At 35.6% G+C, this 55317-nt stretch carries 76 protein-coding genes and 2 tRNA genes (1 of these 78 only partly in view); 42 read left to right on the top strand and 36 right to left on the bottom strand.

Annotated features, from left to right (window positions below):
• On the bottom strand, window positions 1-289 hold a 289-nt coding region (locus VEU72_01565), incomplete at its 3' end, for a hypothetical protein (GenBank protein ID HYL65823.1).
• Window positions 290-391: 102 nt separating this feature from the next.
• Between VEU72_01565 and VEU72_01570 the strand changes: the two genes are divergently transcribed.
• Together VEU72_01570 and VEU72_01575 are read left to right on the top strand one after the other, a co-directional pair.
• Window positions 392-769 carry a hypothetical protein gene (locus VEU72_01570; protein HYL65824.1) on the top strand — a complete coding sequence of 126 codons (378 nt, stop codon included), beginning with the start codon at window positions 392-394 and terminating at the stop codon, window positions 767-769.
• 336 nt (window positions 770-1105) lie between these two features.
• Window positions 1106-2548 (top strand): menaquinone biosynthesis decarboxylase, encoded by a 1443-nt coding sequence (locus VEU72_01575; protein ID HYL65825.1) that lies wholly within the window; start codon window positions 1106-1108, stop codon window positions 2546-2548.
• Here the strand turns inward: VEU72_01575 and mqnC are convergent.
• Window positions 2545-3663 (bottom strand): cyclic dehypoxanthinyl futalosine synthase, encoded by a 1119-nt coding sequence (gene mqnC, locus VEU72_01580; GenBank protein HYL65826.1) that lies wholly within the window; start codon window positions 3661-3663, stop codon window positions 2545-2547. The genes VEU72_01575 and mqnC overlap by 4 nt on opposite strands.
• A gap of 90 nt (window positions 3664-3753) precedes the next feature.
• Here mqnC and VEU72_01585 point away from each other — a divergent pair, with 90 nt between their 5' ends.
• A complete protein-coding gene (locus VEU72_01585; GenBank protein ID HYL65827.1) occupies window positions 3754-4542 on the top strand; it encodes a 2-amino-3,7-dideoxy-D-threo-hept-6-ulosonate synthase in 789 nt (262 codons plus the stop codon).
• Complete coding sequence (locus VEU72_01590) at window positions 4529-5584, top strand: 3-dehydroquinate synthase II (GenBank protein ID HYL65828.1); 1056 nt, start codon at window positions 4529-4531, stop codon at window positions 5582-5584. Before VEU72_01585 ends, VEU72_01590 begins: the two co-directional genes overlap by 14 nt.
• 21 nt (window positions 5585-5605) lie before the next feature.
• On the opposite strand, the gene VEU72_01595 is transcribed toward VEU72_01590, so the two are convergent.
• Together VEU72_01595 and VEU72_01600 are read right to left on the bottom strand one after the other, a co-directional pair.
• Window positions 5606-5809: a hypothetical protein gene (locus VEU72_01595; protein HYL65829.1), complete on the bottom strand. Its 204-nt coding sequence runs from the start codon at window positions 5807-5809 to the stop codon at window positions 5606-5608.
• A gap of 48 nt (window positions 5810-5857) precedes the next feature.
• Window positions 5858-6703 (bottom strand): site-specific DNA-methyltransferase, encoded by an 846-nt coding sequence (locus tag VEU72_01600; protein ID HYL65830.1) that lies wholly within the window; start codon window positions 6701-6703, stop codon window positions 5858-5860.
• Between the two features lie 144 nt (window positions 6704-6847).
• Between VEU72_01600 and VEU72_01605 the strand changes: the two genes are divergently transcribed.
• The 6 genes from VEU72_01605 to aroA all read left to right on the top strand — a co-directional run bounded on the left by VEU72_01605 (window position 6848) and on the right by aroA (window position 12033).
• The gene (locus VEU72_01605) at window positions 6848-7492 is read left to right on the top strand and encodes a hypothetical protein (GenBank protein ID HYL65831.1); all 645 of its coding nucleotides are present in this window, start codon (window positions 6848-6850) and stop codon (window positions 7490-7492) included.
• Between the two features lie 101 nt (window positions 7493-7593).
• Window positions 7594-8355, top strand: a complete 762-nt coding sequence (locus VEU72_01610; protein HYL65832.1) for a hypothetical protein — start codon at window positions 7594-7596, stop codon at window positions 8353-8355.
• A gap of 79 nt (window positions 8356-8434) precedes the next feature.
• A complete protein-coding gene (gene aroD, locus VEU72_01615; GenBank protein HYL65833.1) occupies window positions 8435-9106 on the top strand; it encodes a type I 3-dehydroquinate dehydratase in 672 nt (223 codons plus the stop codon).
• Window positions 9103-9924, top strand: coding sequence for a shikimate dehydrogenase (gene aroE / locus VEU72_01620; GenBank protein ID HYL65834.1), 822 nt, complete (start codon window positions 9103-9105; stop codon window positions 9922-9924). The genes aroD and aroE overlap by 4 nt, the downstream gene beginning before the upstream one ends.
• Window positions 9924-10778: a shikimate kinase gene (locus tag VEU72_01625; protein HYL65835.1), complete on the top strand. Its 855-nt coding sequence runs from the start codon at window positions 9924-9926 to the stop codon at window positions 10776-10778. Before aroE ends, VEU72_01625 begins: the two co-directional genes overlap by 1 nt.
• The gene (gene aroA, locus VEU72_01630) at window positions 10768-12033 is read left to right on the top strand and encodes a 3-phosphoshikimate 1-carboxyvinyltransferase (GenBank protein HYL65836.1); all 1266 of its coding nucleotides are present in this window, start codon (window positions 10768-10770) and stop codon (window positions 12031-12033) included. Before VEU72_01625 ends, aroA begins: the two co-directional genes overlap by 11 nt.
• A gap of 8 nt (window positions 12034-12041) precedes the next feature.
• On the opposite strand, the gene VEU72_01635 is transcribed toward aroA, so the two are convergent.
• Complete coding sequence (locus VEU72_01635) at window positions 12042-12878, bottom strand: GNAT family N-acetyltransferase (protein HYL65837.1); 837 nt, start codon at window positions 12876-12878, stop codon at window positions 12042-12044.
• A gap of 16 nt (window positions 12879-12894) precedes the next feature.
• Here VEU72_01635 and aroC point away from each other — a divergent pair, with 16 nt between their 5' ends.
• Genes aroC through VEU72_01655 form a run of 4 tightly spaced genes read left to right on the top strand, consistent with a single transcriptional unit; the run spans window position 12895 to window position 16623 of the window.
• Window positions 12895-13995 (top strand): chorismate synthase, encoded by a 1101-nt coding sequence (aroC, locus tag VEU72_01640; protein HYL65838.1) that lies wholly within the window; start codon window positions 12895-12897, stop codon window positions 13993-13995.
• Between the two features lie 2 nt (window positions 13996-13997).
• Complete coding sequence (locus VEU72_01645) at window positions 13998-15362, top strand: aminotransferase class I/II-fold pyridoxal phosphate-dependent enzyme (protein ID HYL65839.1); 1365 nt, start codon at window positions 13998-14000, stop codon at window positions 15360-15362.
• Between the two features lies 1 nt (window position 15363).
• Window positions 15364-16221: a prephenate dehydrogenase/arogenate dehydrogenase family protein gene (locus VEU72_01650; GenBank protein HYL65840.1), complete on the top strand. Its 858-nt coding sequence runs from the start codon at window positions 15364-15366 to the stop codon at window positions 16219-16221.
• Entirely contained in the window at window positions 16222-16623 is a 402-nt protein-coding gene (locus VEU72_01655; protein HYL65841.1) for an NUDIX domain-containing protein, read from the top strand.
• On the opposite strand, the gene thiC is transcribed toward VEU72_01655, so the two are convergent.
• Window positions 16606-17937 carry a phosphomethylpyrimidine synthase ThiC gene (gene thiC / locus VEU72_01660; protein HYL65842.1) on the bottom strand — a complete coding sequence of 444 codons (1332 nt, stop codon included), beginning with the start codon at window positions 17935-17937 and terminating at the stop codon, window positions 16606-16608. The two genes, VEU72_01655 and thiC, sit on opposite strands and share 18 nt — an antisense overlap.
• Window positions 17938-17992: 55 nt before the next feature.
• Between thiC and thiD the strand changes: the two genes are divergently transcribed.
• From thiD to VEU72_01675, 3 genes are read left to right on the top strand one after another with little or no spacing between them, the layout of a single operon-like run.
• Entirely contained in the window at window positions 17993-19297 is a 1305-nt protein-coding gene (gene thiD / locus VEU72_01665) for a bifunctional hydroxymethylpyrimidine kinase/phosphomethylpyrimidine kinase (GenBank protein ID HYL65843.1), read from the top strand.
• Window positions 19298-19345: 48 nt separating this feature from the next.
• The gene (locus tag VEU72_01670) at window positions 19346-20047 is read left to right on the top strand and encodes a nucleotidyltransferase family protein (protein ID HYL65844.1); all 702 of its coding nucleotides are present in this window, start codon (window positions 19346-19348) and stop codon (window positions 20045-20047) included.
• An 8-nt stretch (window positions 20048-20055) separates the two neighbouring features.
• On the top strand, window positions 20056-20499 hold the full coding sequence (locus tag VEU72_01675) for a GNAT family N-acetyltransferase (GenBank protein ID HYL65845.1): 444 nt from the start codon (window positions 20056-20058) through the stop codon (window positions 20497-20499).
• Here the strand turns inward: VEU72_01675 and VEU72_01680 are convergent.
• The gene (locus tag VEU72_01680; protein HYL65846.1) at window positions 20481-20921 is read right to left on the bottom strand and encodes a hypothetical protein; all 441 of its coding nucleotides are present in this window, start codon (window positions 20919-20921) and stop codon (window positions 20481-20483) included. The genes VEU72_01675 and VEU72_01680 overlap by 19 nt on opposite strands.
• Before the next feature lie 89 nt (window positions 20922-21010).
• Window positions 21011-22027, bottom strand: a complete 1017-nt coding sequence (locus VEU72_01685; protein HYL65847.1) for a DUF4921 family protein — start codon at window positions 22025-22027, stop codon at window positions 21011-21013.
• A gap of 133 nt (window positions 22028-22160) precedes the next feature.
• Between VEU72_01685 and VEU72_01690 the strand changes: the two genes are divergently transcribed.
• Together VEU72_01690 and VEU72_01695 are read left to right on the top strand one after the other, a co-directional pair.
• Window positions 22161-23417: an alkaline phosphatase family protein gene (locus VEU72_01690; protein ID HYL65848.1), complete on the top strand. Its 1257-nt coding sequence runs from the start codon at window positions 22161-22163 to the stop codon at window positions 23415-23417.
• Window positions 23418-23471: 54 nt separating this feature from the next.
• Window positions 23472-23693: a hypothetical protein gene (locus tag VEU72_01695; protein ID HYL65849.1), complete on the top strand. Its 222-nt coding sequence runs from the start codon at window positions 23472-23474 to the stop codon at window positions 23691-23693.
• A gap of 2 nt (window positions 23694-23695) precedes the next feature.
• On the opposite strand, the gene VEU72_01700 is transcribed toward VEU72_01695, so the two are convergent.
• Entirely contained in the window at window positions 23696-24277 is a 582-nt protein-coding gene (locus VEU72_01700) for a hypothetical protein (protein HYL65850.1), read from the bottom strand.
• 129 nt (window positions 24278-24406) lie between these two features.
• The gene (locus VEU72_01705; GenBank protein HYL65851.1) at window positions 24407-24955 is read right to left on the bottom strand and encodes a DUF309 domain-containing protein; all 549 of its coding nucleotides are present in this window, start codon (window positions 24953-24955) and stop codon (window positions 24407-24409) included.
• A gap of 94 nt (window positions 24956-25049) precedes the next feature.
• On the opposite strand from VEU72_01705, the gene VEU72_01710 reads away from it, so the two are divergent.
• Complete coding sequence (locus tag VEU72_01710; GenBank protein HYL65852.1) at window positions 25050-25463, top strand: hypothetical protein; 414 nt, start codon at window positions 25050-25052, stop codon at window positions 25461-25463.
• Window positions 25463-25645 carry a 30S ribosomal protein S27ae gene (locus tag VEU72_01715; protein ID HYL65853.1) on the top strand — a complete coding sequence of 61 codons (183 nt, stop codon included), beginning with the start codon at window positions 25463-25465 and terminating at the stop codon, window positions 25643-25645. The genes VEU72_01710 and VEU72_01715 overlap by 1 nt, the downstream gene beginning before the upstream one ends.
• On the opposite strand, the gene VEU72_01720 is transcribed toward VEU72_01715, so the two are convergent.
• From VEU72_01720 to VEU72_01750, 7 genes are all read right to left on the bottom strand, one after another.
• Window positions 25646-26350 carry a hypothetical protein gene (locus VEU72_01720; GenBank protein ID HYL65854.1) on the bottom strand — a complete coding sequence of 235 codons (705 nt, stop codon included), beginning with the start codon at window positions 26348-26350 and terminating at the stop codon, window positions 25646-25648.
• A gap of 101 nt (window positions 26351-26451) precedes the next feature.
• Window positions 26452-27612 carry a tRNA pseudouridine(54/55) synthase Pus10 gene (locus VEU72_01725; protein HYL65855.1) on the bottom strand — a complete coding sequence of 387 codons (1161 nt, stop codon included), beginning with the start codon at window positions 27610-27612 and terminating at the stop codon, window positions 26452-26454.
• Window positions 27613-27694: 82 nt separating this feature from the next.
• Window positions 27695-28384: a DnaJ domain-containing protein gene (locus VEU72_01730; protein ID HYL65856.1), complete on the bottom strand. Its 690-nt coding sequence runs from the start codon at window positions 28382-28384 to the stop codon at window positions 27695-27697.
• A 70-nt stretch (window positions 28385-28454) separates the two neighbouring features.
• Window positions 28455-29780 (bottom strand): signal recognition particle receptor subunit alpha, encoded by a 1326-nt coding sequence (locus tag VEU72_01735; GenBank protein ID HYL65857.1) that lies wholly within the window; start codon window positions 29778-29780, stop codon window positions 28455-28457.
• 4 nt (window positions 29781-29784) lie between these two features.
• Window positions 29785-30483 carry a diphthine--ammonia ligase gene (locus VEU72_01740; protein HYL65858.1) on the bottom strand — a complete coding sequence of 233 codons (699 nt, stop codon included), beginning with the start codon at window positions 30481-30483 and terminating at the stop codon, window positions 29785-29787.
• A gap of 253 nt (window positions 30484-30736) precedes the next feature.
• On the bottom strand, window positions 30737-31144 hold the full coding sequence (locus tag VEU72_01745) for a translation initiation factor IF-5A (GenBank protein ID HYL65859.1): 408 nt from the start codon (window positions 31142-31144) through the stop codon (window positions 30737-30739).
• A 35-nt stretch (window positions 31145-31179) separates the two neighbouring features.
• On the bottom strand, window positions 31180-31791 hold the full coding sequence (locus VEU72_01750; GenBank protein HYL65860.1) for a hypothetical protein: 612 nt from the start codon (window positions 31789-31791) through the stop codon (window positions 31180-31182).
• 152 nt (window positions 31792-31943) lie between these two features.
• On the opposite strand from VEU72_01750, the gene VEU72_01755 reads away from it, so the two are divergent.
• Both VEU72_01755 and VEU72_01760 read left to right on the top strand, forming a co-directional pair.
• A tRNA-Tyr gene (locus tag VEU72_01755) sits at window positions 31944-32066 on the top strand.
• Between the two features lie 40 nt (window positions 32067-32106).
• Complete coding sequence (locus VEU72_01760; GenBank protein ID HYL65861.1) at window positions 32107-32610, top strand: AsnC family transcriptional regulator; 504 nt, start codon at window positions 32107-32109, stop codon at window positions 32608-32610.
• Here the strand turns inward: VEU72_01760 and VEU72_01765 are convergent.
• Complete coding sequence (locus VEU72_01765) at window positions 32603-33349, bottom strand: response regulator (GenBank protein HYL65862.1); 747 nt, start codon at window positions 33347-33349, stop codon at window positions 32603-32605. The genes VEU72_01760 and VEU72_01765 overlap by 8 nt on opposite strands.
• A 171-nt stretch (window positions 33350-33520) precedes the next feature.
• On the opposite strand from VEU72_01765, the gene VEU72_01770 reads away from it, so the two are divergent.
• The 7 genes from VEU72_01770 (at window position 33521) to VEU72_01800 (ending at window position 37468) form a co-directional block, all read left to right on the top strand.
• Window positions 33521-34180, top strand: a complete 660-nt coding sequence (locus VEU72_01770; protein ID HYL65863.1) for a chromosome segregation protein ScpA — start codon at window positions 33521-33523, stop codon at window positions 34178-34180.
• Between the two features lie 68 nt (window positions 34181-34248).
• Complete coding sequence (gene scpB, locus VEU72_01775) at window positions 34249-34824, top strand: SMC-Scp complex subunit ScpB (GenBank protein ID HYL65864.1); 576 nt, start codon at window positions 34249-34251, stop codon at window positions 34822-34824.
• An 83-nt stretch (window positions 34825-34907) separates the two neighbouring features.
• Complete coding sequence (locus VEU72_01780; GenBank protein ID HYL65865.1) at window positions 34908-35288, top strand: 30S ribosomal protein S8e; 381 nt, start codon at window positions 34908-34910, stop codon at window positions 35286-35288.
• Between the two features lie 4 nt (window positions 35289-35292).
• Entirely contained in the window at window positions 35293-35592 is a 300-nt protein-coding gene (locus VEU72_01785; protein ID HYL65866.1) for a signal recognition particle subunit SRP19/SEC65 family protein, read from the top strand.
• Window positions 35593-35665: 73 nt separating this feature from the next.
• Entirely contained in the window at window positions 35666-35935 is a 270-nt protein-coding gene (locus VEU72_01790; protein ID HYL65867.1) for a Gar1/Naf1 family protein, read from the top strand.
• Window positions 35932-36891 carry a TFIIB-type zinc ribbon-containing protein gene (locus tag VEU72_01795; protein HYL65868.1) on the top strand — a complete coding sequence of 320 codons (960 nt, stop codon included), beginning with the start codon at window positions 35932-35934 and terminating at the stop codon, window positions 36889-36891. Before VEU72_01790 ends, VEU72_01795 begins: the two co-directional genes overlap by 4 nt.
• A 301-nt stretch (window positions 36892-37192) precedes the next feature.
• Entirely contained in the window at window positions 37193-37468 is a 276-nt protein-coding gene (locus VEU72_01800; GenBank protein HYL65869.1) for a hypothetical protein, read from the top strand.
• Between the two features lie 8 nt (window positions 37469-37476).
• Here VEU72_01800 and VEU72_01805 read toward each other — a convergent pair whose 3' ends face one another.
• The 4 genes from VEU72_01805 to VEU72_01820 all read right to left on the bottom strand — a co-directional run bounded on the left by VEU72_01805 (window position 37477) and on the right by VEU72_01820 (window position 38699).
• Window positions 37477-37767: a hypothetical protein gene (locus tag VEU72_01805; GenBank protein HYL65870.1), complete on the bottom strand. Its 291-nt coding sequence runs from the start codon at window positions 37765-37767 to the stop codon at window positions 37477-37479.
• A gap of 24 nt (window positions 37768-37791) precedes the next feature.
• Entirely contained in the window at window positions 37792-37980 is a 189-nt protein-coding gene (locus VEU72_01810; GenBank protein HYL65871.1) for a hypothetical protein, read from the bottom strand.
• A 63-nt stretch (window positions 37981-38043) separates the two neighbouring features.
• Window positions 38044-38253, bottom strand: coding sequence for a tetratricopeptide repeat protein (locus VEU72_01815; protein HYL65872.1), 210 nt, complete (start codon window positions 38251-38253; stop codon window positions 38044-38046).
• A 95-nt stretch (window positions 38254-38348) separates the two neighbouring features.
• Window positions 38349-38699, bottom strand: a complete 351-nt coding sequence (locus VEU72_01820) for a hypothetical protein (protein ID HYL65873.1) — start codon at window positions 38697-38699, stop codon at window positions 38349-38351.
• 196 nt (window positions 38700-38895) lie between these two features.
• On the opposite strand from VEU72_01820, the gene sufC reads away from it, so the two are divergent.
• The 4 genes from sufC (at window position 38896) to VEU72_01840 (ending at window position 41403) form a co-directional block, all read left to right on the top strand.
• Window positions 38896-39681 carry a Fe-S cluster assembly ATPase SufC gene (sufC, locus tag VEU72_01825; GenBank protein ID HYL65874.1) on the top strand — a complete coding sequence of 262 codons (786 nt, stop codon included), beginning with the start codon at window positions 38896-38898 and terminating at the stop codon, window positions 39679-39681.
• 254 nt (window positions 39682-39935) lie between these two features.
• Complete coding sequence (locus VEU72_01830; GenBank protein ID HYL65875.1) at window positions 39936-40067, top strand: hypothetical protein; 132 nt, start codon at window positions 39936-39938, stop codon at window positions 40065-40067.
• A 101-nt stretch (window positions 40068-40168) separates the two neighbouring features.
• Window positions 40169-40269: transfer RNA gene (locus VEU72_01835), tRNA-Leu, on the top strand.
• Between the two features lie 510 nt (window positions 40270-40779).
• Window positions 40780-41403, top strand: a complete 624-nt coding sequence (locus VEU72_01840) for an HD domain-containing protein (protein HYL65876.1) — start codon at window positions 40780-40782, stop codon at window positions 41401-41403.
• Here VEU72_01840 and VEU72_01845 read toward each other — a convergent pair.
• From VEU72_01845 to VEU72_01860, 4 genes are read right to left on the bottom strand one after another with little or no spacing between them, the layout of a single operon-like run.
• On the bottom strand, window positions 41400-41711 hold the full coding sequence (locus tag VEU72_01845) for a hypothetical protein (protein HYL65877.1): 312 nt from the start codon (window positions 41709-41711) through the stop codon (window positions 41400-41402). The two genes, VEU72_01840 and VEU72_01845, sit on opposite strands and share 4 nt — an antisense overlap.
• 3 nt (window positions 41712-41714) lie before the next feature.
• Window positions 41715-42692, bottom strand: coding sequence for a porphobilinogen synthase (gene hemB, locus VEU72_01850; GenBank protein ID HYL65878.1), 978 nt, complete (start codon window positions 42690-42692; stop codon window positions 41715-41717).
• A gap of 34 nt (window positions 42693-42726) precedes the next feature.
• Window positions 42727-43980 carry a glutamyl-tRNA reductase gene (gene hemA, locus VEU72_01855; GenBank protein ID HYL65879.1) on the bottom strand — a complete coding sequence of 418 codons (1254 nt, stop codon included), beginning with the start codon at window positions 43978-43980 and terminating at the stop codon, window positions 42727-42729.
• Window positions 43977-44630: a bifunctional precorrin-2 dehydrogenase/sirohydrochlorin ferrochelatase gene (locus tag VEU72_01860; GenBank protein ID HYL65880.1), complete on the bottom strand. Its 654-nt coding sequence runs from the start codon at window positions 44628-44630 to the stop codon at window positions 43977-43979. Before VEU72_01860 ends, hemA begins: the two co-directional genes overlap by 4 nt.
• A 90-nt stretch (window positions 44631-44720) precedes the next feature.
• Between VEU72_01860 and VEU72_01865 the strand changes: the two genes are divergently transcribed.
• Window positions 44721-45734, top strand: coding sequence for an Lrp/AsnC family transcriptional regulator (locus VEU72_01865; GenBank protein ID HYL65881.1), 1014 nt, complete (start codon window positions 44721-44723; stop codon window positions 45732-45734).
• 18 nt (window positions 45735-45752) lie between these two features.
• Here the strand turns inward: VEU72_01865 and VEU72_01870 are convergent, their stop codons facing one another.
• The 6 genes from VEU72_01870 to VEU72_01895 all read right to left on the bottom strand — a co-directional run bounded on the left by VEU72_01870 (window position 45753) and on the right by VEU72_01895 (window position 49283).
• Complete coding sequence (locus VEU72_01870) at window positions 45753-46079, bottom strand: ArsR family transcriptional regulator (GenBank protein ID HYL65882.1); 327 nt, start codon at window positions 46077-46079, stop codon at window positions 45753-45755.
• Window positions 46080-46153: 74 nt separating this feature from the next.
• Window positions 46154-46684, bottom strand: a complete 531-nt coding sequence (locus tag VEU72_01875; GenBank protein ID HYL65883.1) for a hypothetical protein — start codon at window positions 46682-46684, stop codon at window positions 46154-46156.
• Window positions 46685-46718: 34 nt separating this feature from the next.
• Window positions 46719-47717, bottom strand: a complete 999-nt coding sequence (locus VEU72_01880) for an aldo/keto reductase (protein HYL65884.1) — start codon at window positions 47715-47717, stop codon at window positions 46719-46721.
• On the bottom strand, window positions 47714-48259 hold the full coding sequence (locus VEU72_01885; protein ID HYL65885.1) for a DUF1802 family protein: 546 nt from the start codon (window positions 48257-48259) through the stop codon (window positions 47714-47716). Before VEU72_01885 ends, VEU72_01880 begins: the two co-directional genes overlap by 4 nt.
• Window positions 48259-48930, bottom strand: a complete 672-nt coding sequence (locus VEU72_01890; GenBank protein ID HYL65886.1) for a chlorite dismutase family protein — start codon at window positions 48928-48930, stop codon at window positions 48259-48261. The genes VEU72_01885 and VEU72_01890 overlap by 1 nt, the downstream gene beginning before the upstream one ends.
• Window positions 48931-49016: 86 nt before the next feature.
• Complete coding sequence (locus VEU72_01895; protein HYL65887.1) at window positions 49017-49283, bottom strand: hypothetical protein; 267 nt, start codon at window positions 49281-49283, stop codon at window positions 49017-49019.
• A gap of 112 nt (window positions 49284-49395) precedes the next feature.
• Here VEU72_01895 and VEU72_01900 point away from each other — a divergent pair, with 112 nt between their 5' ends.
• The 6 genes from VEU72_01900 (at window position 49396) to VEU72_01925 (ending at window position 51922) form a co-directional block, all read left to right on the top strand.
• Window positions 49396-49704, top strand: coding sequence for a hypothetical protein (locus VEU72_01900; GenBank protein HYL65888.1), 309 nt, complete (start codon window positions 49396-49398; stop codon window positions 49702-49704).
• A 14-nt stretch (window positions 49705-49718) separates the two neighbouring features.
• Window positions 49719-49907, top strand: a complete 189-nt coding sequence (locus VEU72_01905) for a hypothetical protein (GenBank protein ID HYL65889.1) — start codon at window positions 49719-49721, stop codon at window positions 49905-49907.
• A 142-nt stretch (window positions 49908-50049) separates the two neighbouring features.
• Window positions 50050-50337: a hypothetical protein gene (locus tag VEU72_01910; protein ID HYL65890.1), complete on the top strand. Its 288-nt coding sequence runs from the start codon at window positions 50050-50052 to the stop codon at window positions 50335-50337.
• Window positions 50338-50655: 318 nt separating this feature from the next.
• A complete protein-coding gene (locus VEU72_01915) occupies window positions 50656-51036 on the top strand; it encodes a hypothetical protein (GenBank protein ID HYL65891.1) in 381 nt (126 codons plus the stop codon).
• A 251-nt stretch (window positions 51037-51287) separates the two neighbouring features.
• Complete coding sequence (locus VEU72_01920; GenBank protein ID HYL65892.1) at window positions 51288-51542, top strand: hypothetical protein; 255 nt, start codon at window positions 51288-51290, stop codon at window positions 51540-51542.
• A gap of 80 nt (window positions 51543-51622) precedes the next feature.
• Complete coding sequence (locus VEU72_01925) at window positions 51623-51922, top strand: OB-fold nucleic acid binding domain-containing protein (protein ID HYL65893.1); 300 nt, start codon at window positions 51623-51625, stop codon at window positions 51920-51922.
• Here the strand turns inward: VEU72_01925 and VEU72_01930 are convergent.
• The 3 genes from VEU72_01930 to VEU72_01940 are packed head-to-tail and all read right to left on the bottom strand — an operon-like array spanning window position 51919 to window position 54220.
• Window positions 51919-52518, bottom strand: coding sequence for a hypothetical protein (locus VEU72_01930; protein ID HYL65894.1), 600 nt, complete (start codon window positions 52516-52518; stop codon window positions 51919-51921). The two genes, VEU72_01925 and VEU72_01930, sit on opposite strands and share 4 nt — an antisense overlap.
• A gap of 1 nt (window position 52519) precedes the next feature.
• On the bottom strand, window positions 52520-53296 hold the full coding sequence (locus VEU72_01935; GenBank protein HYL65895.1) for a proteasome assembly chaperone family protein: 777 nt from the start codon (window positions 53294-53296) through the stop codon (window positions 52520-52522).
• A 45-nt stretch (window positions 53297-53341) separates the two neighbouring features.
• A complete protein-coding gene (locus VEU72_01940) occupies window positions 53342-54220 on the bottom strand; it encodes a hypothetical protein (protein ID HYL65896.1) in 879 nt (292 codons plus the stop codon).
• Between the two features lie 159 nt (window positions 54221-54379).
• Here VEU72_01940 and VEU72_01945 point away from each other — a divergent pair, with 159 nt between their 5' ends.
• Window positions 54380-54691 carry a hypothetical protein gene (locus VEU72_01945; protein HYL65897.1) on the top strand — a complete coding sequence of 104 codons (312 nt, stop codon included), beginning with the start codon at window positions 54380-54382 and terminating at the stop codon, window positions 54689-54691.
• On the opposite strand, the gene VEU72_01950 is transcribed toward VEU72_01945, so the two are convergent.
• Window positions 54673-55317: the 3' portion of a phosphatase PAP2 family protein gene (locus tag VEU72_01950; protein HYL65898.1), read on the bottom strand. The gene runs 21 nt beyond the window's last position; only the last 645 of its 666 coding nucleotides appear in the window; the start codon falls outside the window, past its right edge; it ends in the stop codon at window positions 54673-54675. The genes VEU72_01945 and VEU72_01950 overlap by 19 nt on opposite strands.

Below are 55317 nucleotides of genomic sequence, written 5' to 3' on the forward strand. Positions count from 1 at the left end.
CAACTTCGCCAGATGATACTGATGATGTAGTAGATGGTTTTGGTGCCTCTTTTGGTTTTGGTGGAGGAGCCATTCCTGCTGGTAATGTTCCATGAGTAGGACCTGAAGCTGCCGGTCTTGGTTTTGGTGCCGGAGGTGGTGGTGTATGTTTTGCATGTTGTTCTGCTGGTTTTACCTGAGATGATAATTGGCCAAGCTTTGCTTCAAGTTCAGCTATTTTTGCTTCAAGTTCGGAAGTAGATTTTTTAGTAGAAGATCGTGGTTTTTTTGGTTTGATTTCTTTTGACATGTGCTATTTGGTCATGCAAATGTAGTTTATTTAGATTTTGATCAGGTGTAAACGTGATTATTTATAGAAGTTTTATAAGAAGCGCACGGAATTTATTCTCTGTTGGACGATTTTGAAAGAGAGTATCCCGGGTTTGACTGGAAGAACACACCTGCCTATAAACACCCAGGAGGTAGGAATTGTCCTTGCCCTAAACATGAATACATAAGAGAGCAGATCAATGTAGCAAGAACCGTAAGTCAAACAAGTAAAGAAGTCGGTAAGATCACACTCAAGTTTTGCCCTGATCACTACAAAGTATATCTAAAAGAAGTAATTCCTGCAATGCCTTTCAAATACAGAATGCTTACCAAAATAGCTCTTAAAATTGGCGCAATACAAATTGAACAGCTCAAATACATGCAATCAGACCAATGCTTTTACTGCAAATTTGGATCTGGTGGCCATGACAAGAAAACCGAGTTGCCCCCAATAGGCTAGACAGGCCCAAGCAAAATTTTTGGTTTGTTAGGAGTATCATGATGACATTTTTTTCCACATAGTGGACATGTAACCCTATCCAAAAAGATGCATTGACAAATATGTGACTTCAGATAACTTTCAGCGCTTTTTGTATATTCCCCAGTGCCGTTGCAAAATGAACATGGTGTATCTAAAAGTACAATCTTACCCTGTCCATTACAAACGGCGCATTTTTGATCAGTCACGTTGACGAGTTTCCTTGATAGACAATTAAATTCCTTTTGTTAAATCTTTTCTCTAATTGCTGTGTAAAAATCCAGTTAAGCTTATACAATATACAAATTCAGTAGTTCTATGGTAATAGAAGATCTTGGCGAGTTTGTAGAAAAGCTGGAAAAGGTAGATGAGCTAAAGCGGATAAAAACTCAGGTTGATGCCAATTTAGAGATTGCTGAGATTTTAAGAAGAAATATGTATTCAAATGGTCCAGCACTTTATTTTGAAAATGTAAAAAATTATAACATGCCAGTTTTGGGAAACGCTTTTGGTTCATTAAAAAGATTGTCGATTGGATTAGAAACTGACGATTTTACTCAAATTGGTCAGAGAATTGTGGATATGACAAAGATGGAAATTCCAAGTGGAATTTTTGAAAAAATAAAAAAATTACCGGAACTATCAAAGATGACAGATATTGTGCCAAAACTACAAAAAAGTGGGCCTGTGACAGAAATTTTTGAAGCGTCACCGTCATTTGATAAAATTCCAATTTTAAAAACATGGCACAAAGATGCTGAAAGATTCATCACTTTTGGCATTGTTGCTACAAAACATCCAGATACAGATGTCAGAAATCTAGGAGTATATAGAATGCAGATACTTGACAGCACACATGCTCTCATGCATTGGCAAAAGCACAAGAGAGGAGCACATCATTATGACATCAAAAAAGATGCAGGAAATAAAATTGAAGTTGCAGTAATAATTGGTGCAGACCCAGCAACAGTATTTTCTGCTGTTGCACCCGTTCCTGAAGGGCTAGACAAATATCTTTTTGCTGGAATAACAAGAAAGACCGGAATCAAGACAGTAAAATGCAAGACAGTTGATCTTGAAGTTCCTGCAAACGCAGAACTGGTACTAGAAGGATATGTTGATCCGTCAAATATCAAAATGGAAGGACCGTTTGGTGATCACACCGGATACTATACCCCGCCAGAGCCATATCCTGTATTTACTTTGACTGGAATAATGCGACGACAAAAACCAATCTATCTTACCACAATTGTTGGAAAGCCAATCTTAGAAGATGCTTTTATTGGTAAAGTAATAGAGCGCTCGTTTCTGCCTTTGATCAAAATGTTCCAACCCGAAGTTGTTGATTTTTCTATGCCGGCTGCAGGATGGTTCCAGGGAATGGCTATCATTTCTATTAAGAAAAGATATCCAGGTCAGGCAAAAAAAGTAATGATGGGATTATGGGGTCTGGGTCAGCTTGCATTAACAAAAATTTTTGTTGTTGTAGATGAAAACGTCAATGTGCATGACATGAATGATGTCATATGGGCAATTACAACTAGAGCTGATGCTGCACGAGATGTTATCATAATAAACAACACACCTACTGACACATTGGATCCTGCATCATCATTAGTAAATCTTGGATCAAAGCTTGGAATTGATGCAACGCAAAAAACCAAAGAAGAAGGATATCAAAGAGAGATTCAGGAATTGGTCTCAGTTGACGAGGATACAAAAAACATAGTTGATGCCAAGTGGTCTAGTTACGGAATTTAGTGCATCTGAACTGTATTATAGAAATTGTCTCGTTCTTCTACCTGATATCCAATTTGCTTTACCGCATGTATTATTTTATTTGAAGTAAGCTCTGTAGAGCGGGAACCTGTGCATGAGACAACTTCTTCGCCAAGCAATGTTCCCCCAAAGTCATCAGCACCATATTGCAGTGCAATTTGTGCCATACCTATACCATTTGTAAGCCATGAGGATTGTATGTGTTGGATTAATCCATCATACATGATTCTTGATATTGCTATCATCTTTAGCAGCTGTGAGCCACCCGCAGAGTATTTCACAGTCTCTTCTTTTTGCATTAGGGTATTATTTGGCTCAAAGCTCCAAGGAATAAAGGCCATAAACCCTCCTGTTTTTTCTTGAAGCTTTACAATTTTGATGAAATGTTCTGCAATATCTCTTACAGATTCTATATGTCCATACATCATCGTTGCAGATGCCGGCAGTCCCATGGTGTGAGCTTCCTCCATTATTTTCAGCCACTGCTCAGATGAGATTTTTTTTGGGCTGATTATATCTTTGACAGAGTCTACTAAAATCTCTGCGCCTGCACCAGGTACTGATTGTAATCCTGCTTCTTTTAATCTTGAAAGAACTTCTTTTGTACTAATTTTTTCTACCCTAGATATCATATCAATTTCCGATGCAGATAATCCATGTATGCCAACTTTGGGAAATTTTTTTTTCATCATTTTAAATGCATCTTCATAGTATTCAATTCGAAGTTTTGGATTATGCCCTCCTTGAATCAATACCTGAGTAATTCCAAACATCTCAGATGCTGTCTTGATTCGTGATTCAATTTCTTCAAGTGTAACAGTGTAAGACTCTTCATGTCCTGGCGGTCTGTAAAATGCACAAAACTTGCAGTCAGTTATACATACGTTAGTATAGTTTAGTATCATGTTGTTTACAAATGATACTTTTTTTCCAAATTTTTTTCTGGTAAGATGTCCAGCCACCAGACCAATAAGATGAACGTCGTTTGATTCTAGCAATCGCATGCAATCATCTAGTCCAGGTCTAATTCCATTTAGCGACTTTTCTAAAATGTCTCCAATTTCAGAACTATAAAGATCTTTTGTAACCTGACTCAATTTGTTTTTGGGTTTGTTTCATCTTATTTAATTCTTGACAGCAAATCATACCCGGTATTTTTAAGTAGGGCACAACGAGGATAAACTCCAATGGTCACAGGCCACCAACTCCGAATGAATCGGATTTTACGGGCAGGAAAGATGCTTTGCATTCCAATGGACCACGGAATTTCAAGTGGTCCCCTAAAGGGAATTGAAGATCCTCATTCGTTAGTTTATGATTGTCAGCATTTTGGGTTAACATCCGTCATAGTAAACAAAGGAATTCTAAAGACATTTCCAAAACCACCCAAAGTGGGATTACTAGTACATTATTCAGGCAGTACATCACTTTCAACTTTCCCAAATAGAAAAATGTTAACTGGCTCTGTTGAAGAAGCACTCAGACTTGGTGCCGACGGAGTTTCTCTTCACATCAACATTGGTGGAAAAGAAGAGCCAGAAATGATTGAACAATTTGGAAGAATTGCAGACGATTGTCACAAATGGAGCATGCCCCTATTGGCAATGATGTATCCTAGAGGAGAGAACATCAAAAATCCACACGATCCTGTAATTGTAGGCCATGTTGCAAGAATCGGGGCAGAGCTTGGTGCAGACATTGTCAAGACATTGTATACTGGCGATGTAGATTCATTTGCAAAAATTGTAAAAAGTACTCCAGTTCCAATAGTAATAGCTGGCGGCCCAAAAGCAAAAACTGACATGGACATATTAGAAATGACCGAAGACGCAATGAAAGCAGGAGCCAAGGGAGTAACATATGGCAGGAATATTTTCGAGCACAAAAATCCAGGCAAGATGACTCATGCGCTAGCTGGCATAATATTTAGAAAAGAGGCTGCGAAGGAAGCTGCAAAACATCTTGACGAAAAATAGGGAGTTAATAATTTCCCCCAAAGTATCCAGGGGGCAGCTTGGCAAATTTCTTGCTGAAATTGAGAGCGAAGGAATCAAGATCATAAACGTAGACCCGCAGAGCATAAGAGGAATGAAAACCAAGCTATCAACATTATACACCTCTCAGAGTGCAAGCTATGTCATAGTGGACAAGCCTATCAAATACAAGGGTAAAAAAATTGGCATGAGATTCAAGGTCCTATCAAACTTAGACATTGAAAACATACTAAAATTTGCAAAGATGAGACTTGATTTTGTTATAGTAGATGTCACTGATTGGAAAATAATTCCACTTGAAAATATCATAGCCAAATTGCACAAACTCCACACCAAGGTGTTTGCAACTGCAAGAAATCCAGACGAAGTAAGAAAGATGTTCTCTATTTTAGAAATCGGTGTAGATGGTGTAATATTTTCAACAGATTCCATTAACGAGGTAAGAGAAGTGCTCGTATATCTTGGAACAAGAAGTTTTGAGCTAAAACCTGCCAAGATACTTGAAATTAAAGAAGTTGGAAACGGTGAGAGAGTATGTGTAGATACTGCATCTATGCTTGGACGTGGAGAGGGAATGCTAATTGGAAGCAGATCAAACTTTTTGTTTTTGGTTCACAACGAATCAGTTGGCTCGTCATTTACATCCCCAAGACCATTTAGAGTAAATGCAGGTGCTGTTCACTGCTATACACTTTCACCGGACGGAACTACAAAATACTTGTCAGAGCTAGAGACTGGTTCTGAAGTATTGGTTTTGGATTCACATGGAAGGGCAAGGAGGGCAACTGTTGGCCGCTCCAAAATTGAAAGCAGACCAATGCTTATGATCAAAGCACAGATTGGAAATGAGGTTGGGGGAATCATAGCACAAAATGCAGAAACAATCAGATTTGTAAAACCAAATGGACATTTGATTTCAGTGACTCATCTCAAAAAAGGAGATACTGTTTTGGCTCATGCCAAAATAGCAACTGGCAGGCACTTTGGAATGGAAGTAGACGACGAATATATTGTAGAAAAATAATTATAGAAAAAGAAAAAAGAGTTATTTTATTTTCTTTTTTAATCGGTTTATCTCAGCCATCTCTTCTCGCAAGTGGCGTTTGAGAAGCTGTTCGTGCTCACGCTTATGCCTCCAGTACAGATTCATTAGACCTTGTTTTGATCTTGCTTTTTTGATAGCACTAGCATGCTTTCTGTGGCTAGCTTCGACAGTTCTGAAATAAGACTTGCTGTTTGATGTAACCATCAACATTATTTTCAAAACTTAGTACATAACCTTTGCGAATTTATTTCGTTATATATTCAAAGGTTCTGGATTTTTCCAATACGGAACAAGCTGCATCTTCCTCAGAGAGGGCTGTCCAGTAGTTCGTTTTTTTGCTATCTTTACATATTTTGCAGATTTATCAACCCCAATGTATTTTCGTTTAAGAAATCTGGCCATCTTTGTTGTCTGACCACTTCCAGCAAATGGATCAAGTATTAGATCCCCGACATTACTATAAAGCTGAATCAGCCTGTATGGGATTTCTTCTGGAAATGCTGCTGGATGAAATTTCCTGTAGCTTGGAGGCATTGGAGCTATATGCCATATGGAATTTGCAATTTCTTTTTTCATGATATCATTAATTGTTAATTTACTTTTTTTGTCCTTGATGTTATGAAATGGAATCTTTCTTAGAATGATTATTTGCTCATGCATAATATTTGGATAATAATATGTTGGGTATGGATGCTGTACAGTAACTCTGAATCTTTTTTTTCCGCCTGTCACCTTGTTCCAAATTATTTCTTCAAAAAACTTCCAACCAATCTCTGTTTTTGTTAATTCAGTTAGCAACAAAGCAGGCAGAGGAAGTTTGATTTTTTCCTCAATTATTTCATTTCCTATTACTATACAACAAAAACCGCCAGGTTTTGTGACTTGGTATACCTGAGAAAAAACTGTTTTCATCTCATTAAGCCAATTTTCAAGCGTTCCCCCAACTGTTCCTCTATACCACTTTTTAGAAGTTGTATGTTCAGTATAGTTAATCGCGTTATGATATGGTGGTGAGGTAACAGTAAGTGCAACCTTGTTTTTGCCTATTTTAGAAAGATCTTTGGAATCAGCATTAATGATAGAATTTGATTTCCACATGACAATCATGAATTACTTTACTATTTAATATTTGGAAAAGGTTACAAAAATGTACCTTTAATGTTTTGATCGTGTGCTGGAAAGATTTCCAAAGATCGGCGGTGTAGCATTCAGATTTTGATATGGTTAAACCCAACATTTTTGTTGCAAAACCGTCTTGAATCGATATATAATTTTTCTACCAAGTATTGTCATGATAACGATACCATCAATCAGAGACATTGTGGAGAACTCGGTCATACTAGCAAGATGTATAGAACACGCACTTCACATCATGAAGTTCGTGGAAGGCAAAGAGGACATGTTTATTATGGTCAAAGTCTTTCTCTGCGGTTTGTTTCTAGGGGTAGGATAAGAATGACAGATGGAGAAAAGACTAGCAAGCTAAAAGAGATAAAAGAAACAGTTTCAGGGGCAGTAGAATTAATGCACCAGATTAGATCATCTGGTGTGCAAGAATCCATTGGCAACATCATGTATACTGCAAAGATTGTCAAGGAAATCATCGAAGTTCTCAAAACACCAGAGATGGTCAAGAACATAGAAAATGTTCGCTTGACTTCAGAAAACATGAATGAGATATCCACGAAGATGCAAAACACACTAAAACATCTAGAAGAGAATGGTGTCATAACCGAAGCCAAAGAGTTGGTCAAATCTGCTAAAACTACAATGGATTCGTTTAGCGGTAGCGGCCAGGACGTGCATGAGATTAGTACTTCTATTAAAGAAATGTTCAAATCTATCAGGTTCTTGACTGATGAATTAAGAATAACGGTTGCATCCTAAAAATTGGCGTATATTTCTTTTTAATATTTGAACAAAGATCACATATTCTTTTTGTTTAATCTAATTTCATTTAATAAACGGGCATTATTTTACCGAGAGTATTGACAAAAATCTTCCGTCTCGTATTGTTATTTCTTGTAATTAGTATATCATGTCTTTATACCAGTGCTTTTGCTGATTCAAATTCTACCAAACAAATCCCCATGTTTTCAAAAACACTGGGATATGATCAATCAAATACATTTCATGATAATACAAATAGCTTTTCATTTACGCCACCACGAAATTGGACTATACTAAATGTTCCTGCAAGTATACCAAGTAAGGCCATAGTAATATTTTCAAATGCTAATCACACTGGACTTGCAACCCTCGCAATTTTTTATAAACCAATATCACAACAAGTAGTCTCTGTATTAGGAACATTTTCTGATAGAGATATTTTATCTGAAATTTCAAATGAATTATCTTACAGTGGGACAGACTCCCAAACTAAGGTTTTACAATCAGGATTGCAAAGATACCAAGATGGAATCATAATCAAAGCAGTATCCTTAACACAATATCCAAACGACACTACTAATATTCAAAATGAGCACCTAATTTTCTTTTTAAATGATGGACGAGAATACACTCTACTTCTCACAAGTAAGCCTCAAAACTTTAACCAAGATCAAAATTATTTTGAAACATCAGCAGATACGTTTTATGTTGTCCCAAATGAAAACTCTACTCAAATTAAGACATCCAAAATAGGTCCGCCAGTACCAGAGTTTGGACCTTTGACAGGGATGATAGTAGCAGTATCAATAATTGGTACTGTGATTATATCAAAAAGATTTGGATTTTATTTCTCAAAATAATTCGTCTACACAACCATAGATTCACTCATAATCTTTTATTTGAACAAAGGCTTAATTTCACAACATATCAACTAAAAATATGGCATACAAGACATGTGTCACACTAGCAGAGTCAAGTCCCGCAAAGTTAAACAAGCTATTGCAATCTTCACTAAAAAGATCTGACTATATAGAAATAAGATTTGATTTTATGGAACCAAGCAAGGTTCCATTAACCCTGAATTTAATAAAAAAACATCTTGACAGATGCATCTGTACCTTAAGGCCAAGATCAGAGGGAGGCAAGTTTTCTAGTAGTGAAAAAAACAGAATTTCTATTCTTAAATTAATTGCAGAATACAATCCATATCTTTTAGACGTGGAATACAACACAATACGAAAAAACAAGGCATTACGCCAGTATTTGAGAAAAACAAAAACAAATTTGTTAATATCATGGCATGATTTTGCAAAAACACCAAACATCAATATCTTAAAAGCAATGAGAAAAAAGATGACAAAATTTTCAAAAAATATTAAAATTGTAACCACTGCCAAATCAATGAAAGACACATTATGCATTTTGTCGCTTTACAAATTTCAGAGCAACACCAATCTCGTTGCCTTTGCTATGGGAGATTATGGGCGTATGTCAAGAATTCTCTGCACACAGTTAGGTAGTCCTTACACGTATGTTTCACTTGGCAAGCCAGTAGCTCCAGGCCAGTTTAGTCTGGACGAAACCAAATCAATCTTTGAGTTGAAACAATGACTAAAACTTATGCAGTGATAGGAGATCCAATAGATCACTCGCTTTCACCAGCTATTCATAATGCAGCCTTTGGATTTTTAGGAATAGATTGTACGTATATCGCATATAGAATTCCTAAAGGGGAACTCGCATCTGGCATTGAAGCATTAAAAAAAATTCAGATTTCTGGATTTAATGTAACCATACCACATAAAGTTGACATGATGAAGTTTCTTGATGAAACAGATGAGAACTGTAAAACAATTGGCGCAACAAATACAGTTGTCAACAATGATGGTTCTCTTAAAGGGTATAACACGGACATGGATGGATTTTTAGATCCAATAAAAAAAAGAAAAATAGATTGCAAGGATTCTGATGTTTTACTTGTTGGTGCAGGAGGAGCAGCCAGAGCTATTGTTGTCGGATTTGCAAAAGAAAAAGCCCATAAGGTTACTATTGCAAATAGAACTGCAGAAAGAGCGTATGACCTTATTAAATTTGCAAACAATCTAGGAATGCAATCAGATTATTCTGATTTATCAAATGCTGGGGAGATAGCAGGAAAATACAAGTTTATTGTAAATGCAACATCAATAGGTCTAAAAGGAAACGCATGTCCCATTTCAACTAGAACTATAACAAAGGATTCCATAGTTTATGATATTGTATACATGCCAGTAGAAACTGAATTAATTGAACAGTCAAAAAAACAAGGTGCGACTATCATATATGGATGGGAAATGCTTCTTGGTCAGGCAATGCGTTCTTTTGAGATTTGGACTGGACGAGAAGCACCATATCAGGCAATGAAATTAACATTGTTGGGGAGATTTTAATGCCAGCAGCAAAGGCGATCATGCATGGCGCAGTTTCCATAGTAAATGCAATAGCAACTGGCAAAGGAGCGACACTTGGTATATCACTTAACGTAGAAGCTGATATTCATGCCACACCTGGTGTTGGACTATATTTTGAGAACAAAGAGTCCAGTCTAAGCTCGCGTCTCATAAGAGCAGTAATGGAAAGAGCCATACCAAAAGCAGATCTTGAAAAAAACAAGATCACGGTATTGGTCAAATCAGATATTCCTTCTGGATATGGGTTGAAGAGTTCTAGTGCTATTTCGTCTGTAGTTTCATTGGCTTGTACTAAACTATTCAAGCCAAAGATATCAGATTTGGAGATTCTCAAGTATGGAGTAGAGGCATCTATACAAACCAAGGTGAGCATAACAGGAGCATTTGATGATGCATGTGCATGTTATTTTGGAGGTTTTGTTGTCACAGACAATACAAATCAAAAAATCATAAAATCAGAAAAAGCACCAGATGATTTGCTAGCCATTATATTCATTCCAAGCTCACGAAAACGCAGTAATGTGAAAAAGCTAAAAATTCTTGAAGGAGTATTTTCTCAGGCATGGACACTTGCAAGCAATTCTGATTATTGGAATGCGATGATGTTAAACGGCCTTGCAACATCCACTATACTAAATTCTGATCCTAGAATTCTTACAGATCTTGTAGAAAATGGAGCTCTCGCAGCTTCAGTTTCTGGCAACGGACCATCTATTGCCGCAATTACAAAAAAAGAAAGTATTTCAAATATCAAAAAAATATTTGCTTCTATGGAAGGCTCTACAATAATTTCTGAAATAAACAACAAAAAGGCCGAAGTCTATGAAATGTAAAATTGAAAAAGCAAGGCTTTCAGGAAATATAATCTGTCCTCCAAACAAGAGCTACACCCACAGGGCGATATTTTTGGCATCACTTGCAAAAGGAAAAAGTCAGATAAGAAACGTGCTGCTTTCAAGGGATACCATTGCAACAATTAATGCATGCAAAACATTTGGATCAATAATCAAAGAAGATAGCACTAATCTAACAATAGAAAGTTCAGGGGATTTGAAACTGCAAAGTAATGAGATTAATGCATCAAATTCAGGAACAACGATCAGAATTTCTGCTGCAATAGCATCACTTTCAAATACCAAAACAACACTGACCGGAGATTCAAGTCTTAGAAAAAGACCAATGCAACCATTACTTGATGCATTAGTAGATCTTGGGGCAGAGTGCACATCAACAGATGGCAAGCCCCCGATAACTGTAAAGGGAAAAATTCTTGGAGGGAAGGTATCAATTTCAGGCTCAGTTTCGAGTCAGTTCATATCTGCACTAATGATTGCATCACCAAAAACAGAAAATGGTGTCAAGTTGGATATAGAAGGAAATCTTGTATCAAAACCATATCTTGATGCCACCATATCTACGATGAAAAAATTTGGTGTCAATGTTGATACCATATCTCCTTACAAAAAATACAACATTTCAAAACAGCAATACATACCAACAGATTTTACAGTACCTTCTGATTTTTCAAGCATGGCGTTGTTACTTTCTGCAGCAGTATTAATTGGGGATAAAATGACAATTTCTGTTCTAGCTGGTGATCTTCCACAAGGAGACAGAGAAATGATAGCACATCTTGAAAAGCTAGGTGTCAAGATAAATTTGGATGATAGAATAACTGTAAAGACTCCATCATCACTTGATGGTGGAAGATTTGATCTTTCAAACACACCTGATCTTCTTCCGGCTTTGGCAATACTTGCACTAAAGACATCAAAACCGATTGAAATCTACAACGTAAAGCATGCAAGATTTAAGGAAACCGATAGGATTGCTATCTTGGCTTGTGAACTTGCAAAAATTGGCATCAAGGTACAAGAAAAAGAAGATGGGTTGATTCTTGGAGCACCCGATATTCTAAAAAGTGCTGATTTGAATTCGTCTGATGATCACAGATTGTTTATGGCATTCTGTATTGCTGGAATGTTTGTAGGGAATTGTACTGTTTCTGATCCACTATCAGTTGATGTTTCATATCCAACATTCATTCAAGACATGAATGCAATTGGGGCAAAAATTCTTTCAGATTAATATAATCATTATAGATTTTTCTTTAGATCTTTTTTCATCAAGTAAAAAAGTGGCCTCTTTGTTAGTGATTCCATAGTTAGTATATTTTTTGCCTGAGAAAAAACCTGAATTCTTTCAGAGTGTGATTCATGACCTTTGTTTTGGATAAATCGTAAAATATCCAGCATTCCCTCGTCTGTACCGTTGATAAAACCAAGCTGCAAAACATTTGCAAAGTTTTTGGATTCATTCCATATTCCCATTGCCAAAACTCGTCCATTTTGTACAGACAATAGAATTCTTTTTTGTCGTATTAATTCTTCCAAGTCTGAGCTTTCCAACGGAAGCCACTTCCATGAATCAACATATGTGTATGAAGATACAAATCTTGTAACCTGATTGACATTAGATGCTAAAACCACAGATGAAGTTTCTTTTTTTGGCGTTAGAGCATAAAGTCGCCACCAATCTTCAATGACATATCCCATTGATTTGGCAAGGTCAATTGAGGGAGTGTTATCACTTTCTATTATCATCCTAATTGTTTTAGAATTTGCAATTGATTCGCAGTGTAAAATTATCCTTCTTCCATATCCTTTTCTTCTGTTATTTGGATGAATTCTGATTCCTTCAAGCCAAGCTTGTCTATTGTCTATAAAAACAAGATGAGAAAGACCAATAGGGATATCGTTTTCAACAGCGACAAAGAGATTTCCCTGTAAAATCCAAGAATCCCATACATCAGAGATGTAATCCCCCCAAGAAAATGTGTCTTTACAAAAATCCAAGACAGCCTGTTTGTCACTTGGTTGTGCATCACGAATTTGCATATTGTTGTATATTATTCCTATAAGGATTATAAGCATCTAGAGAGAAAATTTCATTGTGTCATACAGTTCTATTGGTGAGCGATTTGTGCTTACAAGTTTTGGTGAATCTCATGGAAGATGCATAGGAGCTGTAGTAGATGGTTGTCCTGCAGGTCTAGAATTACAAGAAAAAGACATACAAAAAATGCTTGATCTTAGAAAGCCAGGCCAGTCAATAGTAACTACCCAGCGAAAAGAGGAAGACGTGGTAGAGATTCTTTCAGGAATTTTTAGAGGATACACCACTGGTGCACCAATTACAATGATAATTTGGAACCAAGATAAAAAATCCAAAGACTATGAAAATCTCATAATAAAACCAAGACCTGGGCATTCTGATTATCCTGCTTTTATAAAATACCGGGGATTCAATGACTATCGTGGGGGCGGAAGATTCTCTGGCAGATTGACTGCCACGTTTGTAATGGCAGGAGCAATAGCAAGAAAGCTTCTTTCAAAGACTTTGGACATTGACACCTATTCCTACACTTCACAAGTAGGTAAAATAAAAATGAAAAATCAAGCTACACTAAAGATGAAAAATGCGATTTACTCTAATGACGTAAGATGCCCTGATACCAAAATAGCTAAGAAAATGCGGGCTGCAATACTTGCTGTAAGAAGAAGTGGAGATTCAGTTGGAGGTGTAATAGAATCCATAACACTAAACGTTCCAATAGGTTTGGGTGAACCAATCTTTGGTTCCTTGGAATCAGATCTAAGTAGGGCACTGTACTCAATTCCGGCAGTAAAGGGAGTTGAATTTGGTTCCGGGTTTTATGGTTCTACAATCAAGGGCTCAGAAAATAATGATGAATACATAATAAAAAATGGAAAAATAGTAACCAAGACAAACAATGCAGGCGGAATACTTGGGGGATTATCAACTGGAATGCCAATTGTTCTTCGAGTAGCTTTCAAGCCAGCTTCTTCTATAGCAAAAAAGCAAAACACCATAAACATAAAGACAAAAAAACCCGCGTCGTTGATAGTGGAAGGAAGGCACGACCCTTGTGTTGTTCCGCGTGCACCTCCAGTGGTAGATTCTCTTGTCTCTCTTGTTCTAGCAGATCATGCCATTAGAAATGGCTTCATACCATCGGTTCTGAAATAGAAATGTCTGATATTGAAAAGCTGCGTGATAAGATAAACAAGATCACATTTGATATGATAAGACTTCTAAAAGAACGAAATGATGTTGCAAAGGAAATTGGCAGCCTTAAAAATAATTTGGGTCTTGGTGTAACAAATGAGGAGCGAGAGAACCAGCTTAGAACTAAAGTTCTTTTATTATGCAAAGAAATTGGCCTAGATGAAAAAACAGCTTCGGCATTTTTGAATTTATTGTTAAATGAATCAATCAAGGTACAATCCACCAACAAATCAACACATCTTTCAATATTTTTGAAAGCCAAAGCTTTGGAAAAGGAAGGGAAAAAAATTATCCACATGGAAGTTGGAGAACCAGACTTTTACCCACCCAAAGTTGTAAAATCAGCTCTCTTAGAGGTTTACGATAAAGGATACACAAAATACGGTGATTCTAAAGGAATGCCAGAATTTCGAGAAAATTTGGCAAAAAAAGTTTCCTTGTCATATGGCGTAAAAATACAAACTCAAAACATCATGGTTTCACCAGGTGCAAGATTTTCAGTTTTTCTTGCAATTTCTAATCTATTGCATCCAGGTGATGAAATGATAGTAATCGAACCTGCGTGGCCAGCATATAGAGAAAACGCGCTAAACTCTGGCATTAAGGTTCGAACAATACAAACTACACTAGATGACAAATGGGAGCCATCCATAGATCAGATTGAAAATACGATAAACCTCAATACCAAAATGATTGTACTAAATTATCCTAACAACCCAACAGGTAAGATTCTCCCAGACAAGATTCAAGATGACATAATGAAGATTGCAATAAAAAATAACCTCTATGTTTTAAGTGATGAAATCTACTCAAACTATGCATATGGAAAATGGAAAAGCGTTCTTGCCTACGAATACAATAAAAGTATCATAACACAGTCGTTTTCAAAATCACATGCCATGACAGGTTTTAGAATAGGTTATGCAATATCAAGCCCAGACATAATAGACAAAATGGCAAAGCTTCAAGCATTATGCATTACAAACGTTGCAGAACCAATCCAATATGTGGCCTTTAGAGCACTTGATGCAGACACTAGCGATAATGCAAAAATCATGAGAAACAGACTAGACCTTCTGATAAAAAAAGCAAAAAACATGCAGTTGGACTTTGTAGAACCTAATGGAGCAATGTATCTTTTTGCCAAAGTAAGAAAGGATAACTTTGATGTTGCTTCTTTTATCAACAATCTTCTTGATTTAGGAGTTGCAATCGCACCTGGCGAAGCCTTTGGGAACTATCAGAATTTTGTCAGGATATCTGCCTGTCAACCAGAAGATTTACTTAACGAAGGCATGCAAATAATAGATGAGATATTAAGGAAATAGTATGATAAAGAAAAAAATTGCAATTATTGGCTCCGAAGGACAGATGGGCAAATGGTTTTCGAAATATTTTATAGAGAAGGGTTTTGAGGTCATTGCCTATGATTCTGAAAAAGAAATTGTAAACAAACTGGTAACCAAAGCCAAGTCTCTAGTTGGCGCAATTCTAAATGTCGATTATGTAATACTTGCAATCCCAGTAAAACGCACTCCTGAAACAATCAGATTAATTGCAAAAGAAATGAAGCGAGATTCTTATCTTATAGATATTTCATCTCTAAAATTAAAAACATTTTCTGCATTATCAAAAATCCCAGATAAGGTAAATCCTATTTGCATTCATCCCATGTTTGGACCAGGTACAAAAAAACTCAAAGGTCAGAACATCATATCTATTCCAATCAGGGATGCAAAAAAAGAACTTCTCATGGCAAAATCTCTTTTTCCCGATGCAACTTTTGTTTCAATTGATGCCGTAGAGCACGACAAAAAAATGGCAATGATTTTGGGTATGACACATCTTGTTAACCTTTCACTTGCAAACATTCTATCAAAGGAGGAAAACTTTACACTGGTAGAAAAGATGTCAGGTACAACATTTAAAGCTCAAAAAATACTCACTGCAGGAATAATGACAGAGTCAGCTGAGCTCCTAGAGACTATCATTTCAAATCCTGAGATTAGAAGATATGCTGAAGAATTATGGAAAGATATTGGTAGGATGCTTATTTTAATTCAGGAAAACAAGTCTGAAGAAATTATAAAATACATAAATGTCACCAAGGAAAGACTAGCGAAAAATGTAGATCTTGACGAAGCTTATAAGAAACTAATAGCGATGGTAAACTCTGTAGAAAAATAGTTGTACTCCACAAAAATTGTCACATCTTTTCTTTTACATGCAGACAAGTTTCTCATTTTAAAACGTAGTCAAAATGTAAAGACCCTAAAGGGTCAGTGGGCTGGTATAAGCGGCATAATAGAAGGAACAGAGGAACCACTGCAAAGAGCAAAGATAGAGATTTTTGAGGAAGTAGGGGTGACAGAAAATTCTCTTGTTCTACTCAAGACGGCGTCTCAAATGCAGATAAGATCGCAGTATACAAATCATGAATGGACAGTTTTCCCTTTTTTGTTTTCTGTAAAAGAACCAAACATTAAACTGAATTGGGAGAATTCAGAATACAAATGGATCTATCCCAGTGAGATTTCAAAATATCAGACAGTTCCAAGCTTGGATAAAGTTCTAGATAGCTTGATGTAGTTTTTCTATTTCTTCTGGAGTGTTGTACCTTTGTTGTGGTAACATTATGTACACACAAGCTCCTCCACACATTGTACACGGAACTGTATTGCCATTTATCTGACCAACCCTTCCATGAATACGAGATGCCTCTTCTGGGTCGATAGAAAGTGCAATTTGTTTTTCCCAGTTTAATGTGCGTCTTGCCTCGGTCATCTCCATGTCCCATTTTATTGCCTTGTCCCGTAACTTTACCAAGTCACCTGCATGAGCTGCAATTCTATACGCGATTAGTCCTGCCTTTACCTCTTCTGGGGTTGGCAATGCCAAATGCTCAGACGGCGTAAGATAACACAATAAATCTACTCCTTCACTTGCAGAAATTGCAGCACCAATGGCACTTGCAATGTGATCATGACCAGATGCAATATCAGTAACAAGCGGACCTAAAACATAGTATGGAACATCGCCTATCAGAGATTTTGCCAGTCGCACATTTGCTGCAACTTCATTTAATGGAACATGTCCTGGGCCTTCAACCATAACTTGGACATCTTTTTCATGAGCTCGTTTTGTTAGTCTGGATACATTGATCATTTCCTGTACCTGCAGTTCATCATGAGAGTCTAAAATAGAGCCTGGTCTTAATGCATCTCCCAAGCTAAATGTCACATCATATTTTCTTGCCAATTCAATAAGATAGTCAAAATGCTCAAAGTATGGGTTTTCCTTGTCATACTTTAGCATCCAGGCAGCAGTAATGGTACCGCCCTTGCTTACTATTCCAGCATGTCTTTTTACTGAAAGAATCCTTTTTGCAATATCTTTTGTAATTCCAGAGTGTATCGTGGTATAATCAACGCCGTCTTTGACGTTTCTTTCAAATGCTTTGAGAAAATCATCCTCGGTAATATCAAGTGGATTCTTGCTCTTTTGCACACCATAATTATATGCCTCATACACTGGAACCGTGCCAAATGTTATTGGTGCGGCATCTAGCAGAGTTCTTCTAAAGAGCCCTACATCACCACCGTCGCTGAGGTCCATTATGGTATCAGCGTGATACTTTACTGCAACCTTTGCTTTTTTTATCTCCTCATCCAAATTATTTGAAAGTGTAGAATTACCAATGTTTACATTTACTTTGGTTTTCATTCCTTTTCCAATACCTACAACTCTAATTTTCTGCGGTCTTTCATTATTGTGTGGAACAATTATGGAACCGTTTGCTATCTTGGGTACTAACCACTCTAAAGTTACATCTTCATCTTTTGCAACTGCTTTCATTTCTTCTGTTGCAATTCCCCTACGTGCAGAACTCATTTGTGTAGTCAAATCATTATTTCTACCAAATGATTGGATTTAAACGTGAGTTTCATGTCTTAAATTTGTGATTGTATTATCCATAGCAGGATCTGATCCATCAGCAGGGGCAGGAATCCAGGCAGATCTGAAAACATTGACTACACTTGGAGTCCATGGTCTGACAGTCATATCAGCAATAACTAGTCAGAATACATCAAAGTTTTCCAAAGTCAAAGAAATTTCTTCTGACATGGTATATAGTCAACTTGAATCAGTTTTGTCAGATTTTAATATTGATATAATAAAAATCGGAATGGTATATAGTTCATCAATAATAAAAATAATTTATTCAGAATTAAAAAAGACCAAAATACCAATAGTTTTAGATCCAGTGTTTGAATCAACAACTGGAGGAATCTTATTACAAAATGAGGCTTTTCCTCTTTTTAAGAAATTACTCGTACCTCTGTCTTTTGTTATAACTCCCAACATACCAGAAGCTGAGAGGCTTACAGGCATAAAAATAAGGACATCTAAAGATGTCAGAAGAGCAGCAATCAAGATCCATCACATGGGTGCAGAAAATGTAGTCATAAAAGGTGGTCATTTGGATAACAAAAATGTAACAGACTATGTTCTGGAGAAAACTAAATTTTACTCCTTTTCTGGAAAGAGGGTAAATCGTACAACTCATGGTGGAGGATGTAATTTTTCATCTTCCTTAGCAGCAAGTCTGGCAAAAGGCCATAGCCTCAAAAATTCAATAAAGTTCGCAAAAGAATTCTCGTTTAAATCCATAACAAATTCACAAAAAATTGGAAAGGGTATCTTTGTAACAAAAACAGGTAATAGTGATGAAATAGAAAAGGAATTATCAAATGCAATTTCTAAATTTACAAATTTAAAAAACATATCAAAACACATACCAGAAGTTCAGACAAACTTTGTTTTTTCAAGAAAAAATCCAAAATCATTAAATGATGTCTTAGGAGTTTCTGGCAGAATTGTAAAGGTTGGGGACAATGCAATAGTGACTGGCAGTTTGAAGTATGGTGGCTCAAAACATGTCGGGTCTGCTGTTTTGCAAATGGCAAAAAAGTTTCCTGCCATTAGATCTGGCATCAACATAAAATATGACAAGGAATTTATCAAAAAAGCAATTTCAAAAAAATTTACTGTATCACATTATAAAAGATCATCAGAACCCGCTAAAACTAAGACTAGAGAAGGAAACACGATATCATGGGGAATTAAAAATGCAATTAGAAATTCATCCAAGCCTGTAGATTTAATATTTCACAAGGGTGACCTTGGGAAAGAGCCAATGATCCTGATTTTTGGAACTAACCCAAATGGAGTTCTTGGCAAGCTTATCAAAATAGTTGCATAATGACATTTCATCCTTCAACATAAATACCAGAATTTTAAACATAGTTTCGTGAAAGCTGTAATTCTTGCAGGCGGACTGGGTACAAGGCTTCAACCATATACGACTTTTCTTCCTAAAGCCATGCTCCCATTAGGTGAAAAACCGCTTCTTGAGCATTTGATTGACTGGATAAAAAAGAGCAACATAGATTCCATTGTTCTGTGTGTCAGTTATTTGAGAAGAACGATAGAGGACTATTTTGAAGATGGAAGTAGGTTTGGAGTAAAAATAGAATATGCAGTAGCAAATAGGCCTTTTGCAACAGCCGGACAGCTAAAGACAGCTGAGGAGTTTATTGATGATACTTTTGTTTGTGTCTATGGTGATTCTATTTTTGATTTTAATTTAAAAAACATGGTAGATTATCATAAAAGAAAAAAATCATTTACCACAATGGCGTTATTTGAATACAAAACAAAACTTCAGTATGGATTCATAGAGACAGACAAGAACAACAAAGTAACAGCGTGGAAAGAAAAACCAGAGATAAAAGGGAACATCAATGTTGGATGTTATGTGATGGAGCCTGGCATACTAAAATTAATTCCTCCAAACAGACCTTATGGCATGGATGATGTTATAAAAAGTGCAATTACACGCAAGAACAAAGTGAGTGGATTTTTAATTAAGAAAGGTTTCATAGATATTGGAGACAAAACTTCCTACAGAAAAGCATATCAGTACTATCTCGAAAAGCTTGGCCAAATCTAATACCAACCATGACTGTAAAAATTCGTGAATTACAAGAAAAGGATCTCTTCAATGGTTTTTTAGCATCTTTAGATTCCCTTAGAAAAGCAAGTGATCTGAGCCCAAAAAAAGCCAAAATTATATTTAAGAAAATGAAATCAATACCAGATCATATTATCTATGTTGCAGTATCTGATTCGAAAATAATAGGCGCCGCTACCATATTCATCGAACCAAAATTTATTCATAATGGTGGCAGGGTAGGCCACATAGAAGATGTGGTAGTAAGCAAAGAACATCAGGGAGAAGGAATTGGCCTAAAACTAATCAAAGCACTAATACAATATGCAGAAAAAAAAGGTTGCTACAAAACTGTACTTGATTGTGCAGATGAGATAGTACCATTTTATAAAAAATTAGGGTTTAAGCATTTTTCAAATTCTATGAGAATTGATCATCGATCAAAAAAATAGTCTTTTTTTGGCTTTGGTTTAGTCTTAAACAGCAGACCACCAAATATCATGACAGGTATTGATACTGCCATAAATATAGGAGGACAAAGTGTCACTTCAGTAATAAGGTATTTTGCATCTATAGTAGAAAGCAAAGTATTTGCATAATACATGCCCCCAAGTAATACTGCTCCACCAACAACAACCATCGCACCAATAAATCTTGAACCATATCTGCGTGATAACAAGTATGACAGACCAGTTAGAATTAATGCTGGACCGATACCAATTGAAATAAATTCAAGCACTTTGGGTCCAATGTCAAATCCTTCTATGTCTGTAGGTGAAGCATGTGCAAGAAAATTAAACAGTGATAAAATTTCAGCAACAAACAGTATAAACCAAGCAAGGCTTGCACCACCAACCCATTTTTCAATTGCCATAGAAATTATTTTTTTAATTCAATAAATAAACCAAGTGATTGATACGACAAATGTTATTTTTAACTCTAGATTAGAAAAATAGATATCATTTAGACAATGCCGACAAGATTAGCAAGTTCTTTCCTACATGAAGCGCCTAATTCTTCTGCAGCTTTTTCTGGAGTAATCTTATTTAGAAATACTCCATATCCTCGCTCAAGTCCTGACCAAGAATCATCTTGTGGATATATTTCTATGTGCCAGTGGATTTGTCTATTGTTTTTCTTTTCTGGTGAAAGATGAAAGACCATGTTGTAAGAAGGATTTTTCATTGTAGTTGCCAGTCCACCCAGCGTTGCACGCAATATCAATGATAGATCATTAATCTCTTTTTGCGTAATTTTTGAAAAACTTGTTATGTGTTTTTTTGGATAAATCCAGAATTCATATGGATGAGATGGTGCCCATGGGCAAAATGCAAGAAATCCTTCAGTTTGGAGTATTTGCCTTGGTCCTCCTGTCTCTGTAGCTACAGCTTGACACATTGCACATATTCCCTTTTCATTTAAAATTTTGTGCGCAGCTTCTGCTTCTAGTTCTATTGTTGGAGGTATTGTAGAAAAAGTGACGACGTTTATGTGAGGATGAGTAGTAAAACCACCTGCTTCTTTACCATGATTAACGTAGATTGAGACATATGTAACTCCCCTTTGGGTATAAAGCCAACGAAGTCTGTCTTGAATAACTACTAGAACGTTTGACCACTGTTCTGTAGGCAATGTGGCAAGAGAATCTTTGTGTTTTTCAGATGCAACTACGATGTAATGATACCCATAAGCAGGTTCACTATACAGAGGCCTATCACTGAAAGAATTTTCAGAGTCTGTAGAGACGACAGGATTTTTACTTTCAAAAACTCTAACCGACCAGCCTTCAACAAAATAATCTTCGCTGTCTTGTAGTCTTTGTAGCATTCCATCTTTTGCGACAAGTGAAAGTGATGATGGGTTTGTCATGGATTCATTTCCAGGACAGAATGGACATTTTTTTGAATCTATAGCTATGTGGTTGTTGGGAGAAACAATAACAAATTTTTCAACTACATAGTCTTTACGCAGATCCCCCATATCAATACAGTCCATATCTAGTAAGTTAAAACCTTTTCAGAGATCGGATAAAAAAATATTGTAAAGTTTATGTGTAACACAACAAACTCGGAAAGTGAGCTGATGAAAAATTTCTGATAATTCCGATGTACATATGATATATGTTCTGTTAGATGGCATTGGAGATCTTCCACATCCAGATCTAAAAGGTTCTACTCCTCTAAGCTTTGCAAAGACTCCCAATCTGGATAAGATTGCAAGAAATGGTTCCATTGGCCAAGTCATATCAGTAGGAAAAGGAATTGCTCCTCAATCCGATATTGCAGTTTTTAACATGCTAGGATACAAATTTCAACATGTAGATTATGTTGGCAGAGGTGTGATAGAAGCAATAGGAATAGGCATAGACTTCAAAGATGGAGACTTGGCCTTGCGTGGTAACTTTGCAACAGTAGATGATGAGAACATCATAATTGATAGAAGAGCTGGAAGAAACATAGAGAGAGATGATGCTCTTGCAGTTTCGCTTGAGATAGAACGAAAGATAAAATTTTCAAATCCTAAAGCTTCAGTTGTTGTAGCACCAACTATAGGACATAGGCTAGTTGTTAGAATAAGATGTGATGGGGAACGCCTATCTTCTGAAATAAGCAATACAGATCCTGCCTATGCAAGAATAGCTGGTATGGGAGTTGCAAGAGCCCCTGGAGACTATCTAGAGATTGAAAAGTCCTTGCCTCTTAACGAGTCCCCTAGTGCGAAGCTTTCTGCAGCTCTTGTCAATGAATTTACGGAACAGTCACTAGACATAATGAAAAAAAGTGAGACAAATAAAATCCGTAAAGAAAAAGGAAGGAAACTTTTGAATAGCATATTATTGCGTGATGCTGGCAACAAATTTCCTGATGTCATTCCCATAAATGATCTGCATGCAATGAAGTTTTCATGCATAGTTGATATGCCAGTAGAGATTGGAATTTCAAACGTGTTAAAGATGAAGACGTTTAGCGCAGGAGGCTTGACAGACTATGAAGAAAAGGCAAGAGTTGCTGCAAAGGCAATGGAGACTCAAAATGCAATATATGTTCATATCAAAGGCCCAGATGAATTTGGCCACGATGGTGACGCAATAGGAAAAATGAAAAACATTGAAGAGATAGACAAGAGATTTTTTGGAACGTTGCTTGATAACATAGATACTGGAAAGGTTTCAATTGTGATTTCAGGGGATCATTCTACACCATGCATTAATCGAGGACATAGTGATGATCCAGTTCCTGTTTTGGTTTCGGGGGACTCGGTAAAAAAAGATGGTACTGAAAGATTTACTGAGGATGAGGCAAAGAAAGGAAAAATTGGTTTGCTTGCTGGTGCAGATGTGATAAAAACTGCTTTGAAATTAATTAAATAGTAAAAATCATTAACTACAGGAACACTTTATAGAATCGTCAAACCAACAAATTCATTGAGTACAACTGATAAACCCAAGGGCAATTTTGTAATTGTAACATTGAAAATGCCAAATGGAGAAGAACATACAGTTCCACTTCCACCAAAGACGTTCAAAACAGGAAGATTAGGATATTATTCTCAGATTCCGTCTTTCATATATGATAACGAAGTGTATGGTGGACAGATACAGATTTGGAAAAAAGGAAAAGAAGAATCTGATAAGGTAGAAAAATAATTCTATCTTCCAGCAAGTGAATCTATTGTAAATGCAGGAACTCCGTTTGTTATTATGATAATGTTTACTGCCTGTCCTTGATCAAGCGAGGCCCCAGATGAATCAAATACAACGCCAGATGGTGTATTGCTGGTTTTCCAGTTAGGACCAATCCATGCTTTGATTATATGTACACCCGGTGTTTGTTGTGATAATTCAATATGGTTTATTTTAAGAACTGCATCGTTTGATACAGACACAAAAGACGTAAACTGTCCATTTCCCAAATATTCCGTAATACTTTGACTTATGTGGCCATCTGAAGTTTTTGTTAAAGTGCTTGCGTCGCCATAGGCTGTCTTTTTAATAGAGTTTTCATATGGCGTATATACAATTGAGTTTTTGACATTTTTTAGTTGGTGACTCATCAGTTGGTGTATCCATTGATTCCATTCTCCCGGTTTGCAAAGATGATCTCCACAAATCTTTGGGCCTCCCAGAGAGATGTATGTATAATGGTTGTCGTCAAAATTCTCCCTAGCTGTTAGCGCATTTACTGTAGGCAACAAAATTACCGTAGTTGCAACAACTAGCAACGGTATCATGAGGAAAAGCCTCATCTTAGATGTATGATATGTTTGAAAACCTAAAACCCTTACTTCCAAAAGCTGAGTAATGATTTTATCATACGATATATCTGAAATGAGATAATCTATAGTTGTGTCTGAAATTAATTAAATAGTAAAAGTTTCTATTTTCTCAGAAGATATAATTTCTGATACCTTGTTTTGCAAAACATCAACATCAATGTTATAGTATTTTCCAGAAGAATTGCCAAACTTTTCTATTGCTCGCTTTAGAATTGAAAGACAAATGTCATCTTCGTTTTTTTGATAGTGTACAAAGGCTGCTGCGACAAGAATGATTCCCTGAACCAAGTCCTTTTCTCCTTCGTATGTCTTCTTCCATACTCCCTCCAGTGTTTCATGGCACTCCCAAAACCTTTCATAATTGAAATATTCCCTTCCCTTTTCTACCGCTTCCTCTTTTTCCATTTCTGCTTCAACTAGGTATCTAGCGTCATTAAGTGAGCCTATTGTTTCGAGTTTTTTTACCAAAATATCCAGATATTCTTTTGATACTGATACATCAAACTCTACATATCTGCTTGAAACCCTCGCATCCCTTACAATGGCATGCATTCCAACAACAAGCTTGTCAGCTTGTGATAGGAGCTTTTTTGCATCCTGTTGAACATAACCTGAATTTTTCAGGTGAATCATAAAACGATCCACAGGTAGACAATGGTTTAATTTCTTAAATTTGTTAGCAATTTTCCGTTAAGATTATATGAACAATTAAGAGGACTTGGAATACATGTCTATGATAGATGTAACACGTGATGTAAAGAACATCCTACTTGCAAGAAGAGAGATCACATGCACGTTTAAGGGACTGGCAGGCAAGCTGAAAAAACTAGAAGCCGTGGATGTCGTATCAAAACACTTCAAACTTGATGGTAAAGTCATAGTTCCAATCAAATTACAAAATGAGACCGGAAGACCAATGGTTTCAGGTATTTTCTATATTTATGATGATGAAAAATTAGCAAGACTGCATGTCAAGCCGGCAATTTTTGAAAGACTAGACAAGGCAAGAGCTGGAGGTGAAAAGGCAGAAGAGGTAAAGGAAGCACCAACAGAAAAAGTAGAAGAGAAGAAGGAAGAAAAACCAAAGAAAGAAGAAAAGAAAGCTGAAGATAAACCAAAAGAAAAGGAAGAAAATAAGTAATGGTAGAGAAGAAAGGAAAAAAAGGTTCTAGTCCTAGCGTTTACAAATATTATAAAGTCAAAGGAGAAAAAGCAGAAAGAATGCGAAAGGAATGCAACAGATGTGGCAAGGGAGTCTTCATGTCAGAGCACAAAAACAGACGAACATGCGGTAAGTGCGGTTTGACTGAGTTTATACAATAATTAGTATAGTTTTTTCTTGCGTAGTTTTGACATTTTTAGTACTAGTTCATCAAGCTTTAGTTCCAGCTTTGGATCAAATTTTGTTTTGGCAAGAATTTCTGATGGGATCTTGGCAATGTTTGTATCCATAGTTATCTTTGTGGTTGGCAGGTTTTTTTCTATCCATAATTTGATTACCTTGTCTTCAAGCTTGTAGTCTCGAAATCCTTCAGGGAATTTCTTTGTAATATGTAAAAGTAATGTCTTGTCATCAAATACAGCCCTTGGATCAAAAAGTCTAGTTGCGTCAGAATAGGCACTTTCAAATAAATTTCCTGAAAGCTCATCAGAAAGAATTTCCATTTTTGATATTCTACGTACTAGTTCTAAATAGTGCAGAAATTCGTGAGCCAGTATGGCGTGTATTGTTCCTTTTAGACCAAATGCAACTAGTGGTGCAGTGATTTGAATTATGATTTCTAGTTTTTCAACAGTAATAACAGGAGTGGTTCTTGCAAATAATATTCCAAGATCAGTTAAGCTATGAGAGTGGGATAGTACGATAGATGGTTCAACATATGCAATTGGAAAGTTGATTCCCGATGCCTTTTCTATTCTGTCTATTCCTTCTAGCACTATAGGAAACCTTTCTGTTATGGTGTGATAGATCTTGTCAGGCAAAAGACCATTTTTGTGTGCTTCTTGAACTTTTAGTAACGGATTCAATTGAATAAACTACTCTCAGACTATAAAAAAACGTTGACACCATTTTCAATTACAGATCAAAAGCTTCGGATCATCTTGCTGATTGAAACTTTGCAAAATGCTTAATTTGTAAGCAAGATTTCATGAAAATCAAACACTTTGCATTTACATTGATTTTTTAACACGCTAGTTAAGCTTGGTTCCACTTCAGAGCCATTTACAAATCGCTTGAGGGGAACTCCACCGTCTGCTTCCATGAATACAGAAAAGGATTTGTCAGACATTTTTTTGTATTTTATATGATAGATTTTTTTCTGGTTTTTCTTTCCCGAATTCTCATATACTGATATGATCTGCTTTTCTAATTTATGAAGGGGTTTAAGCTGCAATTGTGTGATTTCCTTCTCAGTTTCTACCTCCATTTCTATTTCTGATTTGAACCGTATTATATCAGGTGGGATTTTTTCAATTATTTTAAGATTGTAAACAGTAATGCCATCAAGTGATATCTTCTTCTTAGGTTTGATTTTTCTTTTGTGCGGATTGATAATCTTTGCAAAAAATGGCCTGCCTTTTCCTAAAACTAGGCTTGTCTCGTCCTCACTTCCAATCCATGTAATTTTTGTCTGTTGAGCTCCAAATTTTTCGTATAGAAATTTGGCTATCTTACCTTCTACACTTTCAAATTCTGAGATGCCATGAAATTCACATACATAGCATCCTTTTCCTCCACAATTTTCACATGGCCTTTGTTTTTGTGGTATGCCTCTCACCGTTTTTGTATATCTGCCAGAAAGAAAAACAGGTTTTGGTTTTATTTCGCACTCTTCAGTTTTAAAATCAAGTGTAAAAACAATATCTGGATTTTGGTAATTGACAATTGTTTTTGTTCTTCTACCAAATTTTTTTCCCATTTCTCGTGTAATATCATTTTTTATGCTATGAATTCCCTTTAGCTTGAATTTGGAGCGTATCAGATCATCTCTATCTAGTATTGATGGCTGGAGTATTGCACCAATTAAAAATGATGAAAATTCATATTCTTTTGACATGTCAAGCATTTTGTTTAACTGCAAGTCAAGCTTTGACATCAAGTTTTTACAAATGTAGCATGATCTTGGATTTTTTTGTTTTAGAATATTTCGGATTTTGTTTCCCAGTCTTCCGTATGAAATCAAACCAAGTTTTGGAGCAAATATTCTCCCAAGACAATTATCGCAAAGATGATGTTCTTTTAAAATTGCTCTTGTTTCTTCTATTATATCATCAATGTTTTTTGTCATCTGTCGTACACGTATGATGTAAAAAAGCAGGCTTTATGCGTAATTATATTTCAAAATCCATTTACATGTATAATGAAATGACTTACCACGGATATAGTGACCTTTCTGTTTCTTTATCTTTAACACTGATTGCCTTTGTAGGGCATGTCTGGGCAGCATCTAGTATCTTTTCGCATTTGGCCCCTTTCTCATTTATCACGTGCGATTTTGGATTTACTTTGGCATTTTTATCCACTGCAAATACAGATGGTGCAATAGTTTCACAGCTACAGCAGGCTATACATCGGCCTGGGTCTACGTTTACTGAAACTAGTATTTCTTTTTCCTGTTCTATTGATTCTGGTTCTACTTTGGAAGACGCTGATCTTACCTTTTCATAATTTTCCCAAAAGGTTTTTTCATAATATTTCCAAAAATCTTGATATGCGTTTTCTGTTTGTTTAGTATATCTACTCCAGTCTTCCTCAGGTGAACGGTCGTTTGGTCTTGCACCCCAAGATTGTTTGTGTGAATTAAAATCATATTCTTTGTCGGAATTCTTTCCAGTGTATTTCGAGGTGGTTTTTGAGTCAGATGTTTGATGTGTTCTTTTATGTTCTTTTTTTAGAAATTGATATGCTTCTGCAACTATCTTGAATTTTTTGCCATCAGTTTCTGACATGTTTTTGTCAGGATGAAATTGTAGTACCAATTGTCTATACGCAGATTTTATTTCTTTAAACGAGGCATCGTTTTGTGTACCTAGAATTTTATGACACTGATAACTATTCACATATGATATTTGTTGAACTATCTTTTAAAAACTAGCTTTTTGGTTTTTTATATCATTCTAGAATGTAAAATTACCCTAGACCCATTTTCCTTAGCATACCTTGCATCTGTCTACCCTTTGATGCTTTCATCATTGTCTTAGAATTCTTGTACGCTTTTAACAAGTCCTTTACCTCATGCTCTGACCATCCAGAACCACGGGCAATACGTTTAATCCTTGATGCATTCAGCAAATCAGGATCTTCTTTTTCAAGTTTGGTCATGGATTGTATGATAAATCTCCATTTTTCCATCTTCTCCTCTTGTGCGTCAAGTTGGTCTTCTTTTACCATTCCAGACATGCCAGGCATGTTATCTATTATGCTACGAAGACCTCCAGCTTTTGATGCCTGTTCAATTTGAAAGTAAAAGTCCTCCATGTTCATTTTTCCATGTGTTATGCGTTTTACCCTATCTTCATCGCCCTCAGTTTCAAGTCTTTTTGCCATATCAAGTAAAGCTTGAATGTCTCCCATGCCAAGTAATCTTCCAACAAATCTGGTCGGAGAGAATTTTTCCAAATCATCGATTCGCTCACCTGTTCCAATGTACATTATCTGAGCACCTGTAGCTGATGCAGCAGCTAGTGCACCTCCCCCTTTTGCAGAACTGTCAAGTTTTGTTATAATAATTCCCCCAACAGGTGCTGTCTTGTGAAATGCCTCTGCTTGATTGTAACATTGCTGGCCTATTGTGCCATCTATGATTAGTAAGGTAAGATCCTGATTTGCCACTTTGCTTATTTGTTTCATTTCTTCAAGCAAGTCTTTTTCTTCCTTGTGTCTTCCGGCAGTATCAATCAGTATAACATCAAAATTAGAATTTTCAAAATGTTTCAAACCATTTTTAACAATTTGTGGTGAATCAGAATTTCCTTCTTCTCCATAGACTTCGACATTTGCCTTTTCACACATTGTTTTAAGCTGTGTTAGTGCACCTGGTCGAAAAGTATCTGCACCAATTACTGCAACTCTATATCCAGATTTAGTCAGATATTTGGCAAGTTTTGCTGTTATAGTGGTCTTACCACTTCCCTGAATTCCAAGCATAAGTACCTTGTTCACCTTTCCTGGCTGGAACGAGTATTCTTTTTCAGTACCAAGAAGCTTTGCCAATTCATCATACAGTATTTTTACAATATGATCTTTTCTGGACAATCCAGGAGGTGGAGTTTCGTTGAGCGATCGTTCCTCTAGATTTTTTGTTATCTCAAAGACCAGTTTAACATTAACATCAGATTGTAAGAGTGCTCTTTGAATGTCCTTTGCCAATTCCTTGATTAGTGCTTCGTCTATTCCTGAAGAATTTACTATTTTTTTCAGTGCTGCCCTAAGGCCATTTTTTAAATTATCAAGCATGATATCATTCCAAGATTGCTTCGGTTATTTCAAATCTTCCTCTGTATCCATCCCAAGTTTTGTTTGATTTTATGATTTTAAGTGGCATCAAAAAGAGAGGACAATTCAAAACCAAACTTTCTGCTTCACCTCCTTCAAAGGACAGATTAAATCCATATTTTATGGAAAGTTTTTCAAGATTCTCAATATCTCTATCTGTTATTTCTCTACCAAGCCATGAGTTATCCAAACCATCTGACGAAACACTTGTAATGATATATCTAAAATTTAATTGTATTAATTTTTTCATGTATTGTTTTTGATCCATACCCCACAGAGGTGAAATTATTTTTAGGTTTAATTTTTTGCATACACTTTCAAAATGATTTTTTTGAAACTCTGATAATATTCCACCATGAACTATTCCTTCTATTCCAAAAACTTGTTTTGCTTGTACCAAAAGAAATTCTAATTCTGATATCTCCATTTTAGTATCATTTGAAATAACATAGCTAGAAAGTTGCGGTAATTTCATGGATTGTGCTTGTAGTCTTGTCATTGAAACATTTGGATAGTGAAGAAATTGGCTTTCGTCAGACAAAGGAAAAATTGTCACAAGACAAACAACATCATGTCCTTCTTTTTTTGCCTGGTAAATTGCAAATGTGCTGTCTTTGCCGCCAGAATAAAGCGCCGCTAGTTTCAAGTCTTTGTTTGGTATCATGATGTCAATTTAATTTTTTTCCATCTGTGATACTTGTTTTAGACATTTTTCACATAATGCAATGCGATCCTTTACTGTTACCTCCACGTTTGATGTCAGGCATACATTGCAAAGACCTTTCATGGATTATTTAACCATCTGCTGGGTATAACTTATTCTATACATTTGTGCCTAGAAAAGCCTGGATGCCTCAATTCTCATAATCTTCATCATGATATCAGAAGGCTTTTCTCCTCATCATCAGCATCCGCAATTAGCTTTTGATTCGGACTATAATAGTTCTGTCCATTACTTTCCAGTATTCAACATCTAGTCCTTGGACAACCTTGTCTTTTATCTCATCTTCAATTTGGGATACGTCAAAGACCTCAAATGATTCAGCGTCCATCACCTGTGTAATGGAATCAGTTTTTGATATGACGGATCCTACTCGTTTATCAATTAGCGGCACCTGCACCTGTGCGCTCACTGGAGAAACATGCGGATATTTTTTCTTGTCAAATATGCCAACTGCAACGATCCTTGCTTTTGCAGCTCCGTGTTTTCCTGGCTTGCTGGTATCATATTCTACAATTTTGCATGGTTCAGCATTAGGACTGTCAACAGGAAGTAAAATGTAAGAACCAATTTTTAGCGCACCAAGCTCAGATGGTTTACTCATCACCAAAACAGAATTTGGCAGAGTATATAACTTTTCTATTTAATTTTATCAATTACAGAAAGGGAAACAAGGTTTGTTATTTTGATCCCTTTTCTTGCAACTTCACGTCTTGTTTTTTCACAATATTTGTTGTCGCTCTGGTGTGAATCATTGCTCGCTATCTCTAGTACAATCAAATTATCTCCATATGGAAATGTAAACTTTTGATCTTTGGTTGAAGAAAGATCGAGCTGACCTGTCACTGCCCTTCTTACTTTGTTACGTTTCCCAATGATTGTGGCAACATCAATCATGTCCTCTTGTGTTTGCCCATGTTCTAAATAATATACAGATATCAAGTTCAGATCACCTTCTGTTTCTCGCTGAAAAAATTCGCCTTGTTTTGTAAAAACAAAGGAAGTTTTTTCCTGCTTGTATTTTTCAACTTGTGACATCATTGTTTTTTGGTCATTAAATTTAGCAAGAAGGTATGTGTTTGCGTATGAGGGAAAATATGCGCGTCCATCCTCAGAAAATGTGGCAGTAACAAAATACATGTCATCAATATATGGTGAATTTTGTAAAGTTTCCTTTAGCTGAACCGAACCTTCATTATGTAAGTAAGGTGCGCAAACGTAACCCCCATCTGAGGTAGACTTCCCAGACACATGATCGACGTTTTTCTCATCGCATATATGTGATTTGTTTAGTCAAAAATTTTCTCGATCTATTCTAGATGTGAAATTTTTTTCCAATCACAAAAAACTCGATTTAAAATTATCGATAGTTATTTAATACGAAAATACGACGTGAAATCAATCCCACGCTAGCTCAGCCTGGTAGAGCTTCCGGCTGTAGTAGTTGGCTTTTGGCTAACTGATGTCAGCCTATCAGGCATACAGAAACCGGGTTGTCGCAGGTTCAAGTCCTGCGCGTGGGACCATTAACATAAAACTCAAAAGCACACCATACTGTATGATATTATGTCAGATAAAGGCTGGTCAAATTTAGATGAGATTGATCAAAAAATTATTGCAATCCTAAACAAGAATGCAAGGACACCATCAAAAGAAATTGCAACAGAACTAAAAAGATTAGGGGTAGATGTTTCTGACAGGACAATTCGAAAGAGAATTGAAAGATTAGAAAAAAATGGAATCATAAAAGGCTACAAGGCAATCTTAAGCGGAGTTTCAAGTTCTGATGAATTTGAAGTCCTTTTTCTTAAATTCAAAGTAATAAGATCTGTCGATAGCATTATAGAATCAGTCAAAGATTTTGTTAAAACTTTTCCAAACTATCTTTTTGTTGCAACGATAGACGGGGAGTGGAACATGATCATAGTCATGAAGATAGATGACATACAAAAAAATCCCACATCTAAAATCATTGAAAAATTCTCTGAACAAATTTTAGATTACAGGAACAGCGGAATTCAAATTAAAGACATTAATCTTCTTAATATGTCACTTTTATTACTCACGTAATACTGCCAGATATAGTCACATCAAGTGCGTTTTTTAGTTCGTTTATGGTAAATGGTTTTTGAACAAACGCTGTTGATCCCCATCCTATGGTCTTTCTTACTCGCGGGTTAGTTTTTTCATCAGCAGTGATCAGTATGATTGAAAGGTCTGGTTTTAGTTTTAATAGTGTTTTTGCAATCTCATCACCTGTTATGTCAGGAAGATCCATGTCAAGAAGGATTATCGGGTTTTGTGATGATTGAATTAGTTTTTTAATGGATTTTAGCGCAGATTGGCCATCTGTAAAAGTATGAACATCTTTGTAGCCAAGTTTCTGCAAATAGTCATTAAGTTTTAGTGTTATGGCAGGACTATCATCAACAACAACTATTGGTTTTTTTTCTTCTATGATATGATGAACGTATTTTTTTGCTTTTTCAAAAGCATTCATTGCATTGTCATATTGTCCAATTCGCAGAAAACATTTCGCTGCACAAAGATAAGCATATTTGGCATTAGATGGTTTTTCTTTTTTTGCTAATTTTTGATAAAATTTCGCTGCCTGTAATAATTCATCGTTTTTGTCTTTTCCCTGTTTTATTTTGCATTCTGCAGCAAGCAACAAAAGTATGCCTGCTCTAAAGTCATTTTTTTTCATTTCACTTTCTGCCAAAGTCATTAATATGTTATGAGCTGAAATAGGCTGATTATTTTTTAAATAAGTGCAAGCAAGATCTAACTTTGAAGATTCTTTTGTCAACGGGAAAAATATGCCTAATCCATTTAATATCATTTTAAAACAAGATTGTTTACAAACAAGCGTAAATAGCGTCCATTATCCACGATTAATTTTAAATCATTCATAATTGACTAGGCCGGACAAAAAAATAGATGGTTTAGATATTATAAACACAAAGTCATTTTGGTAATAATGAGCGAAGACGTACCTAACGGTGGCATTTCACAGCCACCAATTAATGTACTTTTCAATCCAATTGATATATCAAAAAAAGATGTCTGGACAATTGACATTATACAAATACTAGAAACTCTAGTCAAACTTCTAAATCAAACAGGCAAAAAAGACTATCGTGTGGCAGGAATTGCTGCTCTTTCATCTGCTATGATTCACAGAATGAAAGTGGAAAGCATATTTGCCCTGCAAAAGGCAGCTATGGAAAAAAGACCGCTCAGTCAAAGGGAAGACATGGATATTGATTTGATAAATATGCCATATAGGCATGAATCAACTTATCCTGTCACACTAGATGAACTTCTTAATGTGCTTGAAAACCTAATTGGCAGTATTGCAAATCCTCGTTCTAGCCGACGACAAATGCAGTTTGAGCCGGTAGAAGTACCTGATTTTAATGATTATTTCATTTCTCTTGAAAAAATAATTGGCCAGTATGAAGAACTTATTGTAAATAAAATTCGCCCTACCGGTTCAGGCTCATTTAGAACAATAGTTAGCGGATTGGAGTTAATAGATGTGGTACGGTGCTTTTTTGCCATTTTATTTTTGGCAAGAGATACAAAAGTTGACCTAGAACAGACTGAAAACGACATTATGATATCTTTAGTAAAATAGAAATTTACAACATGATCAACAGCGAATAAAGCATTCTTTTAAGTACATTTTGGCTCAAACTTGGATAGATGGGAAAAGTAGACAGCGATGATGAGGCTACCGCAAGACTAGAGGCTGCACTATATTCAGCAGGAAGACCGCTTACCATGGAGGAATTAATCAAGGCTTCTGGAACAGAATCAAGGACAAAAACGCTGGCAATAATGACAAATATCGTAAAAAAGACCAAATCGGCATTTAAGGCAATTGAGGTTGCTAGTCTTCCTGATGGGTCTTATGTATTTCAGCTAAAACCAGAATATAATGCAGTTATCAGAAAGTATGCATCTAAACCCATACTGCCAACAGCTACACTGAAAACTCTTTCCTATATTGCATACATGCAACCCATATCATCAAAGAGACTAGTAGAGGTACGGGGTTCAGGTGTATATCTTCATTTGAGATTTTTACAACAGCTAGATTACATAGAACACCAAAATGTTGGAAGAATGAAGATCTATACAACAACTGACAAGTTCCAAAAATACTTTGGAATTCAGGGAGACAAGGATTTACTCAAACAGAAGTTATTCTCCAAAGTTCGAAGTACACCCCAGCAGACAGCTCAAGAAAATCCACAGCCCACTACAGTTCAACTATAACTGTACAGAATCTGCATTTTTTAATTAATCAATTACAGAACCTGAATATATGGTATAAATTAGAGTTGCTTTATCGACAAGATATGAAGAAGTCTGTCGAGAACCTTGCAACAAGTAAGATAACAGGTGGAAGAAGATATCCAAACAGAACAAGAAGAAAATATGAACTTGACAGATATCCTGTTGAAACTTTGTCAGGAGAACAAGTAACTGTTACTCGCAAAGTCCGTGGTCATGGCAGAAAATTTGCACTAAAGACTACAGATTTTGTTAATCTTGCAGCACCTGGAGCCAAAGTAAAGAAGACAAAGATTTTAAAAGTTCTAAAAAATCCATCAAACAACGATTATGAAAGACGTGGAGTAATATCAAAGGGCGCTATACTGGAAACGGAAGCTGGTCAGTGTAGAGTAATATCAAGACCAGGTCAAGATGGCGCGGTTAATGCAATTTTGATAAAGTGATTACATGAAAGATTACGAACACATCGTAATCTGGCTTGATTATTTTAACAAGACGTTACCAAAAAAAATGGGCAGAAAAGTTTCCCGTGAAAAAAGTATTTTTGATCCCTCACTAAAAGAATTAATTGATGCCGCCAAGGCAGCCGGTCTTCAACCTAGTGAAACAAATGATCAGGTCAGATTTCCAAGAAGGCCTTTTGTCAGGTCAGGGTATATCATACTTCCAAAAGGCCAGCCAAAATCCAAAATCATATCAATGATTTCTGAGAAACTTGTTTCAAAACGTGCAAAACAATCAAAATAAAGATCTCCCTAGCTTAGAGCTAAAGTAATGTTGACAGAACTCTATTGATAACAGTAATTGATTGTGAAATCAATTGCAGGAGGTAGGCGAAGTTTTGCATTTGGCCAATAGCGGTAGAGTCATAATTAGACTGTCTAAACCACTGCGTGACGGCCAATTGCTAGTAGACAATACTGGCACAAAAATTGCAAAAGTATCAGAAATGATAGGTCCTGTTGATGCACCATATGCATCTGCAACACCACTGACAAACAACATTCAAAAACATATTGGAAAAAAAGTTTTCATGGGTGAAGAAACTCCTGCAATAAGACCAAAGCGATTTAGAGGAAGAAAAAGATGAACATAACAGAACTACAAACACATTGTCCAGAATGTCAGTCGTCATTAATCGATGACATTCATAATGGAGAAAAAATTTGTTCTGGCTGCGGCTTGGTTGCAATGGAACAAATGTCAGATTATGGCCCTGAATCACGGGCAACAAACCTCGAAGACAAGATGAAGCTTGCAAGAGCAACGGGGCAAACAACTTATTCACAACATGACTTGGGAATCAGAACAGAAATAGCATTAGGCACAAAAGACTTTAGCGGAAAGACAATCAATAGTGAAGTAGCAAATCAGATGTACAATCTGAGAAAATGGCAGACTAGGATAAGAGTATCTTCTCCAAGGGAGAGGAGACTTGCAAACATTTTATCAAAGATCGGTGAAACATGTCAATCACTATCGTTGTCAAGAAATGTCATAGAAAGTGCATCGATGATCTACAGAAATTTTGAAGGTCAGTTTGAAGCAAAGGGCAAATCAGTATCATGCATGTCTGCAGCTACAATATACATGGCTTGCAAACAATGCGATGTAGTAAGATCCCTTGATGAAATATGCAAGGCAACTGGAAGCTCAAAAGATGAAAAAATGAATGTGAAATTGACTGCAAAATACTACAGAATGTTGGTGATGGAACTTGGTTCTAATACAGCACCTGTTGTGACCCTAGACAAGTACATATCAAAAATAGCAAACCTAGCAAAGCTTGAGGTAAGAGTTGAGAGATTAGCTGCTGAGATTGCCGAAAAAACCCAAGACCATAGTCTTGCGGACGGAAAGGCTCCAAACGGATTAGCTGCTGCGTATCTTTACATAGCATCTACATTGCTTGGACAAAGCATTTTGCAGCGAGATGTCTCAAGTATTGCCGGAATAACCGAGGTAACCATACGAAATAGATGCAAAGAAATTCTGACAGTATACAAGATGAAAATCACATTACGACCTTCGTTAGCCAAAAACTAACCCTTCTCTTTTTATTTTATTATACGATGATTAATGGTTAGGTTTGATTATCAAAATATCTGAGTTTATTTGATTAACTTTGTAGTGTGCCTATACAAGTCATACAGTGTTTTGCCATCAATTTTGGTTTCAGTTTTTTCTTTAGTTTCTAATATTTCATCTTTTTTCTTGTTATCTTTAGTCATATGAAATCATCTTACAAATAAAACCATATAAAAATTCACTTTGATTACAATTTTACGATTTCAAAAATTGACAATCATGTTTTACCTTAATATATCAAATATGAATAAAAAAAATATTGGATCTAAAGAAAAAATCAATTAACAAGTTTGCCATTCTAGTTATACTGATGATTTTGATACCGGAAATAATAGGCCACGCATATTTCGACACACAAAAACACCCCACAAATTCTTCTGTAATAGCGGCATTATTTCTGACAAGTAAGTTGCACAGCACACATCCAACTAAAAACATATCATGTCAACTAGTAATACAAAATGACACGTCAGGAAGTCATGTAACTAGGGCTAGTGGTTTGACAGGTCAATTTGGCAATTATACATGCAAGTAAATTTTTTCTTATCTTAAATCAAATCTTGTTTGGCGCTCTAAGATATGCATGCATATCTTACAACGCTTATTCTTGAAAAGATCACTTTCATTTACGAATCTAATATTAGGTCTGTCCATCATACTTATTGTGTGACAGCCACAGACAGTTTTCCAAATTCCTTGTACGAGGTAATGATTTTTGTGTATGCCAGATGCTCGTCCCCTTGTATAGTAAAACCATCCATAGTTAAGTACGGAATCCTTTGGCATTTCTAGTGTCATACTAAAACAAATGTTAAAACCAGAATTGAAATACATTACGCATGATTTCTACTACAAAATTTATAGCTTGTTCTTCGTACCTTGTTTTTTCTTGATGTATGAATCAAGAAAGCCAGCCATTAATGCCATAAAGAGTATGATGCATGATTCTACTATTCCTGTAATATCTTTGCCTATTATTGACACCGTAATGCCAATTACTCCTATTGCCGCAAATGCAAACTGAAATAATTGTAATCGTTTGGTCAACGGTCTACAAAATCAGCCGCTCTTAAAAAATCAATTGACCAGTTCAGAAATCATACTAAGATTCTAACATTTTAGAGCTTTTTGGTAACATGCAAAGGCTTCATCGTATTTTTTTAATTTTGAGAGAATATGAGCCTTGTAACCCCATGCAACCCTAGAATTTGGATTCATCTTGATAATTTTATCATAGCATTTTATGGCCTCATCAAATCTTTCTGAACAGCACAACTCATTTCCTTCGTAATACAGTGGATTGATTTGCTCAATTTGCATGTATTTGGTAATTTTCATGTATTGTGTTATAGAATGAATTAATCAAATAAAGTTGCAATTTTTGTCATTAAATTTTTTAGATTTATGGATGATTTTTACGGCATTCCACTTGGGCTGTGAAGCATGTCTTGTTTTAACCTAAGAGCCTTGTATATAATAGGAGCGTGATCAGCTTCAACATCAGTAGTGATATAGAGAATGTGTTCTGAATCCAAAGGCATTGTAATTCGTTTTAACTTTTCATATTCTACTAGAGCATACTTTCCTTTTCCTATCTTGCCGGATACTTCGTTTCTAGATTTCCATGCATTGATTGCAAGCTGAAGTGATTTTTGGCTCTCTTCAGGTGTAAGAAGATTTTCTACGCCGTTACGATGTCCACTATACATGACTTTTCCATTCATATCAAAAATTGTAGCAAAGCGAATCTTAGAATCTAGACCCATAATCTTTTCATAGAGCGATTTGTAATCCGTGGTAATAACACTCATCTGTAAATGATAAAGTTTTCTAGGAAGGCTTGGTGATACAATTTGAAAAGGGTTAACTCAAAATAACTCAGACAGAATTTCATATTGCTATTCAATTAGATGCAGCTAATTTTTCGTTGACTTATATATAGAAAAATCGTTTAGAGATTCAATGGCAATATTGGAGATAAATGACTTGCATGTTAAACGAGAAGGAAAAGAGATTCTCAAGGGAGTAAACCTGAAGACTGGTCCTGGCGAGGTTCATGCAATAATGGGCCCAAACGGTTCTGGTAAGAGTACACTAGCATACACATTACTTGCACATCCAAAATACGAGGTTACAAGTGGTGACATATTACTTGATGGTACAAGCATTCTAGATTTATCCGCTGATGAAAGAGCAAAGAAAGGACTCTTCTTAGCATTCCAGTATCCAACTGAAGTTTCTGGTGTTGGGTATTCACATTTTCTTAGAACTTCATACAATGCATTGAGTAAAGCACTTGACAATCAAAACCGTGAAGTCTTTTTGACAGTTAGAGAATTTCAAAATTATCTAAAAAAGAATCTTGATCAAGTAGGTCTAAAGCATGACTTTTTGTCAAGATACTTAAATGAAGGATTCTCTGGCGGAGAAAAAAAGAGATCAGAGGTGTTACAGATGGCAGTGCTACAACCAACAATCTCAATTTTAGATGAACCTGACTCTGGACTTGATATTGATTCAGTTCAAGCAGTTGCAAAGGCAATTAACCAAGTTTCAAAAAAAGATGCTACTGTTATTGTTATTACTCACTATGCAAGAATTCTAAAATTCCTTGACAAGCTTGATTACGTACATGTCATGGGACAAGGAAGGATAGTTAAAGACGGACCAAAAGAGCTTGCAGATGAATTAGAACAAAAGGGATATGCTTGGTTAGGAATTGAAGACCAGCCAAATCCTACCCAATAAGAATCCAAATCAACTTTTGTGAAATGCAATGAAAAAGGGTGACCCAGCTCCTGATTTTGAACTTCAATCAAATACTGGTGAAAAGGTGTTGGTCTGGATGGAAAAATAGAGAAAATAATTGAAGGTATGGAACAGGTCCCATCTGGAGTTTATTTCTAACCTACAAGTATAGAGCTATTTGTGATCTTTACTAATTATTACTCAAGTATTTACTATTAACACAGTTTATCTCCTACCAGATATCTTTCACATTCATGAAAGCCAAGTTTAAAACAACCTGTTCTGAATGTGAAGCTCCAATCAAAGCAGGGAGTGAAATTTCAAAAGTCCTGTCTGGAAAATGGGTACACAAGCACTGTGCTCCAGAATCAGAAGAGCTTCCATAGTTTCAATTATACAACATCAAGGCATAATTACTAATTCAGACAAGACATCTATCAAAGGTTTTAGCATTTCAGTTATATAATCAGAGTTTGAATTTCTCGTTGCAGAGGTACCGAAGCCCGGCCAACCGAGAAGGACTCAAGATCATGGCAATAGGAAATCCTTTCCCTTAGGGGTTCGGGGGTTCAAATCCCCCCCTCTGCATTTTTTAGCTTTTTTTGTCTTCTTTGTCTCTGTTTGCGGTTTGGTTCATCAAACCCTCGATGATTTTCTCCCACAATATGATTTAAGAATCAGCATTAGAAAAAATTTTTCATCTATCTTTATGATATGCATTATATTATAGAATTGAAAAATTTCTACACTTTTACCATTTGGATCTCACGTACACTATGTTTGGAGAGATCCTCATGAAGCATTGCGTATGATTCATCAGTAAAAGTCAGATTACACCTATAACATTTCCACGCTTTGCTGCTCATAGTTCCATTACGTGAAAATAATTAATAAGCATATTGTACGATTTATCTAGTTTTTTAGATAATAAGGACCTAAATCAAATAACTTTGGAATTTTTTCCCTTTTTATATGATTATTTGAGATTTTTGACGAGAGAATGAAATCACATAAAACATGTACCAGAATCCAGACAATTCAAAGAAATGGTAGAAGAAAGCCGAAATTTATAAAAGCCAAACCATTCCATAGTCCAACTTGCAGTCACTTGAAAGGTTAAAAATCAAAATCCAAAAAATAATGGAAAAAAATGATTCAGCACATGACTTTGAACACATAATGAGAGTTTACAAAAATGCAGAAAAAATTGGAAAAAATGAGAAGGCAAACATGAAATTGGTTCTTGCAGCTGTTCTATTACATGATATCATATCATTTCCAAAATCAGACAAAAAATCAAAAACGTCTTCGATAAAAAGTTCTATTGTAGCACAGAAAATTCTACAAAATTATGGATATGATAACGACGAGATAAAAATAGTATCTGATGCAATACGTGACCACAGTTTTTCACGTGACATGGTTCCAAGTAGCATTGAGGGAAAGATACTTCAGGATGCAGATAGATTAGATGCAATAGGAGCAATAGGCATAGCTAGAACGTTTTCTGTAGGAGGTTCTGGAAAAAGACCGTTTTACAACAAATTAGATCCCTTTTGCCAAAGAAGAAATCCTAATGATAACAATTGGACATTGGATCATTTTTACAAAAAACTTTTACGTTTAGAAAAAAAGATGAATACAAACGCAGCAAAAAAAGAAGCAAGTCGTAGAACAAAAATAATGAAAAAATTTCTTGATGATTTTAAAAAAGAGATCTAGCCATAGTCGACATAGCGTTTGAATCTTTTTTCTATTTCTGGGTTTCTGCCAGCAAGAATATTTTCTATTTCTTCAGTTAATCTTCGTTTTACATGTGAGGTCATTGTTAAAAATTCTCCTGACTTTGGATAAGAATCAACCAAAACATCTAGCATTTTTAAATATTCAACAACCTTGTTTCTAAATTCTTCTTGAGTTGGTCGCCTTATTTTGTTCAAGCGAAACCAGATTGATGCCCAGCTTGCCCCTACTACATGCGGCAGCAAATCAAAGGCACGGTCTATCTCAAAACCGTCATCGTCTCTCATATACTATCCATTTATTGTCTTTGCAGCAATCTTGGAAAGATATGTAACTATCATGTCTGCACCAGCCCGCTTGATTGCAGTCAGAATTTCCATCGTGACCTCGCTTTCATTTATCCATCCTTGCATGGCTGCTGCCTTTATCAGTGAATATTCACCAGAAACGCTATAGGCAGAAATAGGAACGTTGAATTTTTGTCTAGTCATTGCAATTAAATCAAGATATGCCAATGCTGGCTTTATCATTACAATATCAACCCCTTCTGCTATATCGGTTTCAACTTCTCTCATGGCTTCTTTTGGATTCGTATAAGGCAACTGGTAAGTCTTCCTGTCTCCAAACTGTGGCGCCGAGTGTGCCATGTCTTTGAATGGTGAATAAAGTGAAGAACGGTGTTTTGCAGAATGTGACATTATTGCAACATCAGTAAATCCTGCATCATCCAATCCCTGTCGTATGGCTTTAACCTGCCCATCCATCATTGCAGAAGGTGATACTACATCGACACCAGCTTGCGCTTGACTAACAGCTACTTTTGCTAAAACATCCAAGCTAGAATCATTATCTATTTTGTCTCCTTTTACTAATCCACAATGTCCTGAGCTGGTATATTGACAAAGACAGACATCAGACATTATTGCTATTTTGTTTCCAAGGTTTTTTCTAATATCAGAGACTGCCTTTTGTACAATTCCATTTTGTGAAAATGCTGATGTGCCTTTATCATCTTTTGTTGTTGGAATTCCAAATACCATAATTGCTGGGATCTTTAAATCAACAATAGAATTTACTTCATCTACAACATCCTTGAGCGGAAGCCTGTCAAATCCCGGCATTGATTCTCCTTGAATTTTTGATTTCAAATCTTCCTGAATAAATATTGGACAGATAAGATCTTTTGGAGAAAGTCTTACCTCTTCTAAGAGCTCACGAATCTTGCCACTTTGTCGCAGACGTCGTAGTCTTAGATTAGGAAAAGACATTATAAAAAACAGTATCTGCAAGCAATATAATCTGTTACTCTTTTATTTTATAATCAAAAAGTTTGCTAACTGTTTTTAACAATTCAGAGTCGCCTTGCTCTGTTGCTTTTCTTAGATTGTTCATTGGAGTAGATATTATACCTTCTACTATCGCTAGAGTGAGTTGATCAATTATTCGTATTTTTTGCTCATCAGTTTCTCCAAGCATCTGTAATGCCTTTTTGAGTTCCTTCAGTCTCACTTGATCAATGTCTTTGAAGACATTCTTTACTACTGGTTCTACTTCCAATCTCTTCATTACCGCCTCTACAATTGGGATCTCTTCGTTAATTATTTTTTCGGCTGATGAGACTATACCTATCCTGGTTCGCATGTTTTTGTCTACCATTTCTGCAATCTGGTCAAGATTCATCATCTTTATTCTCTTTATTGAAGAAACTCTTTCATCTACTGTTCTTGGATTTGATAAATCCATGATCATCATACCTGTCTTTTTCGAATCCATTGCTTCCTTTATTCTATCATATGTTACAAGAAAATATGGTGCGACCGTTGCCACAAATAATACATCAACTTTGTTAAAGTTTGAAATTGCGTTTTCAAACTTGATTGGATTTCCTCCAGCTGTTTCTGCAAACGATTGTGCTCTATCATATGTCCTGCTTGTTACAAAAAATTCAATATTTCTTTTTTTAAGAGATTTTGCAACAAGGCTAGCTGCTTCTCCAGTTCCAATAAGTAAGATATGTTTTGATTTTAGATCATCAATATTTTCTTCGGCTAGTTTGACTGCCATGGAACCTATCGATATACTTCCACGACCAATTCCTGTAGAATGTCTTACGCGGGAACCAACACGGATTGCCTTCTCAAAAAGTGTGTTAAGATTATTTCCTGAAGCCTTTAGTTCTCGTGCAGTTGTAATGGACTCTTTTATTTGTCCCAGTATCTGCTCTTCTCCAACAACAAGCGAATCAAGTCCAGATGTTAATTTTAAAAGATGCTCAAAGACATCTATTCCTTCACTTATCTCCAAGTTTTCCTTGAATGTGTTTTCTTCAAGGCCTGCTACAGATGCCCATGTCTTTTTTATTCTTTCAATATCTTTTTCATTTCCTACCCCAAATAGTTCTACACGGTTACATGTTTGTAGTATTACACATTCTTGCAAACCAGAATATTCCAGAAATGAGGAATATGCATAATCCACATCTCTAAAGGTAAATCTCTCAAGCATGTGAATTGGAGATTTATGGAACGTGACTCTAGCGTTAATGATATTACTTATTTCAGATCACCTAGCATTTTCATTACCCTCATCTTTGCATTTTTAAAATTTCCTTCTTTTATTAACTGTTTAACACGATTGTCACTCATAACACTATAGAGAAACTTTTTTCTCTCCGGAAAGGTCCCCAGTTTGGTTTTTACTGCATTTCGTGCGAAGTCTTGTAGTTTTATCTGATAAATGTCATCTTTTTTAATTATTTTTTTAAACACTCTTTCTGCTTGCATTCGTATCTTTCTTGCCATAGCTGGACTTCTTCCTCCAGTTGAGACTGCTATCTGCACAGTATCTTCTATGTTTATGACAGAACCAAAGGCAAAATCACTTACTGTGGGATCATCAGCTGCATAAGCATAACATCTCATCTTTTTTGCTTGTTCAACAATTTTTCTGTTTAATTCCCTATCATCAGTTGTTGCCATCACCATAAATGGTTTGTATTTTTTTAAAAAATTAGCATTTTGTAATTTTATTTTTTTAAAAGTGATCTTCTTTTGTTTAACATATCTTTCTATTTCCTTATTGGTTTTATCACTAATAACCAAAATTTTGCAATCTTGGGTCAGTAATGCATTAACCTTTTTGAGCCCCTCGTTACCTCCCCCTATAACTAGCACCAAATTTCCTTTTAGGTTTAGATCAACTATCAATGATTTTGGATCGACGTCGCATGTTATTTATAGATTACATGAGAATCTTGGTAACGTTTTTAATTGAATAAATCACCGATCCTGATATCCATGGATAAACTCGATAAAGAGATCTTAAATGAAATCCAATGGACATTTCCATTAATTCCTAAACCGTATCCACAAATCGCTAAAAAATTCGAATTAACAGATGAGCAGCTAATTCATCGACTACAGGATATGAAAAAAAGTGGAGTGATTAGACAGATGAGCGCTATCTTTGATACACGAAAGCTAGGTTACAAGAGTGCACTAGTTGCAATGGCAATAGAACCAGAAAAACTAGATCATGTTGCAAACCAAGTCAACAAGCATCCAGGTGTTAGTCACAATTATGAAAGAAATCATGAGTACAATCTTTGGTTTACACTTGCAGTTCCTCCAGGTTCTGATCTGAAAACGGAGATTGACAAGTTTTCAAAACTACCCGGCATAAAAAAGACTAGACTTCTTCCAACGATAAAGCTTTTCAAGATTGGAGTAAAGCTAGACATGGTAGACGAGAAAAAGGCTGATGTCAAGCCAACTGAAGAAAAGAAAAAAATTCTTGAGGTAAAATTTGTTGCCACAGAAGAAGACAAAAAATACATACGTGAGCTGCAAAAAGATTTAGAACTTGTAGAAAGACCATTTTTGAAATCTGCCCAAAATTTGGGCATAACAGAAGAACAGCTACTTGAAAAAGCAAAATACTATGAAGAAATTGGAGTCATGCGTAGATTTGCCGCCATTCTCAGACATAGGGAAGCAGGATTTGTGGCAAACGGTATGATAGTATGGAAAGTACCACCAGAAAGAATTGAGGAGGTAGGTGCAAAACTAGGCGCATTTCCACAGATAAGTCATTGTTATGAGAGACCAGTATACCAAGACTGGCCGTACAACGTATTTTCCATGGTGCATTGCAAGTCGTTTGATGATGCAGAAATAGTTGCAAAAGAAATTCAAAAGCACGTAGGTGTTGCCGAATACAAGATCCTTTTTAGCTCACGAGAATTCAAAAAGACAAGAGTGGAATATTTCGTAGAACACGAATTCAAGATAGAAGATCCCATCACAGCATAGATCAGATCAAAAGGATTCCTAACTCATTATTTCTATTTGTTGCAGAGACATTGTATTTAGCGTTATTTTTATCGAGTTTACCTTACTTTTATACATAAAGTATTTTTTACCAGATTCATTTGTTGCACCTGAAACTCGCAAAAACCCATATTTGTTCAATTTTCGTACCCATCGGTATACTTGAGTTAGTGGAATTTTAGTAGATGAACTAATTTCAAGTACAGATTTTGATGCGCCTGCTGTTGTTTCAAGTATGTCCATGGCTTGTCCATTTGCCATAGTCTTCAAAATTGTGTCTTTTACTGTTTTTTCTAAAATGTATCTGCCAAGTAACAGTACTTGCACAGGTATCATATTTTTTGGTTAAATATAACAAAATTGATTACAGTGCAAACAAATGCAAACATCTCTGGTTTGATTTATTCAATAAATTTGAATGAAATCATTCTAGCATTATATTCAAAATTTATATTCTTATCTAAAACTTCTCTAAAAATTAATTCTAATACTGTCTTGTGGTATAATGACCAGTTCTCACCAAGATCATGTTTTAGAATTATAGTATGAGTGTCATTTTTGACATTGTGATTTATTTCAATAGATGAAGCTTTCATTCTTACTTCAAACCATGAAAGAAATGATTCTAAATCTATATCACCTTTCATAAATAATGCAATATCTCGTACGACGTTTTTTCCTATACGGATAGCCATATCTGTTACTTCATCTTTTTTCATTTTTCCAAAAAGCTCTATGACTATAGGTTTGGCAATTGGAATCATTCCAACCTTGGATTCAAACATGTCCCATTCTACGTATCGCTTGAAAATTTGGTTCACAAAAGTATTAAGACTGGTTTCTTTATGCTCTGACTCTGTACGTAGCTTATTGAGAACATCTTCATCAATCCTAAATGTCATTGTAGCAGTTTTTTTGGAAGTGACAACCATAGTAATTACAATTATTTTTACAGATAATATAACATTATGCAGTTTGTGCTGATGCCTTTAATTCGTATGCAGGCCATCGACTAAACAATGTGGTTATCTCATTTACATCAGATGAGCCAAGATACTTTCCATCGGCCATTTGAGCGAACATCAATATCTCTTCTTCATCTACTATTGTTGGGAGTACAGATGAAACGGCATTTTGTGACAAGATAAACTTTATTGCAAGTTCGGTTATGTTAAGGCCATTTCTTTTTGCAACTGGCATTAGCTGGTCTACTTTTTTTAATGATTCTTTTATCCAGTCTCCACTTCTAACTGACCTGTGGTCTTTTTCACTTACCTTTGTGTCAGCGTTTACCTTGCCAGTCAGGATTCCTGATGCGTCAGGAACTCTGACAAGTATTCCAACATCATATTGTTGTGCATGCTCAATTAGCTTGTTTCCAGGATTTTGTTCCAGAATGTTGTATACTGTTTGTACTGCTGTGGTGTTTCTTTTTTCCATAGCTTCAATTCCCTCTTGAGCCCACCCTATTGCAGGACCTAAAGCTACTTGATAGCTCTTGATCTTACCTTCTTTGATTTTTTTGTCTAGTGATTCAAAGATCACGTCATCTCGTATTGTATTGATTTTTGGATTGTGTAAACCATAAACATCTACATAATCAGTTTGTAATCTTTCTAGACTTTTTTGTAATGCAAAATCAGTAAATTCAGGAGTAAACTTTTGAGGAAGTTCTTTGTGTCCAATTTGTTCGTTGCTGTATATGTCATATCCATATTTTGTGGAAATCACTATATCATTTCTCATTCCAGAAAAGACTTCACCTATGAGTTTCTCGCTTTTTCCTCTACCGTAAATATCTCCACTTTCAAAATAATTAATTCCAACATCATATGCTTTCTTTAACAATCTTTTTGCTTCATCGTCTTCAATTTTCTTTCCCCACCAATCAAGACCCAACGTCCACGCTCCAAATCCTATCTCGGAAACCTTAATCCCACTTTTACCAAGGGTTCTGTATTTCAATTTACAATCCTCCTAAACTCTGAGAGTTTTTGTTGAATCTCTGTTTCACTTAAAACCGATTTTCCAGATTCTGAATTTACATTTAATTCTATCCAAGATTTACAACCGTGATAATCTGGAAGAGTAGGTACCTCAATTGGATTTATCTTGAATACTTTGAGAAACATAACTTTCATGGGTTTTTCAGGCATCCAATTCATCCTTTCCACAACATAGGAATCACTTAGGATATGAAATGAAGACAGTTCCTCAATTTTTTCCATTGAATCCAAGTCTTTCTCTTCTACAACCTCGGCAAAAGATGTAATTTGGTTGGTTCCCTCTTTTGGTTTGTTTTCTCTTACATCTGATAGATATCCATAATATTGTGATTTGAGTGAGGCATTGTCTTGATGTTCATATGTAGGAAAGAGAAGAAATTTTTTTGATTCCATATTAAAACCAGAAGCTGTCTCAAGTATACCACCCTTCCTTAGAAGAATCATCTGGTTGCCATTTTCTAGGGCTTTGACAACAGTTGCCCATTCTTTTAATGCCTTCATCATCCAAGACTCTTTATCAGTGAAATTACATCTTTTTTTACGCAAACAATCATAGGCGTATCAACTTTGATGTATGCGCTGACTCGTGTTTCTCTTAGGTCCATGATCAGATCCTGAAATGCATGTAGATCATCTGTTTCAAAAGCTAGCATAAAGTCTTCATCATGAATTCCAAAAGAATAGGTAGTGTTTAGAGTGACTTGTGGATACTTTTGCCCAACCTGGATGTGTTCTGCCATCAGATCTTTTCTTTTTTCAAGTGGTAAGAGATACCATTCTCGTGTTTTAACAAAAGGGTATACTATTACGTATTTTTTTTGCTCTTCACCACCAAGCCAGCCTCGAGCTCCAGATGTTTTTGCATAAAGAGATGGCCTAGTACTGGAAAGATACACATGTGTCGGATTGATATATTTCCCAAATACAGTCAGATATAATTTTGAGACGACATCTTGAATTTGTTCTACAGATTCAGCAGCAAACCAGAACAAAAATTCTGCATCATCTCTTAGACCCAAAGTCGAATACGATCTGAATTGGATGCCAGAATGATTGATTATGTTTTCTACCTCCTTTGCAGATTCTTCCTTTGCCATATCTGCCATCCATCTCCATTTTGGATCCACTTTAAAAAATGAGAAATTGAAAAAACGTCGCTTTTCTTCTTCCATAATGGTCAATCCATTACAACCTTATTTAATAATATACAATAAGGAATGGAACAGTCTAGAAAAGAAAATAAAGATTTTAAGCCAAACTATTTCTCAGAATACCCTTTGAGTTTACTCTTTGCCATCCCTTTAAGATGATTTATCTCTGCTTCTGCTTTCTCTTTGGCTTTCATTACCTTTTCTTCTATAGATGGGTCTTTGGCAACTTTGACATTGATTTTATAAAAATTGTCCCCATTTGTCATTGATTTCTCGTGAGATGTATTAATTGCAAAGGCAGGATTTGTTAACGAATGACTTGCCATGCTAAATAGCAATACAAAAATTACAAGTCCTGCTAGTCTGAGATTCATTTTTCTGTAATCTTTTGTTTTAATCTATCAATTAATGCTAGTATGTCTTTTTCAGATATTACAAAACCACGTAGATTGAAAGTTTAATTAAACTGAGATTTATTACGAAAATATGCTATTTGGAGTCTTTGCAGTTCACAGCCCTGAGTCATGTCCCTTAAACAATCAAAAAAGCAGAAGAATTTTTCTAGAAATTCAAAGCAAGCTAAAAGCAAATGTAAAGAAATTCAACATAATCAAAATCATTGGCTTTTACATGTCCGTACTTGAACATGAATGGATTATAATTTTGGATGCTAAAAGTGCACATGACATAGAACAGCTTTGTATAGCTGTTGGTATTTCATCCATCAGTACAGTGAAAATTGTACCCATGAATGACTTTAGCGTTACATTAAAGAGATTACAATCTCAGAAATAAGTTGCGAGTATGACATGGATGATAATGTAAGATCCATCATCATAGGTATTTCAGTATTAATTGTAGGTGTAATTTGTCTTGCATTGAGCATCATAAACATATCAGAAGAACGATTTCAGTATTTAGGAATATTTGGTGCAGTTGGTACTGTTCTTGGTCTACTCATAACAATTCCTTCTGTTAAGAGTATTAAACATGAATGATTTTTTTGCTCTAATTTGAGTTAGGACAGGAATAAATCAAAAATCACATCAAATTGGCTTCAAAAAATAATAGTTGTTGTAATATCATATTACATGCCACTATTATTTTCACTTCAAAATATTTGACGATGAGATGGATTAGATGGAACACGATTATGATATAGTAAGAAAGGCATTGGTGAGTTTGGTTGTTGAAAATGTCCTTTTTGAGATTGGAAAACCAGTCTATGAAAAGGTAATAGAGTCACTATACAAAGAATATCATTGTTATTTGCCTGATTGTTATGAACATCCTGAATATCTTAACGAAACACTCAAGCAATTATGCTACAATTCACATGATGTTATTGTAAAATCAATAAAAAAACAACTAGACGAGTTTTCTAATCACAAACATATTGAAAGGTTTCTTTCAGTCATAGGCCAATAAGCTCAAGCAAAGATTACAAGTTTTGGATAAAATGCATAAATCTCCATAATGTATAGTCACAATGTGAATTTGAGATCAATCATAGCGGTTGTTGTATTTGGAATTTTCTGTATATTTCTATATGGATTCCTTTCATCAGGACATAGCTTAGTGAAGCCACATTAAATCCCATGGGATTAAATTAGATTCAGGACAGAATAAAATATAGAATTTGATTAATTTGGTAACTACATGCAAAATTAATTGTATTTATTGTGTATGACACATCGCATCTAATTAGGTTACATATCTTTTACAAACTAATGATAGATACGTCTAATGGAGGATATCATCAAAATGCTTGATCACTACGACACCATGAAACCATTGACAACTATTGTCATTGAGAAAACACTGCTTGATATAGGAATACCTGTATATGACAAATTAGTCGATAGGTTGTACGAAAAATACCACTGTTACATACATGATTGTTATGAAAAACCAGAATATCTAATGGATGTGTTAAAGGAACTATATGGAACATCACATAAAGTGATTATTTATTCCATTGAAAATGAACTAAAAGAATTTACTCATGACAAAAAAACTACTCATTTTCTACAGATCTTGGTTCCTGAAAAACTGAAAATTAACAATACTAACTCCCGTATCTTAATACCCAATTTTTCAAGTCAAATTGATATTAAGAACGACTAAACAGAGTTTTCAGAGATAGAGAAAAGGTAATGCGGGCATGGATCATAAAGAATCAGCACAGAAGCTAATAGATGCTATGAGAATACATTACAACTTCATTAGAGATCACAGTGCAATAAAGAAAACCCCTGCCGAAAAGCTGGGATCAATCTAGAATTAGGACAGAATAAGATTGAAAGTCTGATCAAATTGGCTTCAAAGAACTAAGTTCCTTTAAGTTCATATACATAAAATTGTGGAGATTAAACGATTTGGCATGGACTATTATAACATTTGAAAATTTGGATTTTGATAAATCTGAATGGTATGAAACAATTAGAAACCCAAATCAGAAAGACCAAATACCGCATAAGTTCTATATCTCAAAGAAAAACGAAAACATAGTCAGGTTAGTTGAGACAAACAAAAAACAGTGGAAACTTGCATTTAAAATAGATGCACAATTTGACCTATTGGATCATGTGTTCAGTTATGATACGAATACTGCAGAAGAATTACATGATTGACACCCAAAATTGTAAACCCCGTTCTCTTTCCAGAAGTTGATATCAAAACACTTATTATTTGAACATGAAAAATTTGTTTGATGACTAGTATAAACCAGCTAAGAAGTGGGATGACAAAACTTGATACAGTAGAAGGCACAATTGAAAGCATTAGTGAGCCAAGAACTGTAAATCTGAAAGCAGGCGGGCAAGCCCAAGTTGCAGATGCCATCATAAAAGATGAAACCGGTCAGATCAAACTAACTTTGTGGGATGCACAAATCAAAATGGTAAAGGCAGGCTCCAAAGTTACAGTTGAAAATGGTTACATCAATAGCTTCAAAGGTGAAAATTCTCTGAATGTAGGAAAATACGGCAAACTAAACGTAGTAGAATTTTAGATATATCGTGATTGATTCTTTCTTTTTTTCCAGTCCACTATACTGAGAATTATTCCAGCAATCAATACGATAATTCCCACAATCACAAGGAGACCTGCAATAGCTAACGGCACTATGCTTTTGTGAAATGTTGAATTAGGATCAGTTAGTGCTTTTGACTTTTCTGGATTTTCAGTAAACATCATGGCTACAGTTATAGGATTTTTGCCTTTATTTTCCACATCAAAACTGTAGGTATCGACCTTTGGTATCATAAATGACTTTATGAAAATTGGGTCGCCCTCATCAAATGAGCCAAATTTGTCACCAAAAATATTTGATACAGTAACAGAAACTTGGTCATCTTGCTGATAGTCCAGAATGTGCAGTCCCCACATCATAGGTACTTGAGATGTTCCTGTAGTATGGGAAAACGTAAAAGATGCGCCTGGTTCAATTTGTTGGTTTTCTGTTACAGAGTCAAACATGTTTTCTGGTGCAGGGAAAAATTTTTCTCCCACACCTGCAGTTTGAGGAATAATAGAATACACGATTGCAAATGCTACAATTATCATTACTACTCCAGCTATCATGACAATTGGTCCTCGCCTTATCATCTCAACTAATGTATCCTAATTTTTTATCTTGTTGCGATAGTGGTAGTGGTTCACCAGATGGTCTTTGTCCCATCTGATCCTCTATTGTTTTTATCAATTTTGTCGTATCCTCTGCCTTTTTGTTAAGACTTGTCATGTCAAGTTTTATTCCTAACATCTTGGAAAGAATTTCCAAAACTGCCTTTGATGCAATTGCATCGACAACATATCCAGAAGTTTCTCCCAACAAACAAATTCCTGTGATTCCTTTTGTTTTTCCAACTCCAATAAGCAATCCGTTCATACCAGTTATGCTTCCGTTATTCATAGTAAAGATGCCTTGTTTTGAAAATTCATTGACAACTTTTAGCGATGTACTTGTTCCGTAAACCTTTGGTGTTTTTGAAAAAGTTCCTGTAATGTAAGCAGCTAATGTATAGATTGTTTCAATTCCAAGTTTTTCACAAATTTTTGTAATTTCTTCTGCCATAGCATATTCGCTTTCAGGAGATACGGGTTGAGCATCACCTGCCAATAACACTATATCATTTGTTTTAGATTTGCAATAGTACAAGGTATTTTTCATGAGGTCTGTTGTACCGTCTGGTTGAATTAGAACTTGTGGTGGAAATGATGATGAGAATATGTTTGCAAACTGGACTCCCTCAAGTTCATCAATGAGATAGTCTACTGCTAGTTTTCCCACAAAACCACTTCCAGGTAAACCGCAAACAAGCTTTGGATTTTTTAATTTTGGCATTTCAGAAACCTCTACAGTTATCTTTTGAGGAAGTGACACGATCTAAAATGTGTAGCAATACAATATTAATGAAGCGTAGATTTGCTATCTTCTTGTTCTTTTAGATTTTTTATTTGGTTTGCGTTTTGCTTTTCTTTGAGCCTTTCTTTTTGGTGCCTTTCGTTTTGTTGTTTTCCTTTTTGGTGTTTTTCGTTTTGCTGCTTTTTTTGCTCTAGTTTTTGATCTTTTTGGTGCCTTTCTTCTTTTTGCAGCTGCTTTTCTTTGAGCTTTTCTTTTTGCCGCCATTCTTCTTTTTGCTTCAACCCTTCTTTTTGCGTCTGCTTTTCGTTTTGCTGCTTTTGCAAGCTCTAGTCTTTGTATAATTTTAGCTAGATCATTTTTTGCCTTATCTTCGCGTTTTATCAGTGATTGAACATATGGACGAAGGCGTTGCTCTTCCTTGCTACTTGATTTTAACTGTTCCAAAAGGGATGGTTTTGAATGAGATTGATTTCTTAGTTCCGCATCATTTTTGGTTTTTTGTTTTTCTAAATCAGCAATAATCTTGACGAGTCGTTCTTCTCCATGATTTCTTTGTTTAATTTCAGATTCTAATTCTGCAATTTTATCGTCTGCAATTTTTAGTCTTTCAAGAGCGCGTGCCTTTTCTTCTGGTTCAGCATACTCACTTTGTTGTTGTGATTGGTCTCTTGCTTCTTGCTCTTGCCTTAGTCTTTCTTCTGCAGATATTTTCAGCCTTTGAATACTGTCTCTTTGAGCCAAATACTGGTTAAGTAGCTGTCCAATATCCCCCTTTTTACTAGTAGTGTTCTCTTTTCTTCTTTCCAAGGAAGCAAGTCCGGATGATGATCTTCTTTTGATTGAAATAACGGATTTTAGTTTATTTTCTGCCTGTCTTCTGCGGTTTGTAGCCTCAATTTTCTTGTTTTTGTATGATTTAACTAGGTCCGAAAGGGATGTCATAGGAGTTTAAAGATTCTGAAGCAGATTAAGTTTATGTTATGATCACTAGTTGACATAAAAGTTAATATTTTTAACATGTTTTGTGGCTTTTTAGTAAATTTTTAAAATATGAATTGTTGCAACCAAGTAGATTTTATTTGGCAAATATAAAAAAGACGTATGGAATTTCATCCATCCCAAATTCCAGTATCTAAAACATTTCACATCACTGATGAAAACCAATCAGTAGAGATTGCATCGGAGATGGTAAAAACTGGATTTACCACCCAAAAGGGGGCTTTTTTATTACTGATGACAAACGATAAGAAGATAGCAAAAAAAATAGGTTTCACTATAATGAATGAGTTAAACTTTGGATTACGTAAAACAAAACAGGAACGCGATGTAAGATACTGGATTTATACTTATGACAAGGAACATTTTGCAATGGTTTTGATAAGCTCAAAGGTTTTTCAAGAATTAGGTTTTTGATTTTCAAATATCAATTCTAATTTAAGAATTTTTGACACAATATTTGCAACAAGCAATCCAAGAAGAGCGCCGCCAACTAGATCCAGTGGAAATTGCTGCATCAAGTATACTCTGCTTATTGATACTAGGATAGGATAGATCCACAAAAGATAACATCCTCTTGGAAATCTCTTTGATAATGCAAATCCCAAAACGAATGCAAAGATGGTAGTTCTCACGGTATGGCCTGCTGGAAAAGAGCCATCTATAGTACATGGGACTCCAATATCAGAGGCTGTTGCTATACCTAAATGTGCTCCCTCAAATTTCAGAGTAGGTGCCTCATATCCTACATAGCATCTCAGATATGCAGAAAGCATGCTTCCTACTATTATAGAGAGCAGTAGGACAAGCCCTAACCTTCTAGTCTGTTTTCTAATTAATAAGATAAAGCTGGTAACGATAAGATACAAAATCCATCCGGCTTCTGTGAAGACCTGCATTGCCAGATCTACAGCAGTATTATTTCCTAGCGAGTGAACATAATTTTCCATACCATTATCTAGTGGGGCAATAATTTTTGCATAGGCAAGAGAGATTAGGATTAAAAAAGATACAAGAAGTAAGATGAATTTTCTTGATCTTAG

Source organism: Nitrosopumilaceae archaeon, from assembly GCA_035631875.1.
GTDB lineage: Archaea > Thermoproteota > Nitrososphaeria > Nitrososphaerales > Nitrosopumilaceae > TA-20.

Coding starts and splice junctions, on each gene's coding strand:
- VEU72_01675 (HYL65845.1), top strand. CDS start 20,056: ATGACTGTAAAAATTCGTGAATTACAAGAAAAGGATCTCTTCAATGGT.
- VEU72_01705 (HYL65851.1), bottom strand. CDS start 24,955: ATGATTCACCTGAAAAATTCAGGTTATGTTCAACAGGATGCAAAAAAG.
- VEU72_01740 (HYL65858.1), bottom strand. CDS start 30,483: ATGATACCAAACAAAGACTTGAAACTAGCGGCGCTTTATTCTGGCGGC.
- VEU72_01795 (HYL65868.1), top strand. CDS start 35,932: ATGAACATAACAGAACTACAAACACATTGTCCAGAATGTCAGTCGTCA.
- VEU72_01845 (HYL65877.1), bottom strand. CDS start 41,711: ATGAGAGACGATGACGGTTTTGAGATAGACCGTGCCTTTGATTTGCTG.
- hemB (HYL65878.1), bottom strand. CDS start 42,692: ATGTCTTTTCCTAATCTAAGACTACGACGTCTGCGACAAAGTGGCAAG.
- aroE (HYL65834.1), top strand. CDS start 9,103: ATGACTAAAACTTATGCAGTGATAGGAGATCCAATAGATCACTCGCTT.
- sufC (HYL65874.1), top strand. CDS start 38,896: ATGGCAATATTGGAGATAAATGACTTGCATGTTAAACGAGAAGGAAAA.
- VEU72_01905 (HYL65889.1), top strand. CDS start 49,719: ATGGATGATAATGTAAGATCCATCATCATAGGTATTTCAGTATTAATT.
- aroA (HYL65836.1), top strand. CDS start 10,768: ATGAAATGTAAAATTGAAAAAGCAAGGCTTTCAGGAAATATAATCTGT.
- VEU72_01885 (HYL65885.1), bottom strand. CDS start 48,259: ATGAAGGCATTAAAAGAATGGGCAACTGTTGTCAAAGCCCTAGAAAAT.
- VEU72_01830 (HYL65875.1), top strand. CDS start 39,936: ATGAAAGCCAAGTTTAAAACAACCTGTTCTGAATGTGAAGCTCCAATC.
- VEU72_01780 (HYL65865.1), top strand. CDS start 34,908: ATGAAGAAGTCTGTCGAGAACCTTGCAACAAGTAAGATAACAGGTGGA.
- VEU72_01865 (HYL65881.1), top strand. CDS start 44,721: ATGGATAAACTCGATAAAGAGATCTTAAATGAAATCCAATGGACATTT.
- VEU72_01645 (HYL65839.1), top strand. CDS start 13,998: ATGTCTGATATTGAAAAGCTGCGTGATAAGATAAACAAGATCACATTT.
- VEU72_01805 (HYL65870.1), bottom strand. CDS start 37,767: ATGTATTTCAATTCTGGTTTTAACATTTGTTTTAGTATGACACTAGAA.
- VEU72_01635 (HYL65837.1), bottom strand. CDS start 12,878: ATGCTTATAATCCTTATAGGAATAATATACAACAATATGCAAATTCGT.
- VEU72_01600 (HYL65830.1), bottom strand. CDS start 6,703: ATGTGGAAATCAAATTCTATCATTAATGCTGATTCCAAAGATCTTTCT.
- VEU72_01770 (HYL65863.1), top strand. CDS start 33,521: ATGAGCGAAGACGTACCTAACGGTGGCATTTCACAGCCACCAATTAAT.
- VEU72_01820 (HYL65873.1), bottom strand. CDS start 38,699: ATGGGTCTAGATTCTAAGATTCGCTTTGCTACAATTTTTGATATGAAT.
- VEU72_01595 (HYL65829.1), bottom strand. CDS start 5,809: ATGGTTACATCAAACAGCAAGTCTTATTTCAGAACTGTCGAAGCTAGC.
- VEU72_01685 (HYL65847.1), bottom strand. CDS start 22,027: ATGGGGGATCTGCGTAAAGACTATGTAGTTGAAAAATTTGTTATTGTT.
- VEU72_01745 (HYL65859.1), bottom strand. CDS start 31,144: ATGAGTAAACCATCTGAGCTTGGTGCGCTAAAAATTGGTTCTTACATT.
- VEU72_01915 (HYL65891.1), top strand. CDS start 50,656: ATGGAGGATATCATCAAAATGCTTGATCACTACGACACCATGAAACCA.
- VEU72_01575 (HYL65825.1), top strand. CDS start 1,106: ATGGTAATAGAAGATCTTGGCGAGTTTGTAGAAAAGCTGGAAAAGGTA.
- VEU72_01725 (HYL65855.1), bottom strand. CDS start 27,612: ATGACAAAAAACATTGATGATATAATAGAAGAAACAAGAGCAATTTTA.
- VEU72_01715 (HYL65853.1), top strand. CDS start 25,463: ATGGTAGAGAAGAAAGGAAAAAAAGGTTCTAGTCCTAGCGTTTACAAA.
- VEU72_01700 (HYL65850.1), bottom strand. CDS start 24,277: ATGATACCGTTGCTAGTTGTTGCAACTACGGTAATTTTGTTGCCTACA.
- VEU72_01900 (HYL65888.1), top strand. CDS start 49,396: ATGCTATTTGGAGTCTTTGCAGTTCACAGCCCTGAGTCATGTCCCTTA.
- VEU72_01680 (HYL65846.1), bottom strand. CDS start 20,921: ATGGCAATTGAAAAATGGGTTGGTGGTGCAAGCCTTGCTTGGTTTATA.
- VEU72_01785 (HYL65866.1), top strand. CDS start 35,293: ATGAAAGATTACGAACACATCGTAATCTGGCTTGATTATTTTAACAAG.
- VEU72_01735 (HYL65857.1), bottom strand. CDS start 29,780: ATGCTTGATAATTTAAAAAATGGCCTTAGGGCAGCACTGAAAAAAATA.
- VEU72_01890 (HYL65886.1), bottom strand. CDS start 48,930: ATGGAAGAAGAAAAGCGACGTTTTTTCAATTTCTCATTTTTTAAAGTG.
- VEU72_01625 (HYL65835.1), top strand. CDS start 9,924: ATGCCAGCAGCAAAGGCGATCATGCATGGCGCAGTTTCCATAGTAAAT.
- VEU72_01940 (HYL65896.1), bottom strand. CDS start 54,220: ATGACATCCCTTTCGGACCTAGTTAAATCATACAAAAACAAGAAAATT.
- VEU72_01945 (HYL65897.1), top strand. CDS start 54,380: ATGGAATTTCATCCATCCCAAATTCCAGTATCTAAAACATTTCACATC.
- VEU72_01585 (HYL65827.1), top strand. CDS start 3,754: ATGGTCACAGGCCACCAACTCCGAATGAATCGGATTTTACGGGCAGGA.
- scpB (HYL65864.1), top strand. CDS start 34,249: ATGGGAAAAGTAGACAGCGATGATGAGGCTACCGCAAGACTAGAGGCT.
- VEU72_01650 (HYL65840.1), top strand. CDS start 15,364: ATGATAAAGAAAAAAATTGCAATTATTGGCTCCGAAGGACAGATGGGC.
- VEU72_01815 (HYL65872.1), bottom strand. CDS start 38,253: ATGCAAATTGAGCAAATCAATCCACTGTATTACGAAGGAAATGAGTTG.
- VEU72_01760 (HYL65861.1), top strand. CDS start 32,107: ATGTCAGATAAAGGCTGGTCAAATTTAGATGAGATTGATCAAAAAATT.
- aroD (HYL65833.1), top strand. CDS start 8,435: ATGGCATACAAGACATGTGTCACACTAGCAGAGTCAAGTCCCGCAAAG.
- VEU72_01925 (HYL65893.1), top strand. CDS start 51,623: ATGACTAGTATAAACCAGCTAAGAAGTGGGATGACAAAACTTGATACA.
- VEU72_01875 (HYL65883.1), bottom strand. CDS start 46,684: ATGGTTGTCACTTCCAAAAAAACTGCTACAATGACATTTAGGATTGAT.
- VEU72_01930 (HYL65894.1), bottom strand. CDS start 52,518: ATGATAAGGCGAGGACCAATTGTCATGATAGCTGGAGTAGTAATGATA.
- VEU72_01895 (HYL65887.1), bottom strand. CDS start 49,283: ATGAATCTCAGACTAGCAGGACTTGTAATTTTTGTATTGCTATTTAGC.
- VEU72_01690 (HYL65848.1), top strand. CDS start 22,161: ATGATATATGTTCTGTTAGATGGCATTGGAGATCTTCCACATCCAGAT.
- VEU72_01910 (HYL65890.1), top strand. CDS start 50,050: ATGGAACACGATTATGATATAGTAAGAAAGGCATTGGTGAGTTTGGTT.
- VEU72_01710 (HYL65852.1), top strand. CDS start 25,050: ATGTCTATGATAGATGTAACACGTGATGTAAAGAACATCCTACTTGCA.